We start from the raw sequence: 57,671 nt of genomic DNA on the forward strand, positions 1-57,671 counted from the left end.
TTCAGAAAAGCCATTGATTTTATTGAAGTTTTTATTTTGTATTTTTTTAGTTAAATCAATGCGTTGGGCAACTATCTGTAAAACTACCTGTAAAAAACTTTTACTCTTTTCTTTTTATCCCAATAAATTGAACTAATCGCTTAACAAAAGCACAAGTGGAAGATTTCGATTTTGTTTTTAAGACTTAAATCTTAAGCCAAAAATCGTTCAGAAAAACTATTGATTTTATTAAAGTTTTTATCTTCTGTTTTTTTAGCTAAATCAATGTGTTGGGCAACTATCTGTAAACTACCTGTAAACAAGACTTTTTATTCTTTCTTTTCTTTTTATCCCAATAAATTGAACTAATCGCTTAACAAAAGCACAAGCGGAAGATTTCGATTTTGTTTTTAATACTTAAATCTTAAGTCAAAAATCGTTCAGAAAACCCATTGATTTTATTAAAGTTTTTGTTTTATGTTTTTTAGTTAAATCAGCGAGTTAGACAAATAAACAGATAAATTTAACTATTCCACCGAATTGATTCGGTGGAGTTTTAATAGCGATGCTATAGCATCGCTTGATGTAATTTATGATACACGGCTAACAACTTTTGATGCATTGCAAACTGCTCTAAATTGTTATTGGCTAGTTCATCGACTGAGGCAAAATCCGCCAAGCCAAAAAATGTTTTTTCACCATTGGCATATTGCCACATTTCATCAACACAATCTTTGCCATACATTTTGCTAAATGCATTTTGGTATTGAGTAAATGTTTGAGGATCACGTTCAATCATAAAATTAACCAGTGTTTGCAAGCAACGATAGGCATGATTACGTGTTGGTGTAAATATCGAAGCATTCATTTCAATCGTCCAGTCAATCCATTGTTGTGCTTGATCTAAATCTTTACCCGCCAAGGCCAGCATCGCCTTTAATTCGCCAATTCGCAATGTTAACCAAGCATTATCGCTACCGGTTGCAATGCCCAGTAATTCACGAACACGCGCATAATCATCCAGACCTTCATCATCAAGCTGTTCAATCATTGCCAAATACTGTTTTGTGCTAAATTTCTTATGAGGTAATGACAAAATAAGATCGCGTAGACCAATTGCCATGTTGCTATTGGCAAGTAACAGATCTTCCGGCGGGTAAATTTCGGACATGCCAACAGCTAAAATACGACAAGCATAAACGCCCAGATGCTCATAGTCCATGATGAGTACTTCTGTATTGTGGCGCTGGAAAATAGACATTAAATTAGTGAACTCTTGATCTGTGGTACCCGAAAAATCCCAATCCACAAATTCATAATCGGCTTGCTCTTTAAATAGATCCCATGAAATCAAGCCACTTGAATCGATAAAGTGCGTTTCTAAATTACTAAGATCCGCTATCTCATCATTATCAAAACTTGGCGGAGAAAACACATCAAGATCTTTTAAACTGCGCCCTTGTAATAGCTCGGTGACGGTTCGTTCAAAGGCAACTCCAAAATTTGGATGTGCACCAAATGACGCATAACACGTTCCATTTTGCGGATTAAACAACACAACACAAATCACGGGAAATTCACCACCCAATGAGGCGTCAAAGCAATAAAGCGGAAAACCTTCACTTTCAAGTGCGCTAATGGCTGCCAAAACAGCTGGGTATCGGTTAATCACTTCGGTTGGAATTAGGGGTAAGCTAATTGCTTCGGCTATGATTTTGTTTTTGGTATAACGTTCAAAAATTTCTGATAACCCCTGCACGCGTGCTTCATTTCGAGTATTGCCCGCTGACATACCGTTAGATGCATATAAATTAGCAATTAAATTAACTGGCACATAAACCGTTTGCTTATCGGATTGTTGCTCAAATGGTAACGCACAAATACCCCGCTCGCCATGACTTGATTGTAAATCGATTAAATCGGTTGCACATAGTTCATTATCCGGATCATAAAACTTCAGCAAGTTTGGGGTTAATAATCCTTTAGGTAAGGAATTATCCTCAGGAATGGTAAACCATTTTTCGGTCGGATAATGCACAAAATCGGCATTTGCTACTTGTTTTCCTAAATAAAAATCGGAAAAAAAGTAATTAGTAGATAACCGCTCAAAATACTCACCCAAGGCCGATGCTAACGCCGCTTTTTTGCTTGCACCTTTACCATTAGCAAAGCACAAGGGGCACTTTGTGTTTTGAATATGCACTGACCATACATTCGGTACAGGATTAAGCCAAGAAGCTTCTTTTACATCTAAATCATATTTTGCTAATTGTTGCTGAAAATAGTTAATTGAATCTTCAAGTGCAGCATCTTTTCCAGGAATATAAGTTTTCATAATTAATCTCAAAATAATTTCATGTTACAATAATCACGCTTTACAGCTTTAAAGGCTTATAACTGTATACGCAAATTAGAAAAAATAGAAGTCAAAAATTAATCTCCCTTTCAATAAGGAAATAAAATGAACAAAAAAATAAATTTTAAAGATATTTCCATCAAAGACTTTTTTTTCTTTGATAAAATGATGACACCTGTATTTATCACTATCGTATATTGGATTGCTTTAGTGCTTGTTGGCTTTAGTGCATTAAGCATAATAATAGGTAGCTTTGCTATATTTTCCTATAGTGCTGCAGCAGGAATAGTTGCGTTTTTCACTGGTATCATTACTTTTGTTGTAGGATTTATTTCAACTCGTATTGGTTTTGAATTACTTTGTGTATTATTTAGCATCAACAATAACATCAGAAAACTCGCTGAAGAAAAAACAGGCGTTGAAAATACTAATTCGGAAAAAACAGAATAATCATCGAGCCAAATACAGCAAATTAACAATAAGTAAACTGATTATTTATGCTAAAAAGCGGGAACTTATTCCCGCTTTTTATTGCTTTATCAATAAAATTAAAACCACAATTATTCATTAACTACACTAAGCTCGTTAAGTGGCCACCTTGGTCTAACATTAATGGCCAAATCGGAATACTGCTTCGCTTTTAAATGAATCATACCGGCATAGGCAATCATAGCGCCATTATCGGTACAAAACTCAAGTCTTGGGTAATAAACCTGACCTTTACGCTGTTGCATCAACTGAGTTAATTTATCACGTAAGGTATTATTAGCACTCACACCACCAGCAATGACTAAACGGTTAAAGCCGGTTTGATCAAGCGCTCGACGTGATTTAATTAATAAAGTATCAACTAAAGCATCTTCAAAGGCTCGCGCAATATCCGCTTTGGTTTGGCTGTCAAGCTCATTGCCCTCAGTGCTATGCTGATAAATGGTATTAGCCGCCGCAGTTTTTAGCCCCGAAAAGCTAAAATCAAGCCCTGGTCTATCCGTCATTGGGCGAGGAAACGAAAAACGTGACGCATTGCCTTGTTGGGCTAACTTTGACAATTTTGCGCCACCAGGATAATCCAACCCGAGTAATTTAGCTGTTTTATCAAAAGCTTCACCAGCAGCATCATCAATGGATTCACCAATAAGTTCATATTGACCAATACCTGTAACGCTAATAAGCTGTGTATGCCCGCCAGAAACTAATAAGGCAACAAATGGAAATTCAGGTGGGTTATCTTCAAGCATTGGTGCAAGCAAATGCCCTTCCATGTGATGCACTGCAATAGCTGGCACATTCCATGCATAAGCAAGCGATCGCCCAATTGATGCACCAACCATCAAAGCGCCGATCAAACCAGGACCCGCAGTATAAGCGACACCATCGATATCCGCTGAATCTAAATGTGCTTCTTTTAATGCGGCTTGAATTAACGGCACTGTTTTACGTATATGATCGCGTGAAGCAAGCTCAGGCACAACGCCACCATAATCAGCATGTAATTTAACTTGAGAATAAAGTTGGTTTGCAATCAAACCATGAATATCATCATAAATGGCGATGCCTGTTTCATCGCACGAGGTTTCAATGCCTAGGATCTTCATTAATGTCTACCTGCAAAATCAGTAAGATCTTCTTCACTCCAGAGATCTTGGTCAGTGCTATCTTTATCGGAGATGCGGTGCGCTTCAGTTGCCCAATCGCCTAAATCAATAAGTTGGCAGCGTTTACTGCAAAATGGACGATAAAGACTATCATTATTCCATTCCACTTTTTTTTGACAAGTTGGGCAATTAACAAATATAGCTGTATTTTTATTCATTTCGACTCTTTCTTTTCAGTAATCAGTATTTAAAGTACTAACAGCAAGCTAATTCAAATTCAAGCTTATCGGTATTGACGTTATCACAAACATCTAGCGATAAAAAACGAATACTAAAGCGCGACATATGACCTGATACTTGTGGATACACATTTTTATCTGACGAAACTCGAATCCGAACCAAGTTTACATCACCATTAGTTTCTTGAAAAAAATTGTTAAAACAAACAAATCGCTTAAATTCGCCCATTTGCCTAATTAGTTGCATATAGTATGTTAGAGATTTATCCAGCGTTGACAAGTGCTCTAGCCAACTTTTAACTTGAATATCGCGCTTTTCTTGTGAAATATTGAGCCATAAGTGAAACGAAGGCAAATCAAAACTACAACACCCACCTGGGATCATCAAACGTTGGCGAATAGCAGTAATAAAACGATCATCTCTTAATGGCTGTCCCAAGCGTCCTATCTCATTAAATTGAGCTGAAAAACCATCAAACTGGTGGATCAATTCATTAATGAGATCATGATCAACACAATCAAAAGTTAGCCACAAAGTTAACTTTTGTTTTTGCGATTCAAGCTCTTTAGTCAAATCGCCTTTAACATCATTACGCTCAATAATTTCTAACAGTTCGGACAATGCATGAAAAAAAAGCAATGCATTATTCTGATCAAAATGGCAATGTGTATTTAATTGATTTAATAAAAATTCGATACGGAGCCAAGTACGCATTTTTTCATTTAATGGATGTTCAAAAATAATGTCATTCATCTATTTAAATCTTACCATTAAAGTTATGTAAATATTGTTGATGCAATTGATCAACTTGCGCAGTTAGCGACGTAAAATTATCATCATTAACAATGATATCATCAGCATAGGATAAGCGTTTTTGCAAAGATACTTGCGATCGTATCATCTTTTCAGCTAGTGATTGACTAATATTATCTCTTTCTATTAATCGCGCCAATTGTAACGAGATCGGGGCATCGATTATTAATACGCGATCTGCTAATGTGTGTAAATTGTTTTCAATCAATAGTGGTACAACCCAAATAACATATGTTGAATTTTGCCTAGCAATTTGTTTTTGTGTTTCTTGTTGAATTATGGGGTGCAGTAAATGATTAAGCCAAAGGCGTTCATGATCATTATTAAAAATAATCTCGCGTAACTGACTGCGATCGAGTTCGCCATTGGCAAGCAAAATTTCTTGGCTAAAGTGCTTAACAATTTGGTTAAGCGCATCGCTACCAACTTGCACAACTTGCCTTGCAATAATGTCTGCATCGATAATAGGCACACCTAATTTGGCAAACAAATTGGCAATAGTACTTTTACCACTGGCAATACCGCCACTTAAAGCAACAACATAAGGCATAAAGTCAATTCCAATCCAACAAAAATATTAAGTTATTATAGCATACAAGTAGATTGATTATGTAACTCAAACCATAAGCTTGAGTTAATAATTCAGCTAACAAAACTATTCATCCAAATAGTACATAATAGCTATAATTCGAAAAATTTATCCACGATTATAAAATAAATTAAATAAAACAGTTGTTTTATATCACTAGCTGTATATAATTACATGTATCTGTATATAAAAACAGGAAAAAATAATGAGGCCACTAACCGCACGTCAGCAACAAATTTATGATCTAATAAAAGACAACATTCAAACCACAGGTATGCCACCAACGCGTGCCGAAATCGCCAAAAAATTAGGGTTTCGATCCGCTAATGCAGCCGAAGAACACCTTAAAGCTTTAGCTAAAAAAGGAGCTATTGAAATGATTGCAGGATCTTCACGAGGTATCCGCCTTTTGCTTGAAAGTCCTGTTGAACAAAATGATTTTGAAGGTTTACCGCTTATTGGTCAAGTTGCCGCAGGATCACCAATACTAGCGCAAGAGCATATCGAAAGCCATTACCAAGTCGATCCTTCACTATTTAAACCTCATGCCGACTTTTTATTAAGAGTGCATGGCATGTCAATGAAAGATATCGGAATATTAGATGGTGACTTATTAGCAGTACACAAAACTCAAGACGTTAAAAATGGTCAAATCGTTGTTGCTCGCATTGATGACGAAGTCACCGTTAAACGTTTATCTTGCAAAGGTAAGCATGTCCGTTTAATTGCCGAAAATGAAGAGTTTTCACCAATTGAAGTTGATTTAGAACAACAAAACTTTGCCATTGAAGGACTTGCTGTTGGTATCATCCGTAACGGATCGTGGATGTAACAATAAACATCATTGCAAGTGTATAGATGTGTAAGAAAAGTTAGTATAAAATAACAACCACACTAAAGTGTGGGGAGACAACTATGTGGCTATTTTGGTTATACGAATTTTTAGGATTTATTGCAACGCTATTACTTATTTTAGGCTACTGCCGTTTTAGAGGAATTGGATTTTGGTCCTTAATATGGAAACAATTAAAATGGGTATCTTTAGCTGTACTCATTGTTTGGTTAATCATTGCTGTGCTTTGCCGAACTGATTTATACAATGCAACTCATTGCTATTTTAGAGGTGAAAGCATGCATGCCAACACCAAATATTCTATCTTTTTGGGTGAATGCCAAGTTGAAACGCCAAGCGGTAGTTATGTGCCTATCGAACGCTCTAGAGCAATACCAGGATCAAGTAGCCACGATCACGAAAGTGACGATAACAGCGGTGTTACAAATGATTTTTACCCAGTTGATTAACCGATTAACTTATAAAAAACAATAAAACAACTACAAATCCAGTATCAAATTACTGGATTTTTTTATCCTAAAAATAAATTAAATAATAAATCGATACAAGCAGATATAACGCAACAGATGAACTCTCCCATGCATGACTACAAAATGCGATTATTGATAGTTGCTCATATCATCCATAATACTCACTTTTTTGAGTGATTGATTCTTGTCAAAATATTAGACTGTGCTCGTCGCTATAAACGCTATAAATACGTTCTTAACATTAAGATAATACTGCTTTTCAACTCTGCCTATAGCCGCCTGTTAGCGCGCTGTTTTTGCTATACCCTGAATTATCTTGAAATTAGTGAAGAACGTTAAAAAGGGCTTGATTAGCCCTTTTGTGATTAGTCAATTTTTACTATTTTTTATTTAATCAAAGTCTATTTAATCATCTTCACAATCACTTGGTTTTACATCCACTGAAAAAACTTTATCATTATTGATATAGTAATTATGGTTAGCGCCTCGTGGAAAGACTAATCGTAGTGTTTTCATACTTGCACTATCACCACAATAAAACTCAATCAAGTTGTTTTTTACCTCTTTTTGAGTGCTTTCATTTTGTAATGCATCTTTAGTGATATTATTCACATTATATTTATAATTAATAGTATTATTCTCAGCTGATACATCAACTAAAGTAGTACTTGAATCCATTGTGGCCGGTAATTTTGTTTTGATGGCTTTAAGCATTAAATCTTGAGCAACGCCATAATGACCTTCTCTTACCTTATTAAGCATATCATCCTTTTCAGATTTTGTTTGTTCATACAAATCTTGAGCTTTATCACTAACAGCTGAACTAACTTGCTTAACTTGCTCGCTGACTTTTGCACCTAATTGACTGGCCTTATCACTAACTTGTGAGCTTAATTGTTCAGCTTTCTCTTCAATTTGCGAGCCTAATTTACTAGCTTTATCACTAATTTCACTACCTAATTGCCCAGCTTTATCACTCATTTCACTGCCTAATTGCTCTGCCTTATCACTCATTTCTGAGCCTGTTTGCTCACTTTTTTGTTTAATATCATCAGTTGTTGATTTTGAATTATCACAATTAACTAAAAAAAAGCCTAACATTGCTAACGTAATCACTTTTAAAAGTTTCATTTTATTGCCCTTTTGGTTTTCTATTTTTATATTGTGACTATAATGATTTTATACATCATAGCCTGTTGATTTTAAATCATAAATTATATCATAGCATAAACAGCAAAAGGACTTAAATCCGCCCTTTTGCAGTAAAAAATATCAATTAATTAATATGCATACCACCTGTAACGCCATAGGTTTCGCCAGTGGTATAACTTGACTCTTCTGATGCTAAATGTACATAAACACCAGCAAGTTCAACTGGCTGACCTGCTCTTTGTAATGGAGTTTGTTGACCAAATTCAGGAATGACATCACTTGGTTGACCACCACAAATTTGTAATGGAGTCCAAACAGGCCCTGGTGCCACGCTATTCACACGAATGCCCTTATGCGCTAATTGCTTAGCTAAACCACGAGTAAAAGCGATAATGGCCGTTTTGGTGGCGGCATAATCTAATAAATTACCACTCGGCTGATAAGCTTGAACAGACGAAGTAGTAATAATTGTTGAACCTGGTTTTAAATAACCCAACGCCGCTTTAGTAACCCAAAAAAGTGAAAACACATTAATTTCAAAGGTTTTCTTAATTTGCTCAGTTGTGAGATCCATAATATCTTCAACCGCAGTTTGCTTACCCGCAACCAAGGTTAAATTATCTAATCCACCTAATTGATGGTGCGCTTCATCAACTAATTTTTTGCAAAAAGCTTCATCGCTTAAATCACCAGGAATTAGCACCGCTTTACGTCCAGATGCTTGAATAACTTTGGCGACTTCTTCTGCATCTTTTTGCTCAATTGGAAGGTAGTTTATTGCCACATCAGCGCCCTCTTTAGCATAAGCAATTGCTGCTGCACGGCCAATACCTGAATCGCCACCAGTAACAAGTATCTTACGTCCCTCTAGGCGCCCGTGACCTTGATAACTTTTTTCACCACAATCTGGAGTGGGGGTCATTTCGCACTGTAAAGCGGGAGCAGTCTGTGTTTGTTTTGGGAAATTAGTATGATGATATTTGGTAAGTGGATTATAGATGTGTTTGCTCATAATTTTCTCCTAAGTTAACCATGTATTTGAAAACAAATTCAATATAACTTAAATAAAATTAATTAATGATCACAAAATCCTATTGATAAGCATATTTTAATCTTTAAAATACCTAACTAATTCAATAAATTATATTTACCGATAATAAAAAATTAGAATATTTATTTCTTAAAGCTTAATAGTATTTCTCAATATCATTGCCTCAAACTTTTAAACTAAATGCATAAAAACTAAATGCATAAAAACTAAATGAATAAAAATTTTAGGCGACTAAATAATAAAAGGTGACTTTCCATGATTGGCTTGGTGGATTCAATAAAAGCAATAATACCAAAGCCATAAATGCTGCATAATCTTGCACCTGATTAAGTGTAGCAAATTACGATATATTAAGCTAGTGATAACAGGCTTAGTACAGCAAATTATTTTCATTAATAACCAATTGATTTAAATTAAATTATAACGGTTTTATTATAATTAATATCGTAGCAATAGTTAACACCATCAAGAAAATGTTTTTAGCACTTTTACTCTATCGCTGTTTTCAATATTGAAACTTTTTTATCAATTCTTCATTTCATATTGCAAATCATATTACAAAAGCTAAAAAAAACTGTTGCACTTTTTTTTAAAACGAGTATTTTGTTAGAAATAGTTTTTAAAAATGACAAAAAAGTTAATTATACAACATTATGAAATTTTCACTCAAACTCGTCCTCATCAACATTATTATTGTCAGCGTGGTCATTATTCCAACGCGGGGGCGTTTTTTGAATTAAAAATATGTTCGTACATAACTCAAAAACCCCCGCTCTCCAAAAGCGGGGGTTTTTTTATGAATAACAACTGAACAAAAAAAGCACAAGTGAGGAATAAATGTTAGGAACACAGTGGATAGTAAAAACCTTAAAAGAAAAAGGCGTAACCACCGTTTTTGGGTATCCTGGTGGACAAATTATGCCTCTTTACGATGCACTTTATGATGGCGGCATTGAGCATGTGCTGTGTCGGCATGAGCAAGGAGCCGCTATGGCCGCCATTGGCTATGCGCGTGCAACTGGAAAAATCGGGGTTTGCATCGCTACATCAGGGCCTGGTGCAACTAACATCATTACAGGTCTTGCTGATGCCTTAATTGATTCAGTTCCTGTTGTTGCTATAACAGGGCAAGTACCGACCAAGTTAATTGGCACCGATGCCTTTCAAGAAGTCGATGTTTTAGGATTATCGCTAGCTTGTACCAAGCACAGTTACTTAATTGACGACGCCAAAGACTTACCAAATACCTTAGAACAGGCGTTTAATTTAGCCTGTTCAGGCAGACCTGGGCCAATATTGATTGATATTCCCAAAGATATACAGCTTGCCAACCTTGACTATCAACAATATTTAACACCATCCTCATTAAAAACCACTCAAGATAAGACTCAACTCTACCCAATCAGGCCTAGTGATATAAAACACGCTAAAGAAATGATTGCCCAAGCCAAAAAGCCAATACTTTACATTGGTGGCGGGGTTGGGCTGTCTGGTGCAATATCTGAGCTAAGAGACTTTATGACATTCACACAAATCCCAAGTGTATCAACCCTAAAAGGACTTGGCGTTGCAGATATTAATAACCCTTATTATTTAGGATTAATTGGTATGCACGGAGCCAAAGCGGCGAACTTAGCGGTGCAAGAGTGCGATTTATTAATAGCCTTAGGCGTTCGATTTGATGACAGGGTGACTGGTAATCTTAATGAATTTGCGCGACATGCTAAAGTGCTTCATATCGATATTGATCAAGCCGAAATCAATAAATTACGCCAAAGTCACTTAGGATTACAAGGGGACATAAAGCAGGTATTACCATTGCTTAATCAAAGCGTATCGATACAAGCTTGGCACCAAAAGATTGAAGAACTAAAAGCTCAACACCCAACTCGTTACGATCATCCTGGTGAGGCTATTTACGCCCCAACATTATTAAAAATGATTTCGGAACGCAAATTGGCCAACACCATTATCACAACAGATGTTGGGCAACACCAAATGTGGACAGCCCAGCATATGCGTTTTAATCATCCACAAAACTTTATTACATCAAGTGGGCTTGGCACAATGGGCTTTGGTTTACCTGCAGCAGTTGGCGCACAAATGGCAAGACCAACTGATTGTGTGATTTGCGTATCAGGTGATGGATCTTTTATGATGAATGTCCAAGAATTAACCACGATTAAACGTAAAAAATTACCAATAAAAATTGTATTAATTGATAATCAACGCTTAGGCATGGTTCGCCAGTGGCAAGAGTTATTTTTTAACGAAAGATATAGCGAAACCAATTTATCAGACAACCCAGACTTTTTAATGTTAGCCAAAGCGTTTGACATACCGGGGCAAAGTATCAGTAAAAAATCACAAATCAATACAGCACTTGATAACTTGTTCAATTCAACCGGTGCTTACCTTTTGCATGTATGCATAGATGAATTAGAAAACGTATGGCCTTTAGTACCGCCAGGAGCGGCTAACGAAAACATGTTAGATAAAAGTGGTAAGGAGTAAGTGATGAACGAACAGATGCAACATCAATTGACCATAAAAGCTTATGACAAATTGGGCTCGCTTGAACGTATATTACGGGTGCTCCGTCATCGTGGTGGGCACATTACATCAATGCAAATGCAAACTATTGAAAACAATTTATTGATTCTAACCATCACTCTAACAACTGAAAGATGGCTTTCGACATTACAAAAGCAAGTCGAAAAATTAGAGGATGTAATAGCAATTGAATAAAAGCCATTAAAAATAACTTATTATTAAATAGATATTTAAATAAAGCAAACAAACATTTTAGCCGTTAAATAAACAAAAAAGTATAGTATAATGCTTGACCGTTAAAGCAAAAATACCTAAAGCAAAATACATGCTTAGCAAATAGTAAAATTGAAGAGGAAAACACAATGAGTTCGACAACAAAATCTGATTATATTTGGTTAAATGGTGAGATGGTTCCATGGGCAGATGCCAAAGTGCACGTTATGTCGCATGCCTTACATTATGGCACATCAGTATTTGAAGGTGTTCGTTGTTATAATACACATAAAGGACCTGCAATATTTCGTCATAAAGAACACGCACAAAGATTATTAAATTCAGCCAAAATTTATCGTTTTCCTGTTCCTTATTCACTTGAAGAAATCATGGAAGCGACTCGCCAAGTCATCAAGAAAAACAATTTAGAAAGCGCTTACATTCGCCCTCTCGTGTTTATTGGTGATGTAGGCATGGGCGTTAATCCACCTGCTGGCTATAAAACTGATGTTATGATTGCCGCATTTCCATGGGGCGCCTATTTAGGTGAAGAAGCATTAGATCAAGGTATTGATGCTATGGTATCTTCTTGGAATCGTGTTGCATCAAATACCATTCCAGCTGCTGCTAAAGCAGGTGGTAACTATTTATCATCATTATTAATCGGCTCAGAAGCGCGCGCTAATGGCTTCCAAGAAGGTATTGCATTAGATGTGCATGGTCACTTATCTGAGGGGGCTGGCGAAAATCTATTTATTATTAAAGACGGTATTTTATATACGCCTGTTTTATCGTCTTCAGCGCTACCAGGTATTACGCGCGATGCAGTATTAACGCTAGCACGCGATATTGGTATTGAAGTTCGCGAACAAATACTATCACGTGAATCACTTTATCTAGCCGACGAAGTCTTTATGACAGGTACTGCTGCCGAAATCACACCTGTGCGCAGTGTTGACCGCATTCAAATTGGTATTGGTCGTTGTGGTCCAATTACCAAACAAATTCAACAAGCATTTTTTGGCTTATTTAATGGTAACACTGAAGATAAATACGGTTGGTTAGATCCAATTAAATAAACTATAAAATCAAAATCCGCCAACGTATTTGGCGGATAGCATGTTAACTTGATGATAGATTTTAAAGAACTATAAACCGTTACACACGGTTACTTGCATAAAAATTGGGAGCAAGAAATGCCTAAATATCGTTCAGCAACCTCGATCGAAGGCCGAAATATGGCTGGCGCCCGCGCATTATGGCGTGCAACTGGCGTTAAAAATGAAGACTTTGGTAAACCCATCATTGCGGTGGTTAACTCATTCACACAATTTGTACCTGGGCATGTCCATTTAAAAGATATTGGACAACTGGTCGCCAAGCAAATTGAAGCATCTGGTGGCATTGCCAAAGAATTTAATACTATTGCCGTTGATGATGGTATCGCTATGGGGCATGGTGGGATGCTTTATTCCTTACCATCACGGGAACTGATTGCTGATTCAGTGGAATATATGGTTAATGCACATTGTGCTGATGCCATGATCTGCATTTCAAACTGCGACAAAATCACACCGGGTATGTTAATGGCCTCGCTTCGCTTAAATATTCCAACGGTATTTGTATCAGGTGGACCAATGGAGGCAGGTAAAACCAAATTATCTGACCAAATCATCAAATTAGACTTAGTCGATGCCATGATCCAAAGTGCCAATCCCAATGTTAGCGATGAAGATAGCAAAGCCATTGAAGAATCAGCCTGTCCTACCTGTGGCTCTTGCTCTGGCATGTTTACCGCCAATTCCATGAACTGCTTAACCGAAGCTTTAGGGCTTTCACTACCTGGTAATGGCTCGCTGGTTGCGACACACAAACAACGTGAACAACTCTTTTTAAATGCAGCTAAACGTATTGTTGAAATCACCAAACGTTATTATGAACAAGATGATGAATCTTATCTTCCTCGTTCCATTGCCACCAAAGCCGCATACGAAAACGCCATGTCACTTGATATAGCTATGGGCGGTTCAACGAATACAGTATTACATTTATTGGCAACCGCGCAAGAAGGCGAAATTGACTTTACCATGTCTGACATTGACAGACTATCACGCAAAGTCCCTCACTTATGTAAAGTGGCGCCAAGCACGCAATTATATCATATGGAAGATGTGCACCGTGCGGGTGGTGTTGTAGCTATTATGTCAGAATTAAACAAAGCGGGGTTACTCAACCGTAATGTTCATAATGTACTTGGGCTTTCGTTAGAGGAAACTTTTGCTAAATATGACATTACACAAACCACTGATGAATCCATAAAAAAAATGTATCGTAGTGGACCTGCTGGCATTCGAACCACCAAAGCATTTTCACAAGATTGCTACTGGGACACGCTTGATGATGATCGCCAAAATGGTTGCATTCGTAACAAAGCACATGCCTATAGCCAAGATGGCGGGCTTGCCACACTCTATGGTAACGTTGCGCTTGATGGCGCTATTGTAAAAACCGCAGGGGTTGCCACTGAAAATCTCGTTTTTAAAGGACCAGCAAAAGTGTTTGAAAGCCAAGAAGACGCCGTCGATGCGATTTTAGGTGGCAAAGTCGTGGCTGGTGATGTGGTTGTCATTATTTACGAAGGTCCAAAAGGGGGACCTGGTATGCAAGAAATGCTCTATCCAACAAGCTACTTAAAATCAATGGGGCTTGGCAAATCCTGTGCACTAATTACCGATGGCAGATTTTCGGGTGGTTCATCGGGCTTATCCATTGGTCATATCTCGCCAGAAGCGGCAAATGGTGGATTAATCGGTCTGGTACGAAATGGCGACATGATTGATATTGATATCCCAAATCGCAAATTAGTATTAGATGTGCCTGCTGATGAACTTGAGCGCCGTCGCGTAGCCGAACTTGCCCGTGGCGACAAAGCCTTTACTCCGCATAACCGCAATCGCTATGTATCATACGCGCTTAAAGCTTACGCCAGTTTAGCAACAAGTGCCGATAAAGGCGCCGTTCGTGATAAAAGCAAACTAGGAGGTTAATATGAAACAACACAACAACAAGCTCACTGGTGCCGATTATTTAAAAGCAACACTATGTAGCGCCGTATACGATGTGGCCGATGTTACACCTCTTGAAAAAATGGAAAAAATCTCAACCAGATTAAAAAACCAAATTTTTGTAAAACGAGAAGATCGCCAATTAGTCCATAGTTTTAAAATTCGTGGCGCCCAAGCCATGATAGCTAGCCTGAGCGAAGAAGAACGCCAATGTGGTGTTATTGCTGCATCAGCGGGTAATCATGCTCAAGGTGTTGCATTTTCGGCAAGTAAGCTAGGTATAAATTCATTAATCGTAATGCCATTAACCACCGCCGATATAAAAGTCGAGGCCGTTAAAAGTTTTGGTGGTGAAGTGCTCCTTTATGGTGCCAATTTTGACGAAGCCAAGGCCAAAGCCATGGAGCTTGCCAAACAACAAAATCGCATTTTTATTCCACCATTTGATCATCCACTGGTCATTGCAGGACAAGGCAGTATTGCCATGGAGTTATTACAACAAAATGCTAAACTTGATCGCATCTTTGTACCTGTTGGCGGTGGAGGGCTTGCTGCTGGTATTGCGGTATTAATTAAACAGATCATGCCAACAATAAAAGTCATCGCCGTTGAGCCAGCCGACGCTGCTTGCTTAAAGGCCGCACTTGATGCAGGTAAGCCAGTTGATTTAAACCGTGTTGGGCTATTTGCTGAAGGTGTCGCTGTTAAACGAATTGGCGATGAAACATTTAGACTTTGCCAACAATATATTGATGACATCATCACCGTTGATAGCGATGAAATTTGCGCTGCTGTTAAAGACTTATTTGATGACGTACGAGCAATCGCTGAGCCCTCTGGCGCTGTGGCGCTTGCTGGTTTAAAAAAATATGTAGATCAACATAACATCTGCGGTGAAAACCTTGCGCATATACTATCTGGCGCTAATTTAAACTTCCACAATTTACGTTATGTATCAGAGCGTTGTGAGCTAGGTGAAAAACGTGAAGCACTTTTCGCCGTCACCATTCCCGAAAAGAAAGGCAGTTTTTTAAAATTTTGCCAATTACTAGGCGGGCGGGCGGTAACCGAATTTAATTACCGCTATCACGATGACCAATCAGCGTGTGTTTTTGTTGGGGTTAAAATTGCCCAAAGCAATGAAAAGGACGAAATCATACAAGAATTAACTGTAGCAAATTATGCCGTTGTAGATTTAACCGAAGATGAGATGGCAAAACTGCATGTGCGCTACATGATTGGTGGCAAACCTTGCAAGCCTATTCAAGAGCAAGTTTACAGTTTTGAATTTCCAGAATCACAAGGTGCATTACTTAAATTCTTACAAATGCTAGGTACCAATTGGAATATCTCAATGTTCCATTATCGTAGCCATGGCACCGATTACGGACGTGTGCTTGCTGCATTCGAAATCGACGAATCAACCATTAATCAGTTCAATCAACACCTAGCCGAGTTGGGTTATGGCTTTCACAACGAAACGCATAATCCATCACTTAAGCTATTTTTGATCAATCAAGATTAAAATCAATAATCACTATCCCCCATCAGGTCGGATAGTGATTTAGCCAAAATTATTCGCTAAAATAAAGGTAAAACAACTAAACTCATTATCGTTCAAACGTAAAAATAAGGTAGCTAAAAACGACACTATATTAAAAAGCTTTATGTTAATGTTAAGATTAATATAAAACTAATTATTTTTTATAATCATTTGTACTGGGTAGTGATCAGAATAGTTATCGGTAAACTCATCTTTTAACACTTTTACATCCATGACATCATTTTTAAGCATTGGTGAAATATAAATATAATCATAGCGTAATGGTGTTGATGCTTGATCGTAAAACACTTTAGTTGGCGCGGTAGCAACAAAATTTTTATTTTTTAACTTCAAAGCATCAATAAACCCAGCATCTAAAAGATTTTGCTGCACGGTATAACTTAACTGACCATCAACTAAATTTTCTAAAATTGGGCGCTTTTTTTGTTTTTCTTTTATATCTTCAAGCAAATTACTTTTGTCATATTCGGTTTTATCCGCAGGTGAAAACGAATTTAAATCGCCCGCTATAATCCACTTGCCATTAGGATCATGGCTATATTTTATTGAATCAATAATAAGATTTATTTCATCTATTCTTTTCGCTGTCCAAAATGGGTTCATATGCGTAACAACAAAATGATATTTGCCAATATCGGCATACAAAGCACCATGCCACATATTATCAATCACTTTATTTACATTAATAATTGGGTATTTTGATGTAATTGCAACAGGGAAAAATGCAGCATCATCGGGGGATTCTTTCAATAATACGGCATATTTATGCCCATAACTGGCAGCGAATTTCTCAAGCTTTTCACGAGTAAAAAAATTCATTTCTTGCCAAGCAATAATATCGGCATCTTGTGCTTTTGCCCATTGAATAAACTTTTGTTTTCCTTCTGATTGATCTAATTGCATGCCATTATAGGCATTATAGCTAATCATCTTTAATTGTTTTACATCATCAAGTGCAGCAAAAGCCGTTGAAGTACTGAGCATTATACCACTTATAATCGCGGCAAATTTTAATTTACTTTTATTCATAATAATATCCCTTTCTTTTCTTTATCTATTCAATAGATATTATATTGATTTAGCATCCAGCAAATCTTTTTTTATAATTTATGTGATATGGATCAATAATTTATCGAATTATTGTTATATAGTGGCTTTTTACTTGCTTAATGTTAATTAATAGCGCCACTATTTTTTGCTAAGGTTTATAAAGGTTAGACGCTTTAGAAATAAGCACATTTTTGCATTCAAAAATAGGTCAGAAAAACCATTGATTTTATTGAAGTTTTTCTTGGTGTTTTTAGCGTAATTTTTAGCTATAGAAATAAAACTAACCTATTGATTAAAAATCGCTTTTATTGCTATTACAAAAGCATTTAACTGGAAGAGCATAATTCAATCGCCACCTGACTACAGGACGCTTTACTTGTTTGACTTAAATTCACTTTATATTACTTTTGGCAAAGTTAGGGTATTTTATCAATACCCAACGTTAGGGTTAGGCACATAGGAAATACCCATTGCCATCATTCCAGCGAGAATCAACACGACTTTCCGCTAGGCTTACCATTATATGCCCGCTTACATTGAAAACGCCACTTGCCCAATGCCAATCAATGGTTATACGTTATACATTGCTTGCAATTGCTTTTATTAACGCTATATTATGCAACTCATTGATATAATCAATATTAAAATAAGAAAAACCGTGTAATATCCTGCCGGTAAAAAAATTAACTTGGGAAACCGTTTGCCATGCAAAAATTAATATTGTTATTAGCATTATTGTTATTTAACTGGTTTAATGCTCATTATTCTTTAGCCAATACCCAAAAAGCATCATCTCAATATAAACATAGAGAGCACTTTGATACTTTCGATGACTTTTACCAAAGTTTACCCAACTTAACCTTACCATTTGATACTCATGCTCTGGCGAAAGGTAAATTTGTAGATAGCAAGTTTTTTCATTTTAATGACGAAGATTATCGTTATTATGATAATCCTTCTGATAAGGAACGGCGTTATTTTACTTTAGAAAAGCTTACCGCTATTGGACGCTTTGAAATTGATAATATTCGATTTGTGATCTATCGCTTTACCTTTGATAGTCAAGGTGAAGGAATTATGGAAGATTTGACTATATTAAATGCTTTTGATGAAAATGGAAAATATTTAGATGAGCTTATTTTAACTGGGAAAACTGGGCATGAAGATCATATGTTTTTGTATTCGGCTTTAGCTCTCGATAATTTATTTCACGTTCATATTAAGGCAGATTATGAGCTAGGGTATTTTATTGATGTCACTGATAATCATTATGATTATACAACAAATGTTGATTTAACTTACCAATTTAAAAATAATCAATTTTGGTTAAAAGAACATGAGCCGAACTGTCAAACACTTAATCTTAATAACTATTTAAATCAGCTTAACAAAAAGCAGTTTGCTGATGTTACCGATGTGATAGCTTTTAATAATTATATTGCTTGCTATCCCGTATCAGAAAATCTTCAAATATATAAAAAGATAGCTGATTATATCAGTGGCACTCGTGACCACTTTTTAAGTAACGCAGAATATTATCAGCTAAAAGATAGACTTAAAATCATTTTGGATGATAAGTGATCCTAACTAGGTTAGAATATTATGATGATCAATATGATTGACATCATCCCCCCCCTTTCTAAAGGAAGAAAATGCCAAATATGACGGTTTACTGCATGTAGTAAACCGTTTTTACGATTCGTTATTTAATTTGTTCAATATACCCTTTTACAATATTGATACTTTTTTCAAAGAGTTGTTTTTCGTTGTCAGTAAAATCAAGTTCAATGACTTTTTTTATTCCATGCTGATCTAAAATAGCTGGTACACCGATAGCGACATTTTTATAACCATATTCCCCATTTAAAACACAGCTAAGCGCTAAGGCACGGTGGCTATTAGTGAATATGTGCTGGCAAATTTCGGTGATGGTGCTAGCAATACCATATTCAGTACAGTGCTTTCGGTTAGCAATTTCAAACCCCATTTTTCTTGCTTGCGTTCCTATTGCTGCAAAATCAATTTTATTTTTTTCTAGATGATTAAGATTTATGCCATAAACAGATGAATGTGACCAGACCGGAAATTGTGAATCACCATGTTCACCAACAATAAATGCGTCGATGCTTTGCGGACCAATATCCATTTGTTCGCCCAATAAGCGACGCAATCGCACCGTATCAAGCCACACCCCAGTGCCAATCACGCGGTGGCGTGGTAAGCCAGAGAGTTGCCAAACTTGATAGGTTATGGCATCACAAGGGTTAGTCGCAATGACAAAAATACCTTTAAAGCCGTTTTTCATCATATTAGGCACGATACTGGCAACAATTTTGGAGGTGCCCGCAAGCTCTTCGGATCGACTTTTTTGCGCAATGCCTGATGTAACAGTAATAATTGCGATATCAATATCAGCACAATCCGTTGATTCACGCAAACTCACTTTAACCATATTTTGTCGATAAGCCGCAGCATCTAACAAATCTTGCGCATGCCCATAGGCTAACTCTTTATTGAGATCAACAAGCGCAATTTCTTCACAAATGCCTCGGTTAACAAAGGTATAAGCAGTGGTTGACCCCACATTCCCCACACCGATAATCATCACTTTACGTAATTTCATACTAACCCCTCGCTTGATTTTAAAAATAAGGTAAGGTATAACAATAAAGATTCTTTTAATAATATACCTTTCGATATGTTCAATAAAGCAACATTGTTGTGATTTAACCAATTATATCTTTTGCTCTAGCTATTATTTAAATAGATGGAAGTATCTACTATTTAATTAAGTTTTATATAGAATGAACGAGTAATATAGCTCTATTAGTAATCAATGACGATAAGTAATGTGGATTTTTTAAAAATTTGACTTCCATTTGTTAATGATAATAATTATCATTAATGTTTGTTTTGTAATACAACTAATTCAAATACTAAAAATGCTCTTGATTTACGAATCACTTTTACAAAATTAGACAATTTTATTATTTGTTAATCCCAAGGAGTCGCTAATGAAGTTCAAATTATCTAAAAAACAGACAACATTATTAAAGGTTGTTTTAACTTCATTTATCGCTTTGCTCACTCTGTCTAAATCGGCTCACGCAGAAGAAAAAAAATTCAAAGCGGTTACCACTTTTACTGTGATTCAAGATATCGCGCAAAATATCGCTGGGGATGCAGCTATAGTTGAATCTATTACCAAAGTAGGGGCTGAAATCCATGAATACGATCCCACACCTCAAGATATTACCAAAGTGCTTTCAGCCGATTTAGTTTTATGGAATGGGCTAAATTTAGAACTATGGTTTAAGCGTTTTTTTGAAGATGTAAAACATGTTCCGTCAGTTATCGTCACTGAGGGCATTGAGCCCATGCCAATTCAAGAAGGTAGTTATAAAGGGAATCCAAACCCTCATGCTTGGATGTCACCGACGCTTGCATTAACCTATATTGAAAATATTCGTGCTGCGTTTGTTAAATATGATCCTAAAAATGCAGAAATTTATAATAAAAATGCTGCTGATTATATTGCCAAAATTAAAGCACTTGATGCCCCACTGCGTGAACGTTTAGCGAAGATCCCTGAAAGCAAACGTTGGTTAGTGACAAGCGAAGGCGCGTTTAGTTACTTAGCCAGAGATTATCATTTAAAAGAGGCTTACTTATGGCCAATTAATGCAGAACAACAAGGCACACCAAAGCAAGTTAAAAACCTGATCGATCTTGTACGAAAAAATAGTATTCCTGTTATATTTAGTGAAAGCACCATTTCCGACAAACCCGCCAAACAAGTGAGTAAAGAGACTGGCGCTAAATATGGCGGAGTTTTATATGTTGATTCACTTTCCACACAAAATGGTCCCGTGCCAACTTATATTGATTTGTTAAAAGTGACTGTTGAAACTATCGCTAAAGGATTCGAACAATAATGACTCAAATTTGCTTAAATGTTGATGATATCACCGTGACTTATAATAATGGTCACACCGCAATTTATGATGCCAGTTTTTGCTTAAATGGCGGTACTATCTGTGCTTTAGTCGGCGTTAATGGTAGTGGCAAGTCGACTTTATTTAAGAGTATTATGGGAATGGTTCGCCCAACCCGAGGTAAGGTAACTTTTAATGATATCCCCGTAAAACAAGCCTTAAAGCAAAATATTATTGCCTATGTGCCACAAACAGAAGAAGTCGATTGGGATTTTCCTGTGTTAGTTTCTGACGTGGTGATGATGGGGCGATACGGCCATATGTCTTTTTTACGTATTCCAAGTAAAGAAGACAAAAAACAAGTCAATATGGCACTTGAAAAAGTTAATATGTTGGATTTTAAACATCGGCAAATTGGCGAACTTTCTGGCGGACAAAAAAAACGGGTTTTTTTAGCGCGCGCCTTAGCGCAACAAGGCAAAGTACTATTGCTAGACGAGCCTTTTACTGGCGTTGATGTTAAAACTGAAAATGCCATTATTGATCTTTTGAAAGATCTGCGTAAAGAAGGTCATTTAATTTTAGTTTCAACCCATAACTTAGGTAGTGTGCCTGATTTTTGTGATCAAGTCGTATTAATTAACCAAACTGTTTTGGCTTTTGGTCCAACGAAAACGACGTTTACACCACAAAATTTAATGACTACTTTTGGTGGTGCATTGCGTTATCTTAGCTTATCTGGCGATAAATTGCATGAGGATGAAGATCCTCGTAAAGTATCAATACTAACTGATGATGAACGTGCCGCAATTTTTTATGGGGAAGGAAAACACGACTCACCTCATCGAAATTTGCTGGTTGATCATACCCAAAACAGATCAAAAAGGTAACATAAAATGGAACTTTTACTTGAACCATTCACCTACGGCTTTATGCTTAAAGCCATTTGGGTCAGCAGTATTGTTGGTGCAGCTTGTGCTTTTTTGTCAGCTTTTTTGATGCTAAAAGGTTGGTCACTAATGGGAGATGCGCTTTCCCATTCTGTCGTGCCAGGTGTGGCTGGCGCATATGCACTGGGCTTGCCTTATTCAATTGGTGCCTTTTTTACTGGTTTACTTGCTGCGCTCGCCATTACTTTAGTTCGTGCCTTTACGCGATTAAAAGAAGACGCCATCATTGGCTTTATTTTTTCAACTTTTTTTGCGATTGGATTATTAATTATTTCGCTCAACCCAACCTCGGTTAATGCTCAAACTATTATATTTGGAAATATCCTTGGGATTGATGATAATGATATGTGGCAGGTCCAAATTATTATCTTAATTTCATTTGTCTTGTTACTGCTTTTTTGGAAAGATTTATTAGTGGTTTTTTTTGATGAAACCCATGCTAGATCAATTGGATTAAAACCTTTAAAACTTAAAATCCTATTTTTTACTATTTTAAGCGCATGCACTGTTGCGGCATTACAAACTGTTGGGGCAATTTTAGTGATTGCCATGGTTGTCACCCCAGGAGCAACCGCTTATTTACTGACGAATCGATTTTCGCGATTATTGATGATTTCTGTTTTCATTGGCGCTATAACGAGTGCTGTTGGTGCTTGGATTAGTTACTTTCTAGATGGTGAAACTGGTGGCGTTATTGTGACATTGCAAACGCTAATCTTTATTGCTGCCTTTCTATTTGCGCCAAAGCAAGGGTTAATTGTAAACCGCCTCAAAATTCGTCAAAGTCGATTAAACAAAGGGGAAAAGGTATGACTGAGTGTTGGGAATTTATTTATTATCCACTTACTCTTCCTCTTATTCAACGCGCAATTTTAGCTTCATTAGCAACGGGTCTAGTTTGTGCGCTGCTTTCTTGTTTTTTGGTTTTAAAAGGCTGGTCACTAATGGGTGATGCGGTTTCGCATGCCGTTTTACCCGGCATTGTGCTAGCCTATTTAGCCGGAATTCCCATCATTATAGGCGCTTTTGCCTCGGGCTTATTTTGCTCGGTTGCAACCGGTTACATTAAGGAAAATAGCCGAATAAAAGAAGATACCGTCATGGGCATTGTCTTTTCAGGCATGTTTGCCTTTGGATTAGTACTTTTTTCAAAAGTAGATACTTCACAACATTTAAATCATATCTTATTCGGTAATGTGCTTGGTACGAGTTATGACGAACTTAAACAAATTATTTTCATTGCCGTTATAGTATCAATTTTAATTATTATTAAACGTCGTGATCTCATGCTTTACTGCTTCGATCCTGTGCAAGCTAAAGTTGTTGGACTGCCTGTTAAACTATTGCATTATGGTTTATTGAGTGTGTTAGCATTAACTATTGTAGGATCGCTGAAAGTAGCTGGAATGATTTTAGTGATTGCGATGCTCATCGCTCCAGGCATCATTGCTTTTTCGCTAACAAAACGCTTTGAACGAATGTTAATGATTGCCGTATTGGTTTCGACGTTTTCAACCGTTATGGGCACCTTAATAAGCTATTATGCTGATGCGTCAACCAGTGCCTGCATTGTGATTTTACAAGCAACTATCTTTTTGATTGCCCAAATTTATCAGTTTATTGCTAGCAAAAAAACTCGCCGTTAATACTGTTGCTAAAACGGCTGTTTTAACAACAAATAACAGCGTAAAAGATATCTTTCATATTTTTTATGCTGTTGCTAATGTTTATTAACTTTAATCGTTATTCATCATCAAAATATTTACTGGAATCAGCATAATTATCAAAACGCGAAAATTGACCTTGGAATTTTAATCGTACTTTACCAATTGGACCATTACGCTGTTTACCTAAAATAATTTCTGCAATGCCTTTATGTTCAGATGCTTCATTATAAACCTCATCACGATAGATAAACATAATCACATCGGCATCTTGTTCGATCGATCCTGATTCACGTAAGTCTGAGTTAACTGGTCGTTTATCGGCACGTTGCTCTAAGCTACGGTTAAGCTGTGATAATGCTACAACGGGAATTTGTAGTTCTTTGGCTAAGGCCTTTAACGAACGTGATATTTCGGCAATTTCAAGCGTTCGGTTTTCAGATATATTCGGTACGCGCATAAGTTGTAAGTAATCGACCATGATCATACTTAACCCTTTGTGTTCGCGATAAATTCGCCTTGCTCGTGAACGAAGTTCCATTGGTGTTAAACCCGATGAGTCATCAATATAGATGTTTTTCTTTTCAAGTAATAATCCCATCGTACTTGAAATTCTTGCCCAGTCATCGTCTTGTAATTGCCCTGTTCGAATGCGTGTTTGGTCAACACGTGAAAGCGAAGCTAGCATACGCATCATAATTTGTTCTGATGGCATTTCTAAGCTGAATATTAATACGGGCTTTTCTTGCTCTAAGGCGGCATTTTCGCACAGGTTCATGGCAAAAGTGGTTTTCCCCATTGATGGACGAGCAGCAATAATAATTAAGTCTGAACGCTGTAAACCTGCCGTTTTTTTGTCTAAATCAATATAACCCGTTGAAACACCTGTCACGCCATCATGTGGGCGTTGGAACAGCTCTTCAATTTTAGCGACAGTGGCTTCTAATACTTCGGTAATGCTTTTAGGACCTTCGCCTTGTTTCGTTCGGCTTTCGGCAATCTGAAAGATTTTACTTTCTGCAAAGTCTAAAATTTCAGTGCTATCTCGACCCTGAGTAGCGTAACAGTTATCAGCAATTTCGTTAGAAGCGCTGATAAGCTCACGCAAAATGGCTTGTTGGCGAATAATATCACTATAAGCAACAACATTAATTGCACTTGGTGTGTTTTTAGAAAGCTCAGCCAAATAAGCAAAGCCACCTACATCCGTTAATAGATCCTTACTCTCTAAGCTTTCCGAGAGCGTAATTAAATCGATCGGCGTTCCTTTACCAACCAAAGTATGCATTTCAGAAAAAATCAGCTGATGATGACGCGAGTAAAAATCACGCTCAGTAATCATTTCAGATACTGAATCCCAACGTTGGTTGTCAAGCATTAAACTACCAAGCACCGCTTGTTCAGCCTCAATTGAATGTGGTGGAAGCTTAATATTATGCAAATTTGATTTTTTCGCTTCTTGATTTTTATAATCTTTGTTTATGCTTGTTTCATTAGTGTTCATTACATTCATCTTTTTAATTCATTCATTTTTAAATAATCTAATTTATTTAATCAGTTATTTTAGAAACAAGGGGCCTAAATCCTGTGTTGGTATTTGATATTCAGATGGGTAATCCACCTGAACCAAGTATAACCCGTCAGGTTTTGCCGTTGCAGCAGCTTGCGTTCTGTCTTTAGCTTGTAATAACTCATCAATCCATTTTGGATGCTTATTACCAGCACCTACTTCAAGTAAACTGCCTACAATATTGCGCACCATGTGGTGAACAAATGCATTGGCTTTAATATCAACAACAATATATTCACCTTGTCGCCAAACTTCAATATGATGAATATTACGCCATGGGGTTAATGATTGACACTGCGTCGCTCTAAACGAGGTAAAATCATTTTCACCTAATAAATATTGTGCAGCTTGATGCATTAAGGTTTCGTCCAGTGGCAAATAATAATGTGATACTCCTTTAGCTAAAATCGCCGGTCTATAACGGTGATTATAGATCACATAACGGTAACGCCGAGCCGTTGCGCTAAATCTCGCATGAAAGTTATCATCAACCGTTTGCGACCAACGCACTGCAATATTATTAGGTAAATGCGAATTAACGCCCATTGTCCAAGCACTAGGTGATCGCACTGTTTGGGTTTCAAAATGAATAACTTGCCCTGTTGCATGTACACCGGCATCGGTTCGGCCAGCGCAAAATACGTTTATTGGTGAATTAGCAATAATCGATAGCGCAGATTCCAGTCGCTCTTGGATGGAGTCAACAGCGCGTTGCCGTTGCCAACCAAAGTAATCACTACCATCATATTCAATACCCAGAGCAATTTTACAGGTAGTCATTAATAAGGATCTCAAGTGTCTCAATTAACATTAGCGCCCCTAAATAACGGATATTATCAGCAACAGACCAAAATTGAATTTGTTCATAATGACCATAACTGTGTCTTAAATTCGATAATTTAATAGTTAGCTGATTTTCTGATTCAGCGCTGACTTCAGTTACCGGAGTTGGTAAGTTATCGTTTTGCACCTCAACACCAAACTCACCAAAACGGCTCATATCTAATTCAATTGGCAAGCTACTTGATACATTAATGGCTTGTGACACGCCATAAAACACCGGCACAATAACTGACTCAATCGAGACCGGTAAATCATAATTACTAAGTACTTTACGAATTTGGTTAACTTGTGACTTTTCACCTAACATTGAGTCATGATGTTCGTGCGATATAGGTAATAAGTTAAATGCTAATTGTTTGTCAAATAGTTCATTATCAACTGGCATACCATTTAGTAAACGAGCACTTTGTCCAGCAAGCTCATCAACACCAGGCTTACCATACAAAGATGCAGGAATAAAACTGGTAGCATGTAAATTAGTTAATAATTCAATGTCAGTTAAAGACGCAACACATCGCAACAATTGGCATACAGTCGCACTTGCTACCGCTATAATGTTTTCATTACGATATTCGGTTAATACACTATTATTAACTTTTGGCACGACTAATGGAATGTGGTCTTGCTCGGCAAAATAACCACTTGCATCAATAACCACACAACCCGATTCTGCCGCAATTTGCGCATAAGTTTCACTAACTTTAGCGCTAGCCACAAAAAAGGCAAAATGACACTGGCTCCAGTCCATTTGTGCACTATCGGTGACAGTTAAATTTTTGCCAGCATAACGAACAACTTCGCCAGCACTATTATCACTACCAACTAAATAAAGATTGTCAATTTTTAAACTATTCTCTTGTAAACTACGTTGTTGTAATAATTCAACTAGCGCAGAACCCACTTGTCCTGTCGCACCAACAATAGCAATATTCCATGCAGACATATTTATAACCCAACTAATAAAAAAATTTAGCAATAATTATACCACTATATTGCTCAATATAGCGGAAAAAGATATTTGGTAGTAGCAATAGATGATTAGATCTTATCGAGTAGTTTATATAAATGTCTAAATAATTCATTGCGTTAAATTTACTTTATTGTTTTAACCTTTCAATGATTTAGTCTTATTCAAATCTGCATGAACTAATTTATCTTTTGCAAATAAATTTTATGATAACCAATGAGTATAGGTTATTACCTCCCATACTAATTGGCTAACTCACTTTCTATGTGTTTTATTGCTTGTCGTTGCTGTTCAATTAAGCAAGTCAACACTTTGTTTAAATAAGGATCAATATCCCGTTCATAAATTGGCGCTAGCGTTGTTAAACAAGCTTTATTCATATTTTCATTTAACAGTGAAAACGATTCTTGCTGATGTTTTTTGTTATCAAGCAATTTTATTTTCTTTTTTAGCTGATCTTGATAATAATTATATACTCTAAAACCAAGGCTATAATCAGAAGAACCAGTACTAGGCAATTGATTAAAAAGTTCAATTGACTGTTCTAATGTTATACCGTACTCAACAGCGCCTTCATGAAAATAGGTATTAAATTGATTTGGGTAAATGATTTGGTAAGTTGCTTCTGGCGCTCCAATTAATACTTCTTTAAGCATAAATTTCATATTACTTGTATCAATATTGTAATGTTTCCACAATCGAGGAAACGTTCCAGACTGAGATTCTATTGGTTCTGATTTTATAGACGATAATGTATAAATATCGCCACTTGGTGCTATATAGTAATATTGAAAACCATGCCAAAGATCTGGATTATCAGAAAAAGCGTTATTTGCTAATAATAGTTTATCACTTACCTGATTTTTGTTGATCAAAGATAATGTAATATTTCTTCCTAAATTAGGTAAATATTCTTGATTTTTGCTATCAGGGTTAGCTAGAGCAATGCCCAATTTCAGTTGAAAATCGTTACCATTATAAACAAGAGAATCATCATTGATTAAATCATCTAATTTTTTAAAATCAAATTTTAAATTATGCAATGGGCAACGACTGTTATATTTTACCTTTTCTTTTTTATCAAGTTTTTGATATTCATCTTCGTTCCTTAAACAATCCTGTTCTAATTGATATAAATCAACCTTAGCAAAGAATGGCTCACCACGATATTTGGGATTAATATCAAGAGTATGACCATAAGTAAAAAAACTCAGTATCAATAGCATTGCATTAAAGAAATGTATTAGTTTCATATATTATTGTTACTACCTTATTATTAGCGAAGTAATTCAATTATATATTTTTTGTCAATTAAGTAAAACTTGCTCTTTATCTGTTTATAGTGCAAAGCGCAATATCGATAACTAATGCTATATTCACTATACATTAAATGCATCCCTAGCTGTTGATTAATTATTTACTCATATTTTTAATTACCAAGCTGACATTACACTCTAATTTTGTCATGTATTAAGGTGAAAATATGGTTGCTTCCATAATTTTCAATCAAACATATTAATTTGAGCTTTATTAAATAAATTATGATGGATGTTTTGGAACACAGATCCAAAAAATAAATGCTATCGGATTACAGATTGGAAGCTTACCGCTAAAGTAATCAATCATAGTTATCACTTAAGATTATTCATTATGGCAAAAAGCACTCTATCAACCATTGCAAAACAAGCTAACTTATCAATAGCCTCAGTATCAAGGGTTTTAAATAAACCCCATTTAACCTCGCCAATAACGCAATCTAAAGTGTATAAGGCCATTGAAGAACTAAATATTGACATTCATGACAATTTTAAATCATCGATGAATGCTAATGGCTCAAATAAAATACTTGTACTTGATAATCAATTTATCACTCGAACTTTAATAAATTGTGGTTTGGAACAAACCTTGAAACAGGCAGGTTATATCATTTTTTATTTTCGCTTTCCTTATCAAACTAAAAAAGATATTTATTATTTAATTAAATATATTAACCAAAACAATTTTGCAGGCATTTTAATCATTAATGATGCAGCCTATTTATCAGAATTAAGGCATTTTAAAAAAATCTTACCGCCACTTGTTCTCATTAATCATTTTTCGCTTAATTATGCATGTGTCTATTTTGATCATTTAGTCATTGGCTACCAAATAACACAATATTTGCTAAATAATTCACATACTAAAATCGCAGTTTTATTTAATGATAACAATAATCATAGCTCCATACTTTTTTTGCAAGGCTATAAACAAGCTTTGTTAAGAAAAAATATAACGATTAATACAAATTATCTTATTCCAAATTGCATCACTTATGATCATGGCAGATCAGCAATTAAAAGGCTAATCAATACTAATAATCCCCCAACAGCTATTGTCTGCTGTGATAATACAAATTTAAATTATTTGGATGAGAATTACCACAACGAACAACATTACCTATCGCCTTATAGTGTCGTTTTAGGAGCCGTACATCAGGCCAATGAAAGTGAAGCGCAACTTATGCAACCATTAATCATTACTTATCTTAGTCATTCGCAAAATAGGCAATATAATGAATTAGATAGGTTAAGCCGAATAAATAAGCCTTTGTATGAAATGGGGAAAGCGTCCGCAACTTTGCTTTGCAAACGCATAAACAATAACAAGAAAACAATCAAACAATGTCATATTATTGAAGCTGAATCAATATTTTATTGAGCTATACATTTACATGTTCTTTTCACTAACTTTTTTAGCCAATAACACTAAAAACTATATACAATACAAAAGGATATTAAGAGATTGATACTAAGCGTTTTGGTGACAGTTGCCTAAATCGTTGCGTTCCTACGCCAATAAATTGTTTGCCTTGGTAGATTCTTACTTGTGTTTCAACTGGTATGCTATTATCAAGTTCAATACTCCGCCCGAATAAAATATCTTTACTTTGCTCATCAGTTAATGTCACTTTTTGGCAATCTTGTAAGGGGCTATCAATTGGCATTAGCAATTCATCTTTCAACACCATATTTTGTAAATCATCTAAAGTGACCATTTTTTCAATTGGGTAATTAGCAACTTGTAATCGTCTTAAATAAATAACATGTGCCCCACACCCCAGTAGCTCACCTAAATCATCAATAATGGTTCGAATATAGGTTCCTTTAGAGCAATGTATCTCTAACGTTAATTCGTTTTTTATAGTGTCAAATTGGATAAATTGATTGTCATAAACGGTAATAGGTCTTGCCTCTCGCTCAATAACAATACCTTGGCGAGCATATTCGTAAAGTGGTTTACCTTGATATTTCAATGCCGAAAACATGGTTGGCACTTGCAAAATGTCACCGCGAAAATGCGTTAATGCTTCATTAATTTGCGACTCACTTATATTAACGGGTTTGCTACAAATAATTTGACCGTCAGCATCAGAAGTATCAGTACGCTCGCCGAGTTTAGCTATTACTCGATAACGTTTGTCTGAATCTAATAAATACTGAGAAAACTTAGTCGCTTCACCAAAACAGATAGGCAGCATGCCTGTCGCTAATGGATCAAGTGCCCCTGTGTGCCCTGCTTTTTTGGCATTAAATAGCCTTTTCACCTTTTGCAGTGCGTCGTTTGATGTCATACCTTGTGACTTATCTAGCAACAAAACGCCGTGAATATCACGGCGGGCTTTTTTTATATTCATCATTTTATATTGAAACACATGTTTACCTGAAAATTTTGACAAATATCAGGGTTGTTTTTAATATTAATCTTTGTGACGCTCATTATCTTGTTTAATCACATCCGCAACCAAACTCGACATCTGCATACCTTTCACTAATGACTCATCATAAAAGAATTTGATTTCAGGAATGATTCGCAAGCTCATAGCTTTGCCAATTAAGGTACGAATATAACCTTTAGCTTCATTAAGGACTGTTAAACCTTGTTCGATAACTTGTGGATCATCATCATTTAAGAACGTCACAAAAACTTTAGCGTACGAAAGATCACGCGAAATATCAACACCTGAAACGGTTACCATGCCTAAACGTGGATCTTTAATTTCACGTTGTAAGATAATTGCAATTTCTTTTTGTAATTCATGTCCAACCCGAGATGAACGATTAAATGCTTTTGCCATATCTATTTTCCTTAAAATATGAATAAGCAAGGCGTAAACCTTGCTTATAACATGATAGCGTAATAATTAGATCGTACGCTTGATTTCGATAGTTTCAAAGACTTCGATCGCATCACCGACACGAACATCATTGTAGTTACGCACCCCAATACCACATTCCGTTCCGTTGCGAACTTCGTTGACATCATCTTTAAAACGACGCAATGACTCAAGTTCACCTTCGTAAATAACCACATTATCACGCAGTACACGAATTGGATTATGACGTTTAACCACACCTTCAGTGACCATACAGCCGGCAATTGCACCAAATTTAGGTGATTTAAATACATCACGCACTTCAGCAAGGCCGATAATTTGTTGTTTATACTCTGGCGCAAGCATACCGCTCATTGCTTGTTTAACTTCATCAATGAGATCATAAATCACTGAATAGTAACGTAAATCTAAGTTTTCTGATTCAATCACTTTACGTGCGGATGCATCAGCACGAACATTAAAGCCCAAAATAATCGCATTTGATGCAGCAGCTAGAGAAGCATCGGTTTCTGTGATCCCCCCCACCCCTGAGCCAATAATTTTAACTTTAACTTCATCTGTTGAAAGTTTAAGTAATGAGTCAGAAATCGCTTCAGCAGAACCTTGAACGTCCGCTTTTAATACGATATTAAGTTCAGAAACATCGCCTTCTGTCATGTTAGTAAACATGTTTTCAAGTTTCGCTTTTTGCTGACGAGCAAGTTTTACATCACGGAATTTACCTTGTCGATAAAGAGCAACTTCACGCGCTTTCTTTTCGTCACGTACAACGGTAGCTTCATCACCAGCAGATGGCACACCAGACAAGCCGAGGATTTCAACCGGTATTGATGGACCCGCTTCTGTTACTTCTTTACCAAGTTCATTACGCATAGCTCGAATGCGTCCATATTCAAATCCACAAAGAACAATATCGCCTTTACGTAAAGTTCCTGATTGAACAAGCACTGTTGCAACAGAGCCTCGACCTTTATCAAGGAACGACTCAATAACTACGCCACTTGCCATACCTGATTCGTATGCAGTCAGTTCAAGTACTTCAGCTTGTAATAAAATAGCTTCAAGAAGTTGATCAATACCTGTTCCCGCTTTTGCCGAAACATGAACAAACTGCGTATCTCCGCCCCAATCTTCTGACATGACACCATATTGAGCTAGTTCACCTTTTACACGCTCGGGATCGGCTTCTGGTTTATCAATTTTGTTTACCGCAACAACCATTGGCACATTTGCCGCTTTAGCATGTTGGATAGCTTCAATGGTTTGTGGCATAACGCCATCATCAGCTGCAACAACAAGTACAACTATATCAGTTGCTTTAGCTCCACGAGCACGCATTGACGTAAAGGCCGCATGGCCAGGAGTATCTAAGAACGTAATTTCACCATTAGCGGTTTTCACATGGTAAGCACCAATGTGCTGAGTGATCCCACCTGCTTCGCCTGAAGCAACTTTTGCTTTACGAATATAATCAAGTAATGAAGTTTTACCGTGGTCAACGTGCCCCATAATGGTTACAACAGGAGCGCGTGCGACTTTTTCTGCACCAGTATCACGATCACTCATCAGTGATTCTTCTAGTTCATTTTCACGACGAAGCACAACTTTATGCCCCATCTCTTCAGCAACAAGTTGCGCTGTCTCTTGATCAATGACCTGATTGATGGTTGCCATTGCACCCATTTTCATCATTGTTTTGATTACTTCTGAACCTTTTACTGCCATCTTATTAGCTAATTCAGCCACAGTGATGGTTTCACCAATAACAACATCGCGATTAACTGCTTGAACAGGTTTATTAAAACCCTGTTGTAAGGTGCTTTTGCCTTTCTTTTTATGGCCACTACGTGTTGCTGCGCGAGCTTCTTCTCGCTCTGCTTTACCTTCTGATAATTTGCTACCTTTTTTCTGCTTGGTCTGTTTAGTGTTGCGACCTCGGCCACGAGCGCTTTCAACTTCACGATCAGTATCGTCTTCAGCTGCTCTAGCGTATTTAGAAGTTGTCACATGATAATCTTCATCTTCGGTATTATCATTATCTTCAACATCGCTATATTGTTCAGCTAGCTTACGAGCTTCCTCTGCCATACGTTTAGCATCTTCCTCTAATTTTCGGCGACTTTCTTCTTCAGCTTTACGTTTAATTTCGTTAGCTTCTGCCTCTAAACGTGCTTTTTCTTCTTGGGCTTTTTTCACTTTTGGATCAACTGAATGTTCTTGCGCAGCTTTAGCTTTTTCTTCTTGGGCACGTTTTTTCGCTTCTTCTGCAGCTTTCTTCTCTTTTTCTTCAGCTTCTTTACGAGCCTTTAATTCGGCTTCTTCCTTCGCTTTTTGCTCAGCTTCAAGACGAGCCTTTTCTTGCTCGGCAGCAATTTCAGCTGGATCGCGTTTGACAAAAGTTCGTTTTTTACGAACTTCTACTTTGATTTCTTTGCTTTTGCCACCACCGCTCGACACATTCAAGGTTGAGTGCGTTTTACGTTGCAATGTTAACTTTGTTGGGCCTTGCTGAGGTTTTAAATGAGCAAGCAAAGCTTCTTTTTCCTTTTGTGTCACAGTATCTGATGCTGATTTATTCATACCTGCATCGGCAAACTGTTGCAAAAGTGTTTGCACTGGAGTGTTTATCTCTTGAGCCAGTGTTTCGATTGATACTTTGGTCATGTATTACTTTCCCTCAATTATTCATCTGCAAACCAACAAATATTACGTGCAGCCATAATAAAATCGCCAGCTTGTTCGCTTGTTAAGCCTTCAATATCATTTAGATCATCAGTACCTTGTTCTGCTAAATCTTCCAAAGTAATGATGTCATGTTGCGCTAGTTGATAGGCTAATTCTTGTGTCATACCTGGCAATTCAAGTAAATCTTGCGCAGGCTGTTTATCACCACTATTTGCTAGAGCCATTGTTGTCAATGCGTCTTTTGCTCGGCTTCTCAATGCTTGAACTAAATCTTCATCCAATTCATCAATTTCAAGCAACTCGTCAACTGGCACATAGGCAAGCTCTTCGAGCGAAGTAAAGCCCTCTTCAACTAATAACTGTGCAAGCCCTTCATCAATATCAAGATGTTTAATTAAATTATTGATTGCAGCAAAAGATTCTGCATGGTGTTTTTCTTGCAAATCTTCAGTAGTCATCACATTTAGTGTCCAACCAGTAAGCTGAGAAGCTAAACGAATATTTTGACCATTTCGACCAATAGCCTGCGGTAAAGTTTCGGCATTGACTGCTACATCCATGGTGTGCTTATCTTCATCAACAACAATCGAAACAACATCGGCAGGTGCCATGGCGTTAATTACGTATTGTGCTGGATTATCATCCCATAAAACAATATCAATACGCTCACCACCAAATTCATTCGAAACAGCTTGAACTCGTGCACCGCGCATTCCCACACAAGCACCAACAGGGTCAATACGGCGGTCATTACTACTCACCGCAATTTTAGCGCGAGAACCAGGATCACGAGCCACGCCTTTAATGTCAATCATTTCTTCACCAATTTCTGGTACTTCAATACGGAATAGCTCTTCCATCATTTCTGGATTTGAACGACTAACGCAAAGTTGTGCGGGTTTATTGTTTTGCTCAATTAAATATAAAATACCACGTACACGGTCACCAATTCGGAAGTTTTCACGCGGTAACATATCATGACGCGACATCATGGCATCTGCATTATTGCCTAAGTCTAGGATCACACTGTCACGATTGGTTTTTTTGACAATACCAGTCACAATATCACCAATACGATTTCTAAACATGTCAATTACCATAGCACGTTCAGCTTCACGTACTTTCTGCACAATGACTTGTTTCGCTGTTTGTGTGGTAATACGGTCAAAAGCTACCGATTCAATTTGCTCTTCAACATAATCACCCAATTTGACAGATGCATCTTCATATTGTGCTGCATCCAATGTCATTTCTTTAGTTGGTTGCGTAACTTCATTAACCACAAGCCAACGGCGGAAAGTATCGTAATCACCTGTTTTATGATCAATTTTTACTATAACATCAATATCAACAGCGTGCTTCTTTTTAGTGGCCGTTGCTAATGCGGTTTCTAATGCTTCAAAAATTTTGTCACGCGTAAGCGCTTTCTCATTTGATACCGCTTCAACAACAGCTAAAATTTCTTTATTCATCCTTTACACCCGTACTCTATTTAAGGTTAAAATTAGGTACTATATTCGCTTTTTGAATATTACTAAAAGCAAACACTTCATCATTATCATCCACAGTTAATGTAATCATCTCATTATCAATAGACTTAATTCGCCCTTTCCACTTACGCCGGTTAGCAACAGCAATACGTAAACTAATTGCGACTTCTTCACCAACAAAACGTTGATAGTGTTCTATCGTAAACAAAGGTCTATCCATGCCAGGCGATGAAACTTCAAGATTATAAGCATCTTTTATAGGGTCTTCGACATCAAGCACTGAACTAATTTGTCGGCTAACATCAGCGCAATTATCAACAGTTATACCATTTTCACTATCAATATAAACACGTAACACAGGATAACGGCCGCGAATGTATTCAACACCAACTAATTCAAAGCCTAGTGCATTCACAGGTTCTTGAATGATATCGGTCAATTGCTGTTCTATATTAGCCAAACAAACCTCCACTGCAGAAAATAAAAAAAGGGCATAAAGCCCAACATTCTTTTTAAACTTACGCTTAAATCTCAACACGCAAAAAAACCTCGACATGCGAGGCTTACATTTAAAAACTAACTATTAATGAAGCCACTTTATTTTAACTTCCAAACAATAACAGAATAGATGGTTTATGAATGAAAATTCAAGTGGTTGCGGGGGCTGGATTTGAACCAACGACCTTCGGGTTATGAGCCCGACGAGCTACCAAGCTGCTCCACCCCGCGATAGATGAATGACAATTATACCGTATTTTGAATAAAATGCAACTTAAAATCCTATTAATTTTATTAAATATGCTTGAAGTTATCAAACAAAATTACTGGTTACTTTAGATGTGGGTATCAATAAATTCAAGCATAACAATAAAATGAATATTGGCGCAATAACCATTTTTTCAAGCCGATTATTGCGACCATTACTTATTACTATAATGACTGATTCGTTGCCTTTTTCATTGTTTGAACAAAATGCGCTAACTGGCTAAGCATTTGTTCAGGATTATCAAGATTTTTTTCAATAATTTTAACCGTTGCCGAACCACTAATGGCTCCTGCCGCGCCTGATTTAATAGCTGCGCTAACTTGATCTGGTTCGGAAATACCAAACCCTTGGATAGCAGGAGGAGCTCCAAACTCCGTCAATTTTTGTAATAAATGAGTCAGCGGTTTATTAGCACGATTTTCCGCACCTGTAACTCCAGCACGTGAGACTAAATAGGTATAACCTTTACCGTGCTTGGCAATATTTTTAATTACATTATCATCTGCATTAGGTGGGCAAATAAATATTGGCGCTATATTATATTTTTCGGCTACCGCAGTAAATTCTTTTGAATATTCAACAGGAACATCGGCAATTAATACCGAATCAATGCCCGCTTTAGCGCATTTGGCGTAAAAGTTATCAATCCCGTTTTTGAATATTAAATTTGCATAAATGAGTAATCCTATTGGAATATTAGCGTAATGCGCTCTAACATTACCTAACATCTCAAAACACTTTTCAACGGTTATTCCACCTTTAAATGCACGTATATTGGCATTTTGAATCGTTGGCCCATCCGCCATTGGATCTGAAAATGGGATGCCTAATTCTAAAGCGTCAGCCCCTGATTCAATCAAGGTTTGGATGATTTTAAAAGACAGTTCTGGCGTTGGATCTCCAACAGGTACAAAAGGAACAAAAGCACCTCTTTTTTCGGCTGTCAATGTTGCAAACAGTTTTTGATAACGGTTCATTCAACTTCTCCTTTTGCTTTTAAAATGTCATAAACGGTAAAGATATCTTTATCACCACGGCCTGATAAGTTCACAATTAATAATTGTTCTTTGTTTGGGTTTTCTTTGATCATTTTAATAGCATAGGCCAAAGCATGCGATGACTCTAATGCCGGGATAATACCTTCACTACGTGACAAAGCCTTAAAAGCGTCTAATGCTTCATCATCAGTAATTGAAACGTAATCTGCTCGACCGATACTATCTAAGTAAGCATGCTGAGGACCAACTGATGGAAAATCTAATCCAGCTGAGATTGAGTAGGATTCTTCAATCTGTCCTTCATCAGTCTGCATCATAGGTGATTTCATACCAAAGTAGATACCAAGCTTACCATGTTTTAATGAAGCGCCATGTTCACCACTTTCAATACCATGTCCACCAGGTTCAACGCCAATTAATCTGACCGTTTTTTCTTCAATAAAATTAGCAAACATACCAATTGCATTTGAACCACCACCAACGCAAGCAATTACCGCATCAGGTAGGCGCCCTTCTTTTTCAAGGATTTGTTGTTTAGCCTCACGACTGATCATCTGCTGAAATTCTCTCACAATGGTTGGAAAAGGATGAGGCCCCGCTGCCGTGCCTAGCATATAATGCGCTTTTTCGTAACTCCCCGACCAATCGCGCAATGCTTCGTTGCAGGCATCTTTTAACGTTGCAGATCCTGTTTCAACAGGGATCACCTTTGCTCCCATTAAACGCATTCTAAACACATTTGGTGCTTGACGTTTAACGTCTTTAGCCCCCATATAAATTCGGCATTTTAAACCAAGTAGTGCGCAGGCTAAAGCCGAAGCAACACCATGTTGCCCAGCACCTGTTTCGGCAATAATTTCAGTTTTCCCCATTCTTTTAGCTAGTAACGCTTGTCCTAAAACTTGATTAGTTTTGTGGGCACCGCCATGCACTAAATCTTCTCGTTTTAAATAAAGTTTGGTTTTCGTGCCAGCCGTTAAATTTTTACATAGCGTTAATGCCGTTGGCCTACCGGCATAGTTAACTAATAAATCGTTAAATTCTTTTTGGAAGCTAGGATCATTGATTGCAGAAACAAAAGCATCTTCAAGTTGTTCAAGTACTGGCACTAATATTTGGGGAACATATTGCCCACCAAATTCACCAAAATAAGGATTTAATTTAGACATGACCATTTCCTTTTAAATAAAAAATTAAATTTGTTCAAATGCAGCTTGTATTTTCTGTTTATCTTTTATTCCGGGCAAAGCTTCAACGCCTGAGTTAAGATCAACACCAATGACACCCGTTGCTATAGCTGATTTTATATTTTGTGGGTTAATGCCACCAGCTAGGATGACATTACTTAAATTATGATCAGTAAGTATAGACCAATCAAAATGTTTGCCCGTACCACCAGCTCCATTATCAAATATGTAACGAGAAACTAATGAATTACTATATTTGGGCATAACATCACCAATACTCAATGCTTTCCATATTTGGCAATCTTTTGGTAATTGGTGACGTAATTTTTGTATATAATTGTCATCTTCATCGCCATGCAGTTGAACTGCATATAGAGATAGTTGTTTTGCTATTTGGCACACAATTTCGATTTCTTCATTTTGAAAGACACCTACCCAATTAAGTGGTGCTCCTGCAATCACTGTTCGAGCTTTAACTGGTTGTATATAACGAGCAGAATTTGGAACAAAAATCAAACCGCCATAGACTGCGCCCGCTTGATAAGCACTTACAGCATCTTCGGCACGGGTTAAGCCACAGACTTTATTTTCACCTAGCGTCACTTTACGAATTGCTAGTTCTAAATTAGGTTCAGACATCAATGCACTGCCGATTAAAAAGCCATTAGCGTAAGTACTGAGCTCTTTAACCTGATTGTGAGTATAAATGCCCGATTCACTAATAATTATGCGATTATCAGGAATGGATTTAGATAACACTTTTACCCGATTTAGATCAACCGTCAGATCCCTTAAATTACGATTATTAATGCCGATTACTTTAGCACCAAGTTGAATTGCACGCTCGACTTCATCTTCAGTGCTAGCTTCAGTTAATATCCCCATGTTAAGTTGATGAGCAATATGGCTTAAATGCTGATATTCATCATCAGTCAATACCGATAGCATTAATAATATCGCATCGGCTTGATAATAACGCGCTAAATAGATTTGGTATTCGTCGATAATAAAGTCCTTACAAAGCACTGGCTGTGTGACTTGATTACGGACTAACGGCAAAAATTCAAAGCTACCTTGGAAATATTTTTCGTCAGTCAGTACCGATATTGCCGAAGCGTAATTTTTGTATACTCTAGCAATATGGGCTGGATCAAAATCATTTCGAATCAATCCCTTTGATGGTGATGCTTTTTTACACTCTAAAATAAACACGTTTTTGCGTTGGCTTATTGCCTGATAAAAATCACGATCACTTGGTATTACCGTTGATTTAAATGTATCAAGTGGTTTTATGGCTTGTTGTTCAACGAGCCATATCTGTTTATCTTTGATGATCTTTTTTAATACTGTTGCCATTTCAACATCTTTTGCTAAAGCTGAAATTGTCATGTTATTCTCCACTTGTTATCTTGCGGCTAATTGTTGTAATAGCAAATAAGCTTTACCGCTATGCATCATTTCGATTGCTCGCTGAGCATTTTGTTTTAAATCTGAATCGCCAAACAAACTCATTAACATCGCGACATTAGCGGCAATTGCCGATTCATGTGCGGGCTTACCATGACCTTGTAAAATAGCAATTAACATATCACGATTCTGTTCAGGTGTCCCACCTTCAATATCTTTTAAGGTAAATGCCGGCAATCCAAAATCATCTGGAGTCAGCGTAAAATAGCCAATTTGACCATCCTTAACTTCGGCCACTTGAGTTTCACCATGAATAGCAACTTCGTCCATACCCGCACCATGCACCACATATGCATGTTGGTAGTTAAGCATTTTTAATGTTTCAGCAATTGGTTTAATCAAATCTGGATGGTATACGCCTAATAAAATCCGTTTTGGACGAGATGGATTAATCAACGGCCCTAACACATTAAAAATAGTCCGAGTTTTTAACTGCTGACGAACTGACGCTGCATGACGAAAACCTGAATGATATTGCTGAGCAAACAAGAAGCATACGCCAAGATCGTCTAATGCCTGCCGAGATGCTTGTGCAGACATATTTAATTTAATACCCAAAGCGGAAAGCACATCTGAAGAGCCTGATTTGCTTGATACACCACGATTACCATGCTTAGCCACTTTATAACCTAATGCAGCTGCCACAAAAGCACTTGCCGTTGAGATATTAATACTATTAGTACCATCACCACCAGTACCAACAATGTCGGTAAAATCATAATCTGGCACATCAAAAACATCTGCATTTTCAAGCAAAGCCTGCGCTGCACCGGCAATTTCATCAGGTGTTTCACCACGCACTTTCATACTAATAATTGCGGTGGCTAATACTGTTGGTTCAATCTTACCTTGAATAATTAAATTGAATAATATTTTACTTTCTTCTTGTGTGAGCAATTGCCCTAAATATAATTTATTTAGCACAGGTTGAATATTGTACTCTTGCTTATCAACTATAGCTTCTTGTTGTAACTTTCCTTTTGTCTCTGATGAATGAAGCGCCCACTCAATAGTTTGTTCTAGTAATTTTTCCCCTTGAATAGTTAAAATCGATTCAGGATGAAACTGAAAACCACAAACCCGATCTTCATCATTACGCACCGCCATGACAATATTATTGAAAATCGCATTAATAGTCAGATTTTTTGGGATATTTTCACCTTTTAAAGAGTGATAACGCGCAACAGGTAGTGGGTTTGGTAATCCTGTAAACATGGCTTGCTCATCATGCTCAATTTGTGAAGCCTTGCCATGTAAGATATCGCCTGCAGGAACAATTGTTCCCCCATAAGATTCAACAATAGCTTGGTGCCCAAGACAAATACCAATAATAGGCAATTTACCTTTTAAACGTTTAAGCAATTCAGGCATACAACCTGCTTCGCTCGGCGTACCAGGTCCAGGAGATAACATTAAAATAGGATGTTGCATGTGTGATAATTTTTCAATAATGACATCAGCAGGAATGGTATTACGATAAATAGTCACACAATGTTGGCTATTTCGCAATTGATCAACTAAGTTATAAGTAAACGAATCAATATTATCAATAAATAAAATATTAGCCATTACAATACACCCTCTACATTATGTGCTGCCATGATAGCTTGAATTACTGCTCGCGCTTTGTTGCGCGATTCATCGGATTCTAACTGAGGTTCGGAATCTAATACCACACCACTACCTGCTTGAACTGTCGCAATACCATCTTCGACATAAGCACTACGAATCACAATACAGGTATCAAGATCGCCATGAGCAGTAAAATAACCAACCGCCCCACCGTAGCTACCCCGTTTAACTTTTTCAGATTCAGCAATTAATTGCATAGCACGCACTTTTGGCGCACCAGTTAATGTCCCCATATTCATAGTCGCTTGGTAAGCATAAAGTGCATCTAAATCATTACGTAACTGACCAACTACCCGTGAAACTAAATGCATCACAAATGAATAACGATCTACTTTTAATAAGTCTTTGGTATAACGCGTGCCTGGCTGGCAAATGCGAGCTAAATCATTACGTGCTAAATCCACTAGCATTAAGTGTTCTGCAAGCTCTTTTTTATCAGTGCGCATTTCAAGCTCTAAACGGCTATCTAAATCGTGATCAATTTCGCCGTTTATGGTTAATCCTCGTGGGCGTGTACCAGCAATCGGATAGATTTCAACTTGATTTGTTGCTTTAGTATATTTAAGTGCGCTTTCTGGTGATGCACCAAATAAGACAAAATCTTGATCTTGCATATAAAACATGTAAGGGCTTGGGTTATGGATTTTTAATACCTGATAAGCAGATAACGGCTCAGGACAAGGTAGTGAAAAACGCCGTGAAGGTACAGCTTGAAAGATTTCCCCCTGCTGAATCGCATCTTGCATCTTTTTCACCATCGTGTTGAAATCATCATCACTTTTATTACAAGTCACATTAATATTAGCAAACGATTTTGTATAAATGGGCTTCATTGGTTGATTTAACGTTGCTTGTAGGTCAGCTAATCTTAATGTCAACCGTTCAATTTCTAGTGCATCAGACGTAAAGGCTGTTGATTTTAAAATTGACACATGATCTTGATGATTTATTTCTAATAGTGTTTCAGCTAAATAAAAACAGAAATCTTGGCAACGTTGCTCACTCGGCAAAATAGGAAGTTGTTCAAAACTAGCGACAAGATCATAACAAAATAGGCCGCCAACAAAAATTGCATCTTGCCCATATTGTTCGGTATTATCTACAATAGTTAATAAGGTTCTTAATACATCAAAGACGGATAATGACTTTAACCTTGAATCTTCATCTTGCATATTGTTGATAGTAGGAAATACCAATTTAAGCGTTTGTTCATTCAGTTGGATATTATCTAACTTATCTAAAAAGTTCTTTTGTAATAAAGGTAATAGTTTTTCGCCATTTGTAGTCAAAGCCTTAACAGTTACTTCATTGTTAATTGCCGAAATACGTAAGGCACTATCAACAATCATGACACTTTTAATTCCTTGCTTATTATCTATTTCAGCAGATTCAAGCAACAATGTTGCAGGTCTACTATCACATAATTGATAAAACACTTGGGTTGGATTTTGATAATAATCAATCGTTTTGGTGATCTGCGTTAGTACGTGCTTGTTCATTGTTGTCTCTCTATTTATGTTTAATTTTAATTCATATCGATTTTTTCTTTGCTTAAAACGAAAAAACCCGCCTAGTGCGGGTTTTGTAAATTAAGACAATACTTCACTACATTACCCACAAAAAGTAATGCACCACCAACCAAAGCTAGCGACTTGACAAAAGTGAGTAAAGAAATATTGACGTTTCATTATATTATCTGTTTAAAGTAAATTTTGTACTATTAAACTAGTTCATTGGTTCAATGTCAAGTAAATAATAACATATAAAAACTTATCACTTCATAATGTAATAAACGCGATAAAAATAAAGATTCAATTATTCTTCAATTTTTTGATCAAAACGATAATATCCCATATCTTTTTTAACATAAGCGTCTCACACTTGACTCAAGGATAGCCTTCTTTAATTTCTTGTTCTAAATTACTTTGCTTATTCCATGGTAAATTTTGAGATTTAACATTTTGTAACTTATCAACGCATGAATTATAGGTATTAACAAATTCGAACAATCATAAATTTCATTATAAAAATCAATTATAACTAGTCAAATAATAAAATAATGCTTAGAATAACTAGTCATATTTAATTATAAATATAAGGAAATTAAACTATGCCAGTATTTTATATCGCCATCTTTATTATTGTTTTACTTGCTTTAATCACCGTTTTGAAAGGCATTACTATTGTTCCCCAAGGTTATCAATATACTATTGAGCGTTTTGGTAAATATACACATACACTTGAACCAGGTTTAAACATCATTATCCCTTTTATGGATGGTGTTGGTCGTAAAATTAATATGATGGAACAAGTTCTTGATATTCCATCACAAGAAGTGATATCGAAAGATAACGCCAATGTACAAATTGATGCTGTGTGTTTTATTCAAGTGCAAGAAGCAGCAAGGGCAGCATATCAAGTTAATCAATTAGAACGTGCTGTGATTAATTTAATGATGACCAATATTCGTACCGTTTTAGGTAGTATGGAATTAGATGAAATGTTATCCCAACGTGATCACATTAATTCTAAGTTACTAAATATTGTTGATGATGCAACAAGTCCTTGGGGAATAAAAATCACACGTATCGAAATTCGAGATGTTCGCCCACCGGCAGAACTCATTGCGGCAATGAACGCACAAATGAAGGCTGAACGTAATAAACGTGCGGAAATTCTTGAAGCGGAAGGTATTCGTCAAGCAGCGATTTTACGCTCAGAAGGTGAAAAACAATCTGAAATTTTAAAAGCTGAAGGTGAAAAACAATCAGCCTTTTTACAAGCCGAAGCGCGTGAACGTGCTGCCGAAGCTGAAGCTAGAGCAACTCAAATGGTATCAGATGCCATTGCAGCAGGTAATATAAATGCCATTAACTACTTTGTTGCACAAAAATATACTGAAGCGCTACAACAAATTGGTTCAGCTGATAACAGTAAAGTTATTATGGTGCCTCTTGATGCGTCAAGTTTAATGGGCAGTATTGGTGGTATTGCTGAATTGCTTAAAAATACGAAATAGAAATCGAACTTTATACTTAAACACAATATTTCCTAAAACTTTTTGATAAAAGCCATGGATTATATGTTTGAGTTTTTTAACTTAATCGATTTTGAAGGTAGCGTAATGACTGATTTTTTTATGGTTTTCTATAATTCACCTCATTGGGTGTTTATCGCTTTAGGCGGTATTTTACTGATTGCTGAATTAATTGGCACAAGTGGGTATGGGCTTTGGGCTGGGTGTGCAGCCATAATTGTTGGTTTAATGGCTTGGGCATTACCACTTTCTTGGTCAACTTTATGGATCTTATTTGCAATTCTGACGGTTATATCTGCTTATCTTTGGTGGTTTTGGCTTCGAAGAAATGGACAAGATAAATCCAGCAAAAGTGAAATCAATCAGCCTCAACAAGATTTAATTGGTATAAAAACTATTGTCACTGTCCCTATTATTAATGGTTCGGGAAGAGTAAAAATCAAAGATGGGACTTGGCCAGCCAAGTGTAATCAAGATCTTAACGCGGGCCAGCGTGTTGAGGTTATCTCTGTTGATGGTTTAACTTTATATGTGCAACCCTTAAATAGATCATGACATTAGATTGTTTTTATCAAAAATAAAAATACGCGTTCAAACGCGTATTTTTTTATGATCATAAAAGAGAAAAACGAATTACAAAAAAATGTCTTTCATCTGGGTAAATATCTAAAATCACCTTTTTTAAATCACTCAATGTCATATTCTCTTGTTTTGCATGTTCTTCAGTTAATTGTTCAAGAGTGATTGGTGTAACACTCATTATTTTTATGGTACAAAAGTATTCATTAGTTTCAAAAGTACCAACACGTAGCTCATCACCAACTTTAAAGTGTGATTCACTCCTATCGCGAATAGTAATAATTTTTAAACCAGCCAAAATATCAGACTTAAAGCGTTGGTAAAAAGTAATATCATTTTGCATAGTAATTCTCCTTGTAGTTAGCCATTCTACAGTTACTCTCCTTATTTACGCTAGGTGTAATTTGAATTTTATGTAATAAATTATTTGCAAATTTAAAACAGTATCAACTAATGAATATCTTTTACAAAAAGATATTCTAAAAAAGGTTTATGGGATTTTTAGTTTTATCATAAAGGATTTTCTATTTTTTGCTGTCCTATTTTGAGGGCGGTTAAACTAGGATGCTATCATGAATAGCATCCTACCAATACTTAGTGTGACATTGACATTTTAATGCCACCTTTTGGAATTGGTACATAAGCGATTTCTTTAGCAGTCCTTTGCTTATTATTGCGTACTTTCAGCACGGTAACACCAAAGAAGATAATATCGTACACAACGAAAATGATTAATATATGATGCATATTATCGTTTTGTTGTGCTGTCAAACTTCTCTCTGCTACAATACGGCAATTATATTCCTCCGCTAAATAAAAGAATCTTTCTAGTTGAGGATCCGAATTGAATAGTTTCAATGCTAGTGCCCAAGTGATACAAATCAACAACCAAATAGCTGGAATGGTAGTTACCCAGATATTAGGTTAGGATTATTGATAAAATCAGCTTGTCCTTTTTCATCAGAAATAATGCAATAATCCGCTAATCAATCCAATCAAAATTGTAGACAGTATACAAACCTCAACGGTAATTTCTCCTAAATATGTAAGCCAAAATAGCTACTCATCATAATACCAAACAACGAAAAAATGTAGTAACAGACTAATTTATGAGGCAAATGAACAGCCACTTGCATAATAGGGGGAATAATTGGTGTTTTACTAAGTTAATAAGCAATCACCAAAAACACAATTTGTTGAAGAAGTGTAGGACAAGATCGAATTCAAACACCATACTGACCACAGAAATAAAAACGTCGACAGATGTCGACGAAAAATTAAAAATTTATTTATCAAGCAAAGTGAAAGTTTGCCTATTTTGTGTTGTAGAGTCACTACCAATAAACACATTAAATTTACCTGGCTCTGCAACGTATTGCATTTTGTCATTCCAGAATTTTAACATATCATATTTAATAGTAAATTTTACTTTACCTTTTTCATGTGGTTTTAAGGTGATATTTTCAAAACCCATCAACTCTTTAACAGGGCGACTAACTGAGGCTGTGACATCTTGCAAGTAGAGTTGAACTGTTTGCATACCTTCCTTATCGCCAATATTTTCAACATTGACTGTAACAACAATTTCACCCTCTTTGTCCATTTCAGGGCTAGATAAAGAAAAATCCATCGCAAAGTCGGTATAACTTAAACCAAAACCAAATGGAAATAATGGCTCGTTTGGGCTATCAAAATACGAAGTTGTATATTTCCCCATATTTTCGGTTCCACGTGGACGGCCAGTATTTAAATGGCTGTAATAAACAGGTATCTGCCCTACATTATTAGGAAAAGACATCGGCAGCTTACCAGAAGGGTTATACTGACCAAATAATACATCAGCAATAGCATTACCCCCCTCAGTTCCTAAAAACCAAGTTTCAAGCATTGCATCAGCTTGAGCATATTCTTCAGTTAATGTTAATGGGCGACCATTCATTAATACAATAACCAATGGTTTTCCAGTTTCTTTTAATGCTTTGAGCAATCGTTTTTGGCTTGCTTGTAAAGATAGATCTGTTCGACTTGATGATTCATGAGCCATGCCTTCGGCTTCGCCCACAAAGGCAATAACAACATCAGATTTCTTCGCTATATTAACTGCTTCGGCAATGATTTTATCCGCTGGCCTATCATCAAATTTAGAGTTTTCTCCATATAAATTTAAAAAACGATATAAATTTGCATCATCAGAAAGATTAGCACCAAATGCGTAGCTAACTGATTTTGGGTTCTTAACTGTGTTTTTGATGCCTTCTAATGGTGTTACCGCCAAATTAGTACGCCCAGCACCCGACCAACTACCTAAAATATCTCGTTTTGAATTAGCTAATGGACCTATTACCGCAATTTTCTTATTTCTGGCTAGCGGTAAGATCTTATTCTCATTTTTTAATAGCACAATGCTACGACGAGCCACATCTCGCGCTTCTTCACGATGTAGGCGGTTATTTGAAAACATTGTCTCGATATCTAATTTTGGATCTAAATAGCGATTAGGATCACTAAATAGCCCCATATCATATTTAAGCTCAAGAACTCGGCGGCAAGCTTGATTTAATTGATCTTCGGTAATAGCCCCTTCTTTCACTAATTCAGGCAAAAATTGTAAGAAATATTCATCATTCATACTCATATCAATGCCAGCTTTAATCGCAACGCGAACCGCATCTTTCGCATCGCTAGCCACACCATGGTTAATTAGCTCCCGAATAGCGCCATGATCACTAACCACAACACCATCAAAATGCCATTGATTGCGCAACACTTCGGTCAATAACCAATGGTTAGCTGTTGCAGGAATACCATTAACACTGACCAGAGAAACCATGACTGCACGGCTACCAGCATCAATTGCTGCTTTATAAGGGACAAGATATTCTTGGAACATTTTTCGTTCACTCATATCTGTACTGTTATATTCACGCCCACCTTCAACTGCACCATAAAGCGCAAAATGTTTTACAGCCGTTGCAAGCGATTTTTTATCAGCAAGCGACTGTTTTTGCATTCTCTCAACAAAAATACGTCCCGCTTCGGATGTTAAATAAGGATCTTCGCCAAAACCTTCTGACACACGCCCCCATCTTGGATCTCGAGTAATATCGACCATTGGAGCCCAAGTGATGTTCAATCCATCGGCTGTGGCTTCTTCAGCAGATATTTCTGCCACTTTAGCCATTACACTACGATCCCAACTTGATGCAATACCTAAATTAATAGGGAATATGGTTCGGTGCCCATGAATGACATCAAACCCAAAAAATAGCGGGATTTTATTCGGAGATTTTAAAGCTCGTTCTTGCATTTGTGACAGATCTGGCTCGACAATGGTATTAAAAATACCACCAACTTCACCCACTTCAATGTTATCAAGCACTTTATCTAAAGTTAAATCGCCCCCAACACTAATCAAACGTAATTGGCCTGCTTTTTCTTGAATCGTCATTTTCGATAATAAATTATCAATAAAAACTTTCTTTGCTTCGCTATTGAGCTCTTGTGCAGACAGATATCCAGAAAAGAGAAGAGGAAGTAAAAATAGAGCTAATTTTTTCATCATAATAAATATTGTTATAATTAAGAGGGTAGACAAGTAGATAGCATAACGTATTCATAAAAAAAAATCTTGTTCTTTACGCTACTTACATTAGTGTTTAAGAAACCGTTTCTGTGATTACCTAATAATTCCATGCTCAAATATAGCTTTTCCTAGAAATTTTTTTACAAAATAAATTGTAATGTTTAAAAGACAATATTGTCGACATTTGCCGACAATATGAATTCCATAAAAGGTTAGTCTCTAAAATTAGTAAACTGAAACGGTTGACCAAATTCGCCATTTTTAACTAACGCCATAGTAGCTTGTAAATCATCGCGCGATTTACCAGTAACACGAATCTGTTCACCTTGAACTTGAGCTTGTACTTTAATTTTGCTATCTTTAATTGCTTTTACAATCTTTTTAGCTAATTCTTTATCGATACCCTGTTTTAGTTTAACTGTAACGCTATAGAGTTTGCCGCTATGCTCCATTTCTTCAGGGATTTCAAGCGATCCGCCATCAATACCTCGCTTAGCTAATTTGTCGCGTAAAATATCAAGTAATTGTTGTACTTGGAAATCTGATTGGCTTGTAACTTTGATCGTTTCATTTTTTTCATTTAATTCAAACGATGCTTCAACATTTTTAAAATCCCAACGGGTTGTTAACTCTCGGGTCGCATTTTCAACCCCATTTTTAACTTCTGGCATTTGGATTTCTGACACAATATCAAAAGAAGGCATAAATTCTCCTCTTCTAATGGTTAGGATTCTCAATTAAACCACTAATTGTAAATAAAATCATTGTCGCCTAATAATTTAGGCGACTTAAACATGTAAACGTAAATTAATCAATAGTACGAAGTAACTCATTAATGCCCACTTTACCTAAAGTTTTAGCATCTACTTTTTTCACAATAACCGCACAATAAAGGCTATACTTGCCATCTTTGGTTGGTAAGTTACCAGAAACAACGACAGAACCTGCTGGTACTCGCCCATAATGTACTTCACCGGTTGCTCTATCGTAAATTTTAGTGCTTTGACCAATAAATACGCCCATTGAAATGACACTGCCTTCTTCGACAATCACACCTTCCACGATTTCACTACGAGCACCAATAAAGCAATTGTCTTCAATGATCGTTGGATTAGCTTGTAATGGCTCTAAAACACCACCAATACCGACTCCACCTGATAAATGAACATTTTTACCAATTTGCGCACATGAGCCAACAGTTACCCATGTATCAACCATTGTACCTTCATCAACGTATGCGCCGATATTAACATAAGAAGGCATTAATACAGTATTACGCGCAACATATGCCCCTTTACGTGCAATTGCGGACGGAACAACACGGAACCCTTCTTGTTGGAATCTTGCTTCGTCATACTCAGCAAATTTTAATGGAACTTTGTCATAATAGTTAGTCGGACCACCATCAATCAGTTGGTTTTCATTGATTCGGAAAGAGAGCAAAACTGCTTTTTTTAACCATTGGTGAGTAACCCAATCTCCATCAATCTTTTCGGCCACACGCATCTTACCGCTATCTAATAAATGGATGCATTGGTTAATTGCATCGCGTGTTACTACATCTACATTAGATGGTGTTATTTCAGCACGACGTTCAAATGCTGCTTCAATAATAGTTTGTAATTGTTGCATCTCTCGTTTCCTTTAACGTTTAAGTCCGTTAGCAAATAATAAATGGATGAACAGTATAATATAATCCGCTTTGCTTTTTAAGTGGTTTAAGCAGATCACTAAATTCAGCACATTCTCAATCATTTTTTATAATTATCATTTGCGTAAAAAACTAAAACTCTACTATAAATAAAGCCAATAATATCGCTAGTATTCTTGATAAAACCTTATTCAACCTTTTTTATTAAAAATCGTAATTTATTTGGATAGTGGCTCACAAATTCAGATCTTTAAATAACTAGTTATTTTATTCAAATATATGCTCGAACTCTCACAATATTTACAAAAGACATACTATGCATGATTTGGGATTCTCATTATTAGAATTGTTAATAATTGTTTGTATCAGTGCTATTTTAGCCTCTATCGGTATTGAGCATTGGAAAGAGCAACAATTGCAAAATGAATTAGCATCTACAACTAAGCAATTGGCCTATTTTATATACGAAGCACAAATAAAAGCATCAAGTAAAAATGAAAACTATATTATTCATCAATTTTCATCACCTTGGTGTATCTCAATTACCAAGGCTGACAAACCACCTGCATGCAGTGAAGGCATACTTTATTTTATCAAGCCCAATAATTCTGTTCAAATTAGTGAGCTATCAAACAATAAAAGTGCTTTTATTCTAGGGCGTCGCAACATGGCACAAACCATGTCTTTTCAATTAAAAAATAAAATAGGGGCCAGTAGAATTTTTGTTTCTTTATTTGGGCGCATTCGATTTTGTGCGGAAAACAGTTATATAGCTAGTTTACCACCATGTTAAAAGTATCTGGATATTCCTTGCTAGAAATGCTCATTGGTTTGGTACTATCAAGTTTAATAGTTATTGGTATGACTGCTTTTTACGTCAAATTGCAAACAAACATCATGCAATATTATCAAAAAATTCGCTTACAACAAGCCATCGATTTTGGGTTAGCTGGTTTGAAAAAAGATATAAAAAGAGCGGGTTTTATTGCTAATGATCCCAAAAAAATGACAGATAAAGCTATTGAAATTAAGGAACGGGCAAAATGTATTATCCTTCGATATGATAGCGAAATTCGAAATTCTTGGGTTTGGAACAGAGCCAACCCAACAAAGTCAGATGTCTTTACTTATCGCTATAAAGAAAACAACATAGCCTATAGAACAGGATCGTTAGATTGTTTTGGAAGTAAATGGGAAAATTTATTCGATTCAAATGAAATCAAAATAACCCACTTTGCAATAAGGCAATTACCAAATGCTATTAGTTTATCAATCAATGCTGAATTAAGAAAAAACAAACAGATTAAATACTATGTAACTGAAATTATCAAAAATGAAAACCTATTTTAAAAGAAATTCTCCATCATCTGGATTTAGCACTATTTTAATGATGATGATGTTAATGACTGTAGGATTGGGGTTATTAATTGGTTTTAATTTACTTATAACCTCATGGCAAAAAACAATCTTGATAGAAATTAAATACTATCAAAAATTTAATCATTCCAGTTCATCTTTAACTTGGGCAATAAGCCAAAATTGGCAACCACCTAAAGCCAATTGGCAATGTATGACTGAGCCTACTTATCACTTAAAAGCATGCATAAAACAATCTTTATTAAAAATAGATGATTATGTATTAATAAGAGGCGAGGCCGATGACTTTTTTTTGTATACACTTGCACATTTTGACAATAACCGATTGATTGTGGAAAAAGGACATTGGCTCGATTATTGCCCAGAAAAAAAGGCTATTTATTGTGAATAATAAAAATATAACTGGCTTTAGTCTAATTGAAGTAATGATAGCAACATTATTATTTTCAATGATCATGCTTGGTTTTATCAATTATCAACAAACATTGTTCAGCAAACATCGCTATTTTGCCAACAACTTACGTGCTAATAAAATTGCTTTTCAGCTACTTGATAGCTATCCTTATACTATCAGCCAAATAATCCCTTCTGGTTGGCAATATAACATCAACACTCAAATATATAATGCTCAATGTAACATGGTTGTTATAACGATTAAAACATCCAATAAGCAAACCATCCAACAGCAACGCCTTTTTTGTAATTCACCTTAATATTTATAGACTTCATGCCATTTAATTCCCTAACCAGCTATGTAAAATTTTCAGTACTTGCTGTGTTTTTTCAGCATGAACATTGTGACCTGCACCTTCAATCAACTCAATTTTTGAATCTGGAAATTGCGAAAAAATGGCTGGGTAAAATTCATCAATAATGTAAGAAGAATTGCCACCACGAATAAATAGCGTGGGTTTTAACCAAGGTGGTATTGTTTGCCAATCACAAATATGACCATACTGATCATTAATTGCTTGAATATTAAATGACCATTTTTCATTTTTAAAAGATTTTAATAAAAAAAGTATGGTTGGCATGTTAATACCTGCTTGTTCCATTAAATTCATGATCTGTTTTTTATCGGTAACATGATTTTTGAGACAATAAACTAATACTCTTAAAATAGTAGCATTAGCTGAGCGGTGATACTTTATCGGCGCAATATCAATTGCAACAATTTTTTGGATAGTATCTGATATCACTTGTGACAGTTGCAAAGCAACTTTGCCGCCCATAGAGTGACCAATTAATATCACATCATTTAAGCGTAAATCATGACAAAGCTCGGCAACATCTTCAGCCATAGCTTGATAACTTATCTGATCAGACCAAGGTGAATTTCCATGATTACGTAAATCAACTTGAATTGTTTGATAATGTTGCACAAAATCTTTTGCTAGCATATTCAAATTATCTAAACTGCCAAAAACGCCATGCAAAAACACTATCGGCTGCCCATCACCCTGTAATTTGTAATTTAATTTCATAGACTAATTTAATCCATTATTTTAAGTGGCATTATTATACGTCTATTTTCAGCGCTATTACCGATTAATTCAATAACCAAAACTTGCATAACTATGATAGAATTTAACCCAAATTTTTTAAATAGTGTTAAGGCATATGTTTCAAAATAACCCTCTACTGGCACAATTAAAGCAAGAGCTTCATGAACAAACCCCTCGCGTTGAAGGCATTGTTCGAGCGCATGAAAAAGGATTTGGTTTTTTAGATGTAGATAATAAAAAAAGCTATTTCATCCCTGTTGCTAAAATGAAAAAGGTTTGTAATGGCGATAAGGTTTCTGGGGCTGTAATCAGTAATAACGGTAAAGAAACTTTTGAACCTGAATGTCTAATCGAGAGTGCATTACAAAAATTTATTGGCAAAGTAGGTTTTCAAGATCGTGCAATGGTTATTTATCCTGAAAATATGCCCGCTAATTTTGCCATTCGTTGTAAAGTACACAATCAAGTTAGCGAAAAGCTAAAAGAAGATGATTGGGTTGTTGCAATGCTCACTTCTCACCCGTTACAAGAAAAAAGTAACCATTTTTTTGCTGAAATTACTCGTTTTGTTGCTGACAGTAATTCTCCTTACCAACTTTGGCTAAAAACATTAGCTCGTTATGATTTAGAAACGGTCCCTCCACACACCGAAGTATTAGAAATTAACGATGCAGAGCTTAATAATCGTCAAGATTTAACTGATGTTAATTTTTTCACTATTGATAGCGAAGATACCGAAGATATGGATGATGCAATTACGGTTTCTAAAAATGAACATGGCCATTATCAACTTATGGTTGCTATTGCCGACCCCACCGCTTATATATTACAAGATAGCGCATTGGATCATATTGCAAAAATTAGGAATTTTACAACTTATTTGCCAGATTTTAATATTCCCATGCTACCCAAAGAGCTTGCTAATGAGCTATGTTCATTAAAAGCAAATCAAAAACGACCTGCTATGATATGTAAAATAAATATTGACCAAGCAGGCAATATGATTACCGATGACATCACTTTTATGCCGGCTTGGGTTGCATCGAAAGCTAAACTAACTTATCGTAATGTTTCCGATTTTCTAGAAAATAGTAATGAATTAGCAACTAACAACCCTAGTATTAAGCAGCAACTTAGCTGGTTAGCTGACTTAGCTAATATTCGCATAATATGGCGACAAACTCATGCACTCGTTTTTAAAGATAATGGCGATTATCGTTTTGATCTAAATGAAAACCGCCAAGTTAAATCAATCATTAAAGAAACTCGTCGAATTGCCAATCATATTGTTGAGGAAGTCATGATTCTGGCAAATCAAGCTTTAACATTACAATTACAAAATAAAATTGGCTTTGGAATTTTTAATATTCATGCGGGGTTTGATAATAAATATATCGAACAAGTGCTAAATTTTCTCAACGATAACGGGATTACTGAATTTGATAAAGAATCTCTATTATCTTTTGATGGCTACGTAAAGTTACGTCGGATGATCGACAATATCCCATTTTTAGCCACAAGGCTTCGCAAGTTTCAAAGCCCTGCAGATTTTTCAATTGAGCCAAAGCCTCATTTTGGTTTAGGATTTGATGCTTATGCAACATGGACATCCCCAATACGTAAATATGGCGACATGATCAACCATCGGCTAATCAAAGCATATATTCGCTTACAAGAGCTAATTCCACCAGATAAAGAACAACTAAAAACCATGAATGAAAGGCGAAAGATGTTACGCTTTGCTGAGCGTGATATGGCTGAAAACCTTTATGCTCAATACTTATCAGATAAAATCGGTGAAAGTTACACAGCTGAAATTATTGATATCAATCGTGGTGGAGCTCGAGTTCGTTTATGTGATATAGGCGCTTTTGCATTTGTACCGCTTTCAATGATTCATTCAGTCAAGGAAGAAATCACCGCCCTACCCGATGAAGGAATAATCAAAATCGAAAATAAAGTTTGCTACAAACTTGCTGATATTATTTCAGTTGTAATTCACCAAGTTAAAAGTGAAAATCAATCAATTATTGTAAAATTGGCTAATAATAAAGAGTAAAACAAGATTATTCTCGCTTGAATATTTTGCCTCATTTGTATTAGTTACCCCCCTGATATAAATCAGGGGGAAGCAATAAATAAAATTGACAATATTTTTAATATTTAACCACTTTTTTTTACTCATAATATTTGCTATCTTTCGCCATTCTAAATAGCGAATATTATGCTTTAAATAAACAAAAATTTGCAGAGGAGGTTTTAATGTCAATTCACGGACATGAAGTATTGCGTATGATGGAAGGAAACAATTACACAGAATCTTCCTTATTTAATGCTATCAAAAATAAGTTTGGTGAAAACGCCGTATTTCACACCTGCTCTAAATCTAACATGAATGCCGAGCAACTTATTGCTTTTCTAAAAGCGAAGGGTAAATTTAAGCCTTCTGTTGCTCATAAATCTGAATTTACCGTCGATAATAAAAAAATATGCAAACATTAGGAAGAAGTAATTATATCTAATGTAGGCTTTTTATAAATTTAATTTAATCTACTGGTATTATTTAAAAAAATAAGAGTATATAATTTCCGGCTATATTAATAATTGTTATAAGCGATTTTTGTTATAAAAATGCAACTAAATGAGTAATACTGTTACTCCCTTTGAAATTAACCGAATTGAAATTAACCGAATTGAAATTAACCGAAATAACTAAAAATATGCTCATGGAATTTGATAAATGAAAGTAAGTAAAATCCTTATATGCACCATTATTTCTATTCTTGCCGCAGGCTGTGCAAAAAAAAATTTGCCTACAAAAAATAGCGAGGCAATTTCAAAGACAGAGCAACTATCTTTATTAAAACAGCAAACAGAAGCTAATGACCCCTATGTCGTTGATGCTAAAACTCAATTGCTCCAAATTATTGGCGATAAAAATTTCGACAACTATGTTATTAAACGTGGCATCTTAAATTGTAAAAGTGACAATACCCCATCATCTTGTGTATTAAGTTTTTATCTGAACGAAAATTATAAGTTAAAATATGATATGCAACTTAAAAAAGTAGTTGAAGAAAATCAAGCTGAACATAATATTGAATTAAGCAAAATAAAAGCAACCGAAAACAATATTAAAAATTATTGCCAGTATTCGGCTGATTTTGTTACTGCAATTTATACCAAAGATACCACTAAAATAAAGCAATACTTTCAGCCACAATTCAAAATGTCTGAACAAGATATCTTATCCTTACAAACAAAGATTGCCAAAGATAACTATTCTCACTTCCTGATCGATGAAAATCCTAGCATTCTTCAAGAGATCAAAGTAGATTACGTTGAAAAGTGCTTGAGTGATCCCCAAAAAAATATTATCAATTACTTCAATATTTTTAGATAATAATGCGAGTCTGTATGTACAACTTATTACCCAATACCCCTTTTAGTAAAAAGCTAATTAGCAAGATGCTTTGCATGGCTTGCGTTTCTTGCATTAGTTTTTCTTCGTGGGCTTTCTCATTTGATGATGTAGCTGAAAAAGCAGAAAAACTCTCCAAAAAGGCTTATGTTCAACCATCTAAAAATATTCCAAATGAATTAGCATCTTTACAATTTGCTGATTATCAAAAAATCCTATTCAATCATCAAAAAGCCTATTGGGGCGATCGAAAAAATCGTTTCAAACTTGAGTTTTATCATGAAGGGATGTACTTTGATGTTCCAATAAAAATCAATGAAATTGTCGATAATAAAGTCAACCCAATCGAATATGATCCAAATTATTTTGATTTAAGCCCAATCAATCTGGATAAACTAAGTAGTAAAGATCTTGGGTTTGCTGGTTTTAAAGTCCATTATCCAATTAATAATCCAACAAAAACTGATGATGAAATTTTTTCGGCTCTTGGTGGCAGCTATTTTCGTGCCGTAGGAAAAGATCAACATTATGGTCTTTCAGCTAGAGGTCTTGCCATTGACACTGGTGAAATGTCTGGGGAGGAGTTTCCGCGTTTTAAAGAATATTGGATTGAAAGACCTGAACCTAATCAAAAACACTTGGTTATCTATGCATTACTCGATTCGCCT

53 protein-coding genes, 1 tRNA gene and 1 pseudogene (1 of these 55 running past the window's edge) are annotated in these 57,671 nt (G+C 36.1%); 24 read left to right on the top strand and 31 right to left on the bottom strand.

The window, feature by feature from the left end; all coding sequences use genetic code 11:
• Positions 1-547: 547 nt before the first annotated feature.
• Entirely contained in the window at positions 548-2,317 is a 1,770-nt protein-coding gene (gene ycaO / locus A9G45_RS09595) for a 30S ribosomal protein S12 methylthiotransferase accessory factor YcaO (RefSeq protein ID WP_065566759.1), read from the bottom strand.
• 123 nt (positions 2,318-2,440) lie between these two features.
• Between ycaO and A9G45_RS09600 the strand changes: the two genes are divergently transcribed.
• Positions 2,441-2,785: a DUF4282 domain-containing protein gene (locus A9G45_RS09600; RefSeq protein ID WP_081297879.1), complete on the top strand. Its 345-nt coding sequence runs from the start codon at positions 2,441-2,443 to the stop codon at positions 2,783-2,785.
• A 110-nt stretch (positions 2,786-2,895) separates the two neighbouring features.
• Here the strand turns inward: A9G45_RS09600 and tsaD are convergent, their stop codons facing one another.
• Genes tsaD through coaE form a run of 4 tightly spaced genes read right to left on the bottom strand, consistent with a single transcriptional unit; the run spans position 2,896 to position 5,533 of the window.
• Positions 2,896-3,930 (bottom strand): tRNA (adenosine(37)-N6)-threonylcarbamoyltransferase complex transferase subunit TsaD, encoded by a 1,035-nt coding sequence (gene tsaD, locus A9G45_RS09605; protein WP_065566695.1) that lies wholly within the window; start codon positions 3,928-3,930, stop codon positions 2,896-2,898.
• Complete coding sequence (gene yacG, locus A9G45_RS09610) at positions 3,930-4,148, bottom strand: DNA gyrase inhibitor YacG (protein ID WP_065566696.1); 219 nt, start codon at positions 4,146-4,148, stop codon at positions 3,930-3,932. The genes tsaD and yacG overlap by 1 nt, the downstream gene beginning before the upstream one ends.
• A 37-nt stretch (positions 4,149-4,185) precedes the next feature.
• Positions 4,186-4,923 carry a cell division protein ZapD gene (locus tag A9G45_RS09615; RefSeq protein ID WP_065566697.1) on the bottom strand — a complete coding sequence of 246 codons (738 nt, stop codon included), beginning with the start codon at positions 4,921-4,923 and terminating at the stop codon, positions 4,186-4,188.
• A gap of 4 nt (positions 4,924-4,927) precedes the next feature.
• A complete protein-coding gene (gene coaE / locus A9G45_RS09620) occupies positions 4,928-5,533 on the bottom strand; it encodes a dephospho-CoA kinase (protein ID WP_065566698.1) in 606 nt (201 codons plus the stop codon).
• A gap of 244 nt (positions 5,534-5,777) precedes the next feature.
• On the opposite strand from coaE, the gene lexA reads away from it, so the two are divergent.
• Both lexA and A9G45_RS09630 read left to right on the top strand, forming a co-directional pair.
• Positions 5,778-6,404 carry a transcriptional repressor LexA gene (gene lexA / locus A9G45_RS09625; RefSeq protein WP_065566699.1) on the top strand — a complete coding sequence of 209 codons (627 nt, stop codon included), beginning with the start codon at positions 5,778-5,780 and terminating at the stop codon, positions 6,402-6,404.
• An 83-nt stretch (positions 6,405-6,487) separates the two neighbouring features.
• Positions 6,488-6,874, top strand: coding sequence for a hypothetical protein (locus A9G45_RS09630; RefSeq protein WP_065566700.1), 387 nt, complete (start codon positions 6,488-6,490; stop codon positions 6,872-6,874).
• Positions 6,875-7,300: 426 nt separating this feature from the next.
• On the opposite strand, the gene A9G45_RS09635 is transcribed toward A9G45_RS09630, so the two are convergent.
• Together A9G45_RS09635 and A9G45_RS09640 are read right to left on the bottom strand one after the other, a co-directional pair.
• Positions 7,301-8,026 carry a hypothetical protein gene (locus tag A9G45_RS09635; RefSeq protein WP_065566701.1) on the bottom strand — a complete coding sequence of 242 codons (726 nt, stop codon included), beginning with the start codon at positions 8,024-8,026 and terminating at the stop codon, positions 7,301-7,303.
• A 145-nt stretch (positions 8,027-8,171) separates the two neighbouring features.
• Complete coding sequence (locus A9G45_RS09640) at positions 8,172-9,059, bottom strand: SDR family oxidoreductase (protein WP_065566702.1); 888 nt, start codon at positions 9,057-9,059, stop codon at positions 8,172-8,174.
• 876 nt (positions 9,060-9,935) lie between these two features.
• On the opposite strand from A9G45_RS09640, the gene ilvG reads away from it, so the two are divergent.
• The 5 genes from ilvG (at position 9,936) to ilvA (ending at position 16,454) form a co-directional block, all read left to right on the top strand.
• Positions 9,936-11,612, top strand: coding sequence for an acetolactate synthase 2 catalytic subunit (gene ilvG / locus A9G45_RS09645; protein ID WP_065566703.1), 1,677 nt, complete (start codon positions 9,936-9,938; stop codon positions 11,610-11,612).
• A gap of 3 nt (positions 11,613-11,615) precedes the next feature.
• Entirely contained in the window at positions 11,616-11,846 is a 231-nt protein-coding gene (gene ilvM, locus A9G45_RS09650) for an acetolactate synthase 2 small subunit (RefSeq protein ID WP_081297880.1), read from the top strand.
• A 167-nt stretch (positions 11,847-12,013) separates the two neighbouring features.
• Complete coding sequence (locus A9G45_RS09655; RefSeq protein WP_065566704.1) at positions 12,014-12,943, top strand: branched-chain amino acid transaminase; 930 nt, start codon at positions 12,014-12,016, stop codon at positions 12,941-12,943.
• Positions 12,944-13,060: 117 nt separating this feature from the next.
• On the top strand, positions 13,061-14,911 hold the full coding sequence (gene ilvD, locus A9G45_RS09660; RefSeq protein WP_065566705.1) for a dihydroxy-acid dehydratase: 1,851 nt from the start codon (positions 13,061-13,063) through the stop codon (positions 14,909-14,911).
• Between the two features lies 1 nt (position 14,912).
• The gene (gene ilvA / locus A9G45_RS09665) at positions 14,913-16,454 is read left to right on the top strand and encodes a threonine ammonia-lyase, biosynthetic (RefSeq protein WP_065566706.1); all 1,542 of its coding nucleotides are present in this window, start codon (positions 14,913-14,915) and stop codon (positions 16,452-16,454) included.
• Between the two features lie 168 nt (positions 16,455-16,622).
• Here ilvA and A9G45_RS09670 read toward each other — a convergent pair whose 3' ends face one another.
• Positions 16,623-17,522, bottom strand: a complete 900-nt coding sequence (locus A9G45_RS09670; RefSeq protein ID WP_081297881.1) for an endonuclease/exonuclease/phosphatase family protein — start codon at positions 17,520-17,522, stop codon at positions 16,623-16,625.
• Between the two features lie 726 nt (positions 17,523-18,248).
• Here A9G45_RS09670 and A9G45_RS09675 point away from each other — a divergent pair.
• On the top strand, positions 18,249-19,124 hold the full coding sequence (locus A9G45_RS09675) for a hypothetical protein (RefSeq protein WP_065566707.1): 876 nt from the start codon (positions 18,249-18,251) through the stop codon (positions 19,122-19,124).
• Positions 19,125-19,245: 121 nt separating this feature from the next.
• On the opposite strand, the gene A9G45_RS09680 is transcribed toward A9G45_RS09675, so the two are convergent.
• Positions 19,246-20,166, bottom strand: coding sequence for an L-lactate dehydrogenase (locus A9G45_RS09680; protein WP_065566708.1), 921 nt, complete (start codon positions 20,164-20,166; stop codon positions 19,246-19,248).
• A gap of 391 nt (positions 20,167-20,557) precedes the next feature.
• On the opposite strand from A9G45_RS09680, the gene A9G45_RS09685 reads away from it, so the two are divergent.
• Genes A9G45_RS09685 through A9G45_RS09700 form a run of 4 tightly spaced genes read left to right on the top strand, consistent with a single transcriptional unit; the run spans position 20,558 to position 24,074 of the window.
• Entirely contained in the window at positions 20,558-21,478 is a 921-nt protein-coding gene (locus A9G45_RS09685) for a metal ABC transporter substrate-binding protein (protein ID WP_065566709.1), read from the top strand.
• Positions 21,478-22,368 (top strand): manganese/iron ABC transporter ATP-binding protein, encoded by an 891-nt coding sequence (locus A9G45_RS09690; protein WP_065566710.1) that lies wholly within the window; start codon positions 21,478-21,480, stop codon positions 22,366-22,368. Before A9G45_RS09685 ends, A9G45_RS09690 begins: the two co-directional genes overlap by 1 nt.
• A gap of 6 nt (positions 22,369-22,374) precedes the next feature.
• Positions 22,375-23,241 carry a metal ABC transporter permease gene (locus A9G45_RS09695; RefSeq protein WP_065566711.1) on the top strand — a complete coding sequence of 289 codons (867 nt, stop codon included), beginning with the start codon at positions 22,375-22,377 and terminating at the stop codon, positions 23,239-23,241.
• Entirely contained in the window at positions 23,238-24,074 is an 837-nt protein-coding gene (locus A9G45_RS09700; protein WP_065566712.1) for a metal ABC transporter permease, read from the top strand. The genes A9G45_RS09695 and A9G45_RS09700 overlap by 4 nt, the downstream gene beginning before the upstream one ends.
• 97 nt (positions 24,075-24,171) lie before the next feature.
• Here A9G45_RS09700 and dnaB read toward each other — a convergent pair whose 3' ends face one another.
• The 4 genes from dnaB to A9G45_RS09720 form a co-directional block, all read right to left on the bottom strand.
• Positions 24,172-25,596 carry a replicative DNA helicase gene (gene dnaB / locus A9G45_RS09705; protein ID WP_065566713.1) on the bottom strand — a complete coding sequence of 475 codons (1,425 nt, stop codon included), beginning with the start codon at positions 25,594-25,596 and terminating at the stop codon, positions 24,172-24,174.
• Between the two features lie 54 nt (positions 25,597-25,650).
• Positions 25,651-26,442, bottom strand: a complete 792-nt coding sequence (truA, locus tag A9G45_RS09710) for a tRNA pseudouridine(38-40) synthase TruA (RefSeq protein ID WP_065566714.1) — start codon at positions 26,440-26,442, stop codon at positions 25,651-25,653.
• Positions 26,429-27,448 carry an aspartate-semialdehyde dehydrogenase gene (locus tag A9G45_RS09715; RefSeq protein ID WP_065566715.1) on the bottom strand — a complete coding sequence of 340 codons (1,020 nt, stop codon included), beginning with the start codon at positions 27,446-27,448 and terminating at the stop codon, positions 26,429-26,431. Before A9G45_RS09715 ends, truA begins: the two co-directional genes overlap by 14 nt.
• 266 nt (positions 27,449-27,714) lie before the next feature.
• Entirely contained in the window at positions 27,715-28,725 is a 1,011-nt protein-coding gene (locus A9G45_RS09720) for a hypothetical protein (RefSeq protein WP_065566716.1), read from the bottom strand.
• A gap of 397 nt (positions 28,726-29,122) precedes the next feature.
• Between A9G45_RS09720 and A9G45_RS09725 the strand changes: the two genes are divergently transcribed.
• Positions 29,123-30,169, top strand: a complete 1,047-nt coding sequence (locus A9G45_RS09725; RefSeq protein WP_065566717.1) for a LacI family DNA-binding transcriptional regulator — start codon at positions 29,123-29,125, stop codon at positions 30,167-30,169.
• Between the two features lie 76 nt (positions 30,170-30,245).
• Here the strand turns inward: A9G45_RS09725 and truB are convergent, their stop codons facing one another.
• From truB to A9G45_RS09780, 11 genes are all read right to left on the bottom strand, one after another.
• Positions 30,246-31,148: a tRNA pseudouridine(55) synthase TruB gene (truB, locus tag A9G45_RS09730; RefSeq protein ID WP_065566763.1), complete on the bottom strand. Its 903-nt coding sequence runs from the start codon at positions 31,146-31,148 to the stop codon at positions 30,246-30,248.
• A gap of 60 nt (positions 31,149-31,208) precedes the next feature.
• The gene (rbfA, locus tag A9G45_RS09735; RefSeq protein WP_065566718.1) at positions 31,209-31,586 is read right to left on the bottom strand and encodes a 30S ribosome-binding factor RbfA; all 378 of its coding nucleotides are present in this window, start codon (positions 31,584-31,586) and stop codon (positions 31,209-31,211) included.
• Between the two features lie 66 nt (positions 31,587-31,652).
• The gene (gene infB, locus A9G45_RS09740) at positions 31,653-34,289 is read right to left on the bottom strand and encodes a translation initiation factor IF-2 (protein ID WP_065566719.1); all 2,637 of its coding nucleotides are present in this window, start codon (positions 34,287-34,289) and stop codon (positions 31,653-31,655) included.
• 17 nt (positions 34,290-34,306) lie between these two features.
• Positions 34,307-35,782, bottom strand: a complete 1,476-nt coding sequence (gene nusA, locus A9G45_RS09745) for a transcription termination factor NusA (RefSeq protein ID WP_065566720.1) — start codon at positions 35,780-35,782, stop codon at positions 34,307-34,309.
• A 16-nt stretch (positions 35,783-35,798) separates the two neighbouring features.
• Complete coding sequence (gene rimP, locus A9G45_RS09750; RefSeq protein WP_065566764.1) at positions 35,799-36,260, bottom strand: ribosome maturation factor RimP; 462 nt, start codon at positions 36,258-36,260, stop codon at positions 35,799-35,801.
• A 192-nt stretch (positions 36,261-36,452) separates the two neighbouring features.
• Positions 36,453-36,529: transfer RNA gene (locus A9G45_RS09755), tRNA-Met, on the bottom strand.
• Between the two features lie 201 nt (positions 36,530-36,730).
• Complete coding sequence (gene trpA / locus A9G45_RS09760) at positions 36,731-37,543, bottom strand: tryptophan synthase subunit alpha (RefSeq protein WP_065566721.1); 813 nt, start codon at positions 37,541-37,543, stop codon at positions 36,731-36,733.
• Positions 37,540-38,733 (bottom strand): tryptophan synthase subunit beta, encoded by a 1,194-nt coding sequence (trpB, locus tag A9G45_RS09765; RefSeq protein WP_065566722.1) that lies wholly within the window; start codon positions 38,731-38,733, stop codon positions 37,540-37,542. Before trpB ends, trpA begins: the two co-directional genes overlap by 4 nt.
• Positions 38,734-38,757: 24 nt before the next feature.
• On the bottom strand, positions 38,758-40,140 hold the full coding sequence (gene trpCF / locus A9G45_RS09770) for a bifunctional indole-3-glycerol-phosphate synthase TrpC/phosphoribosylanthranilate isomerase TrpF (RefSeq protein ID WP_065566723.1): 1,383 nt from the start codon (positions 40,138-40,140) through the stop codon (positions 38,758-38,760).
• 15 nt (positions 40,141-40,155) lie between these two features.
• Positions 40,156-41,787 carry a bifunctional anthranilate synthase glutamate amidotransferase component TrpG/anthranilate phosphoribosyltransferase TrpD gene (gene trpD / locus A9G45_RS09775; protein ID WP_065566724.1) on the bottom strand — a complete coding sequence of 544 codons (1,632 nt, stop codon included), beginning with the start codon at positions 41,785-41,787 and terminating at the stop codon, positions 40,156-40,158.
• The gene (locus A9G45_RS09780; protein WP_065566725.1) at positions 41,787-43,349 is read right to left on the bottom strand and encodes an anthranilate synthase component 1; all 1,563 of its coding nucleotides are present in this window, start codon (positions 43,347-43,349) and stop codon (positions 41,787-41,789) included. The genes trpD and A9G45_RS09780 overlap by 1 nt, the downstream gene beginning before the upstream one ends.
• Before the next feature lie 611 nt (positions 43,350-43,960).
• Between A9G45_RS09780 and A9G45_RS09785 the strand changes: the two genes are divergently transcribed.
• Complete coding sequence (locus A9G45_RS09785) at positions 43,961-44,869, top strand: SPFH domain-containing protein (RefSeq protein ID WP_065566726.1); 909 nt, start codon at positions 43,961-43,963, stop codon at positions 44,867-44,869.
• 105 nt (positions 44,870-44,974) lie between these two features.
• Positions 44,975-45,442, top strand: a complete 468-nt coding sequence (locus A9G45_RS09790) for an NfeD family protein (protein ID WP_065566765.1) — start codon at positions 44,975-44,977, stop codon at positions 45,440-45,442.
• 58 nt (positions 45,443-45,500) lie between these two features.
• Here the strand turns inward: A9G45_RS09790 and yqfB are convergent, their stop codons facing one another.
• From yqfB to dapD, 6 genes and pseudogenes are all read right to left on the bottom strand, one after another.
• Positions 45,501-45,809: a N(4)-acetylcytidine aminohydrolase gene (gene yqfB, locus A9G45_RS09795; protein ID WP_065566727.1), complete on the bottom strand. Its 309-nt coding sequence runs from the start codon at positions 45,807-45,809 to the stop codon at positions 45,501-45,503.
• Between the two features lie 251 nt (positions 45,810-46,060).
• Positions 46,061-46,324, bottom strand: coding sequence for a hypothetical protein (locus A9G45_RS14465; RefSeq protein ID WP_141674458.1), 264 nt, complete (start codon positions 46,322-46,324; stop codon positions 46,061-46,063).
• A 182-nt stretch (positions 46,325-46,506) separates the two neighbouring features.
• A pseudogene (locus tag A9G45_RS15010) lies at positions 46,507-46,689 on the bottom strand (hypothetical protein); the annotation flags it as partial.
• Positions 46,690-46,751: 62 nt separating this feature from the next.
• Positions 46,752-49,028, bottom strand: coding sequence for a beta-glucosidase BglX (bglX, locus tag A9G45_RS09805; RefSeq protein WP_065566729.1), 2,277 nt, complete (start codon positions 49,026-49,028; stop codon positions 46,752-46,754).
• Positions 49,029-49,261: 233 nt separating this feature from the next.
• Complete coding sequence (locus tag A9G45_RS09810; protein ID WP_065566730.1) at positions 49,262-49,753, bottom strand: YajQ family cyclic di-GMP-binding protein; 492 nt, start codon at positions 49,751-49,753, stop codon at positions 49,262-49,264.
• Positions 49,754-49,856: 103 nt separating this feature from the next.
• Positions 49,857-50,681: a 2,3,4,5-tetrahydropyridine-2,6-dicarboxylate N-succinyltransferase gene (gene dapD, locus A9G45_RS09815; RefSeq protein ID WP_065566731.1), complete on the bottom strand. Its 825-nt coding sequence runs from the start codon at positions 50,679-50,681 to the stop codon at positions 49,857-49,859.
• Positions 50,682-51,016: 335 nt separating this feature from the next.
• Here dapD and A9G45_RS09820 point away from each other — a divergent pair, with 335 nt between their 5' ends.
• The 4 genes from A9G45_RS09820 to A9G45_RS09835 are packed head-to-tail and all read left to right on the top strand — an operon-like array spanning position 51,017 to position 52,790.
• Complete coding sequence (locus A9G45_RS09820) at positions 51,017-51,493, top strand: hypothetical protein (RefSeq protein ID WP_065566732.1); 477 nt, start codon at positions 51,017-51,019, stop codon at positions 51,491-51,493.
• Positions 51,487-52,050: a prepilin peptidase-dependent protein gene (locus A9G45_RS09825; protein WP_065566733.1), complete on the top strand. Its 564-nt coding sequence runs from the start codon at positions 51,487-51,489 to the stop codon at positions 52,048-52,050. The genes A9G45_RS09820 and A9G45_RS09825 overlap by 7 nt, the downstream gene beginning before the upstream one ends.
• Complete coding sequence (locus tag A9G45_RS09830) at positions 52,034-52,468, top strand: DUF2509 family protein (RefSeq protein WP_065566734.1); 435 nt, start codon at positions 52,034-52,036, stop codon at positions 52,466-52,468. Before A9G45_RS09825 ends, A9G45_RS09830 begins: the two co-directional genes overlap by 17 nt.
• Positions 52,461-52,790 (top strand): prepilin-type N-terminal cleavage/methylation domain-containing protein, encoded by a 330-nt coding sequence (locus tag A9G45_RS09835; RefSeq protein ID WP_065566735.1) that lies wholly within the window; start codon positions 52,461-52,463, stop codon positions 52,788-52,790. Before A9G45_RS09830 ends, A9G45_RS09835 begins: the two co-directional genes overlap by 8 nt.
• Before the next feature lie 21 nt (positions 52,791-52,811).
• On the opposite strand, the gene A9G45_RS09840 is transcribed toward A9G45_RS09835, so the two are convergent.
• Entirely contained in the window at positions 52,812-53,561 is a 750-nt protein-coding gene (locus tag A9G45_RS09840) for an alpha/beta fold hydrolase (protein ID WP_065566736.1), read from the bottom strand.
• 136 nt (positions 53,562-53,697) lie between these two features.
• Here A9G45_RS09840 and A9G45_RS09845 point away from each other — a divergent pair, with 136 nt between their 5' ends.
• The 4 genes from A9G45_RS09845 to A9G45_RS09860 form a co-directional block, all read left to right on the top strand.
• The gene (locus A9G45_RS09845; protein ID WP_065566737.1) at positions 53,698-55,641 is read left to right on the top strand and encodes an exoribonuclease II; all 1,944 of its coding nucleotides are present in this window, start codon (positions 53,698-53,700) and stop codon (positions 55,639-55,641) included.
• Between the two features lie 203 nt (positions 55,642-55,844).
• Complete coding sequence (locus A9G45_RS09850) at positions 55,845-56,084, top strand: YecH family metal-binding protein (RefSeq protein ID WP_065566738.1); 240 nt, start codon at positions 55,845-55,847, stop codon at positions 56,082-56,084.
• Between the two features lie 238 nt (positions 56,085-56,322).
• Entirely contained in the window at positions 56,323-56,985 is a 663-nt protein-coding gene (locus A9G45_RS09855; RefSeq protein WP_065566739.1) for a hypothetical protein, read from the top strand.
• A 14-nt stretch (positions 56,986-56,999) separates the two neighbouring features.
• A protein-coding gene (locus tag A9G45_RS09860) for a glucan biosynthesis protein G (protein WP_081297883.1) crosses the window boundary here: on the top strand, positions 57,000-57,671 show its 5' portion. 891 nt of this gene lie beyond the right edge of the window; the window shows 672 of its 1,563 coding nt (coding positions 1-672); it begins with the start codon at positions 57,000-57,002; the stop codon falls past the right edge of the window.

Origin of the sequence: Gilliamella sp. HK2 (assembly GCF_001690265.1) — a bacterium.
GTDB classification, from domain to species: Bacteria; Pseudomonadota; Gammaproteobacteria; order Enterobacterales; family Orbaceae; genus Gilliamella; species Gilliamella apicola_C.

Excerpts from the sequence above, each read along its gene's own strand:
- A9G45_RS09685 (WP_065566709.1), top strand. The coding sequence starts at position 20,558 with ATGAAGTTCAAATTATCTAAAAAACAGACAACATTATTAAAGGTTGTT.
- ilvG (WP_065566703.1), top strand. The coding sequence starts at position 9,936 with ATGTTAGGAACACAGTGGATAGTAAAAACCTTAAAAGAAAAAGGCGTA.
- trpA (WP_065566721.1), bottom strand. The coding sequence starts at position 37,543 with ATGAACCGTTATCAAAAACTGTTTGCAACATTGACAGCCGAAAAAAGA.
- A9G45_RS09700 (WP_065566712.1), top strand. The coding sequence starts at position 23,238 with ATGACTGAGTGTTGGGAATTTATTTATTATCCACTTACTCTTCCTCTT.
- A9G45_RS09635 (WP_065566701.1), bottom strand. The coding sequence starts at position 8,026 with ATGAAACTTTTAAAAGTGATTACGTTAGCAATGTTAGGCTTTTTTTTA.
- A9G45_RS09655 (WP_065566704.1), top strand. The coding sequence starts at position 12,014 with ATGAGTTCGACAACAAAATCTGATTATATTTGGTTAAATGGTGAGATG.
- A9G45_RS09675 (WP_065566707.1), top strand. The coding sequence starts at position 18,249 with ATGCAAAAATTAATATTGTTATTAGCATTATTGTTATTTAACTGGTTT.
- A9G45_RS09725 (WP_065566717.1), top strand. The coding sequence starts at position 29,123 with ATGGCAAAAAGCACTCTATCAACCATTGCAAAACAAGCTAACTTATCA.
- truB (WP_065566763.1), bottom strand. The coding sequence starts at position 31,148 with ATGATGAATATAAAAAAAGCCCGCCGTGATATTCACGGCGTTTTGTTG.
- dapD (WP_065566731.1), bottom strand. The coding sequence starts at position 50,681 with ATGCAACAATTACAAACTATTATTGAAGCAGCATTTGAACGTCGTGCT.
- nusA (WP_065566720.1), bottom strand. The coding sequence starts at position 35,782 with ATGAATAAAGAAATTTTAGCTGTTGTTGAAGCGGTATCAAATGAGAAA.
- A9G45_RS09830 (WP_065566734.1), top strand. The coding sequence starts at position 52,034 with ATGAAAACCTATTTTAAAAGAAATTCTCCATCATCTGGATTTAGCACT.
- A9G45_RS09695 (WP_065566711.1), top strand. The coding sequence starts at position 22,375 with ATGGAACTTTTACTTGAACCATTCACCTACGGCTTTATGCTTAAAGCC.
- A9G45_RS09850 (WP_065566738.1), top strand. The coding sequence starts at position 55,845 with ATGTCAATTCACGGACATGAAGTATTGCGTATGATGGAAGGAAACAAT.
- A9G45_RS09680 (WP_065566708.1), bottom strand. The coding sequence starts at position 20,166 with ATGAAATTACGTAAAGTGATGATTATCGGTGTGGGGAATGTGGGGTCA.
- A9G45_RS09790 (WP_065566765.1), top strand. The coding sequence starts at position 44,975 with ATGACTGATTTTTTTATGGTTTTCTATAATTCACCTCATTGGGTGTTT.
- A9G45_RS09640 (WP_065566702.1), bottom strand. The coding sequence starts at position 9,059 with ATGAGCAAACACATCTATAATCCACTTACCAAATATCATCATACTAAT.
- A9G45_RS09690 (WP_065566710.1), top strand. The coding sequence starts at position 21,478 with ATGACTCAAATTTGCTTAAATGTTGATGATATCACCGTGACTTATAAT.
- trpD (WP_065566724.1), bottom strand. The coding sequence starts at position 41,787 with ATGGCTAATATTTTATTTATTGATAATATTGATTCGTTTACTTATAAC.
- trpCF (WP_065566723.1), bottom strand. The coding sequence starts at position 40,140 with ATGACAATTTCAGCTTTAGCAAAAGATGTTGAAATGGCAACAGTATTA.
- A9G45_RS09615 (WP_065566697.1), bottom strand. The coding sequence starts at position 4,923 with ATGAATGACATTATTTTTGAACATCCATTAAATGAAAAAATGCGTACT.
- ilvM (WP_081297880.1), top strand. The coding sequence starts at position 11,616 with ATGAACGAACAGATGCAACATCAATTGACCATAAAAGCTTATGACAAA.
- dnaB (WP_065566713.1), bottom strand. The coding sequence starts at position 25,596 with ATGAACACTAATGAAACAAGCATAAACAAAGATTATAAAAATCAAGAA.
- A9G45_RS09630 (WP_065566700.1), top strand. The coding sequence starts at position 6,488 with ATGTGGCTATTTTGGTTATACGAATTTTTAGGATTTATTGCAACGCTA.
- A9G45_RS09785 (WP_065566726.1), top strand. The coding sequence starts at position 43,961 with ATGCCAGTATTTTATATCGCCATCTTTATTATTGTTTTACTTGCTTTA.
- A9G45_RS09720 (WP_065566716.1), bottom strand. The coding sequence starts at position 28,725 with ATGAAACTAATACATTTCTTTAATGCAATGCTATTGATACTGAGTTTT.
- yqfB (WP_065566727.1), bottom strand. The coding sequence starts at position 45,809 with ATGCAAAATGATATTACTTTTTACCAACGCTTTAAGTCTGATATTTTG.
- A9G45_RS09820 (WP_065566732.1), top strand. The coding sequence starts at position 51,017 with ATGCATGATTTGGGATTCTCATTATTAGAATTGTTAATAATTGTTTGT.
- ilvA (WP_065566706.1), top strand. The coding sequence starts at position 14,913 with ATGAAACAACACAACAACAAGCTCACTGGTGCCGATTATTTAAAAGCA.
- A9G45_RS09825 (WP_065566733.1), top strand. The coding sequence starts at position 51,487 with ATGTTAAAAGTATCTGGATATTCCTTGCTAGAAATGCTCATTGGTTTG.
- trpB (WP_065566722.1), bottom strand. The coding sequence starts at position 38,733 with ATGTCTAAATTAAATCCTTATTTTGGTGAATTTGGTGGGCAATATGTT.
- rbfA (WP_065566718.1), bottom strand. The coding sequence starts at position 31,586 with ATGGCAAAAGCATTTAATCGTTCATCTCGGGTTGGACATGAATTACAA.
- A9G45_RS09780 (WP_065566725.1), bottom strand. The coding sequence starts at position 43,349 with ATGAACAAGCACGTACTAACGCAGATCACCAAAACGATTGATTATTAT.
- A9G45_RS09715 (WP_065566715.1), bottom strand. The coding sequence starts at position 27,448 with ATGTCTGCATGGAATATTGCTATTGTTGGTGCGACAGGACAAGTGGGT.
- coaE (WP_065566698.1), bottom strand. The coding sequence starts at position 5,533 with ATGCCTTATGTTGTTGCTTTAAGTGGCGGTATTGCCAGTGGTAAAAGT.
- A9G45_RS09670 (WP_081297881.1), bottom strand. The coding sequence starts at position 17,522 with ATGAATAAAAGTAAATTAAAATTTGCCGCGATTATAAGTGGTATAATG.
- A9G45_RS09840 (WP_065566736.1), bottom strand. The coding sequence starts at position 53,561 with ATGAAATTAAATTACAAATTACAGGGTGATGGGCAGCCGATAGTGTTT.
- yacG (WP_065566696.1), bottom strand. The coding sequence starts at position 4,148 with ATGAATAAAAATACAGCTATATTTGTTAATTGCCCAACTTGTCAAAAA.
- A9G45_RS09855 (WP_065566739.1), top strand. The coding sequence starts at position 56,323 with ATGAAAGTAAGTAAAATCCTTATATGCACCATTATTTCTATTCTTGCC.
- lexA (WP_065566699.1), top strand. The coding sequence starts at position 5,778 with ATGAGGCCACTAACCGCACGTCAGCAACAAATTTATGATCTAATAAAA.
- ilvD (WP_065566705.1), top strand. The coding sequence starts at position 13,061 with ATGCCTAAATATCGTTCAGCAACCTCGATCGAAGGCCGAAATATGGCT.
- A9G45_RS09810 (WP_065566730.1), bottom strand. The coding sequence starts at position 49,753 with ATGCCTTCTTTTGATATTGTGTCAGAAATCCAAATGCCAGAAGTTAAA.
- truA (WP_065566714.1), bottom strand. The coding sequence starts at position 26,442 with ATGACTACCTGTAAAATTGCTCTGGGTATTGAATATGATGGTAGTGAT.
- A9G45_RS09845 (WP_065566737.1), top strand. The coding sequence starts at position 53,698 with ATGTTTCAAAATAACCCTCTACTGGCACAATTAAAGCAAGAGCTTCAT.
- infB (WP_065566719.1), bottom strand. The coding sequence starts at position 34,289 with ATGACCAAAGTATCAATCGAAACACTGGCTCAAGAGATAAACACTCCA.
- bglX (WP_065566729.1), bottom strand. The coding sequence starts at position 49,028 with ATGATGAAAAAATTAGCTCTATTTTTACTTCCTCTTCTCTTTTCTGGA.
- A9G45_RS09600 (WP_081297879.1), top strand. The coding sequence starts at position 2,441 with ATGAACAAAAAAATAAATTTTAAAGATATTTCCATCAAAGACTTTTTT.
- tsaD (WP_065566695.1), bottom strand. The coding sequence starts at position 3,930 with ATGAAGATCCTAGGCATTGAAACCTCGTGCGATGAAACAGGCATCGCC.